The sequence below is a fragment of the Streptomyces sp. NPDC028368 genome (assembly GCF_055565615.1).
The window spans coordinates 172,152-227,415 of record NZ_JBVHTY010000007.1; the positions used below are offsets into that span (position 1 = coordinate 172,152).

Here is a 55,264-nt window from a genome sequence, read left to right on the forward strand (position 1 = left end):
CGCCGCGAGCGCCTCCGCGTACCGCACCGCCACCGTCATCGCCGCGTCGAACATCCGCCGCCGTCCGGCCTGTTCGGCGGCCCGGCGGGCCCGGTCGCAGATCTTCTCGTAGATATAGGGCACCGCGAACAGGAACGTCGGCCGGAACGAGGCGAGGGCCGCCAGCAGCTCGTCCGACGCAATGTCCGGCTGGTGGCCGAGGAGCACCCCGCCGCGCAGACAGGCCACCTGCACCATCAGTCCGTAGATGTGCGCCAGGGGGAGGAAGGCCAGCAGCGACGGGCGTTCCCCGGGGGCGGCGAGGAGTCCGCCCCAGCCCGCGTAGAGGGTGTCGCATTCGGCGGCGAGGTTGGCGTGGGTGATCACGCAGCCGCGGGGGATTCCGGTGGTCCCCGAGGTGTGCACGATCGCCGCGATGGAGCCGGGGGTGACCGCACGGCGCAGCCGGTGCACATCCGCGTCGGTCAGCCGGGTGCCCTCCTCGGCCAGCCGCCGTACGCAGTCCCGGTCCAGCTGCCACAGCCGCCGCAGCCCGGACGCCTCGTCGCAGGCCGCGGCCACGGTCATGGCCTGCGCCTCGTTCTCGACGACGATCGCGGCGACGTGCGCGCCGGAGAGAATGCAGCGCAGCTGCTCGGCGGAGGCGGTCGGATAGACCGGTACGAGCTGCGCGCCGATCGCCCACAGGGCATAGCTGAACAGCGTCCACTCGTAGCGGGTACGGGACATCAGCGCGACCCGGGTACCGGGCCGGATGCCGTCCGTCAGCAGCCCTCTGGCCAGGGCCATGACCTCGTCCCGGAATTCCGCCGCGGTCACTTCCCGCCAGGTCCCGGGAGCTCTGGCGTCGCGGCGGGCGAGCTGGGCGAAGTCCGGCTGGTAGGCGGCGGTGTCGAAGACGGAGTCGGCCAGCCCGCCGGTCCGCAGTGGAGCCGCCAGGGCCGGAACGCTGATGTCGCGCACAGCACCTCCTAAGTGTTCCCCCTGAATTCCCCCTGATCTGCCGTCCGTCCCCGGCGGCAGGGAGGGCAAGTTACCCGCCGGTCTCCCGGCTGCCCAGAGCTGCGGCTACTCTTGAGCGGAAGACGACAAGGACGATGCGCGAGGAGGGCACCGGATGTACCGCATCGCCGATGCCTGGCGCCTGTACACCTCCGCTCTCTTCTTCCTGCTCGCCGGACTCCTGCTGGCCCAGACCGGTCTGACGTCGGCTCTGACGGTCGTCGCGACCACCGCCGCGGTCCTGCTCCTGTGCAGCGCCTTCCTCATCGCCGTCTGCGCCCGCCCGGTACCACCGGGCCGGATCCGCACCGCCATCCGCGACCGTGAGCGGCGTACGGCATTCCTGCCGCAACGCGATCCCGACGCGGCCGGCCGGCCGCGTCCCCGAGCACCGGGCCGTTCCCTCCAGACGGCCGCGTAGACGCACCGGATCCGGATACCCGCACCGGATCGACATACGGACCGGATCCCCGCGTGGGCCTGTTCCCCGCATGGGCCGGATCTCCGTATGGGCCGGATCCCCTCATCGACCGGTTCGATACCCGGACCGGACCGGACCGGACTGGATCGGACCGGATCGGACGGGATCGGACGGGATCGGGATCCACCCGTACTCCTCGCGTCCACGCAGCTCGTCACGCCGAATTCCCGTTTCTCCGGCACGACGAGACCCGTGGAGGGCTCACCCATGTCCGTTTTCGGCATTCTCGGCGAAGGGCTGGCGCGCGGCGCCGACGCCCTCACCCCGCTGTTCGGCGCCGCGGCCACGGCCGCCGCCATCGTTGTGTTCACCCTCGCGGTACGCGCCGCGCTGCACCCGCTCGCCCGCGCCGCGGCCCGTGGTGAGAAGGCCCGCGGCGCGCTCGCCCCGCAGATCGCCGCTCTGCAGCGCAAGCACAAGGGCCATCCCGAGCGGCTGCAAAAGGCGGTGTCCGACCTGTACGCGAAGACCGGCGCCTCACCCCTGGCCGGCTGTCTCCCCACCCTCCTCCAGCTGCCCGTCTTCTTCGTCATGTACCACCTCTTCACCACCGGGGGCGGCGGCCTGCTCGACCACACGCTGCTGGGCGCGCCGCTCGGCGGTCACTGGAGCCAGGCGCTCGCCGACGGCGGGGTGTTCGGGCCGCACGGCCTGGTCTATCTCGCGCTGTTCGCCCTGATCGGCGCGGTCGCCACCTGGAACTTCCGCCGGGCACGGGCCGCGGCGGCCGCCGCCCCCGAGCCGGCCCAGGGTGCCGGACCCGGGCTGCCGGGCCTGGGCGGTATGGCGAAGCTGATGCCGCTGCTGTCGTTCGGCACGCTGATCACCGTGGCCGTGGTGCCGCTGGCGGCCGGGCTCTACATGGTCACCACGACCACCTGGACGGCGTGCGAGCGGGCGTTGCTGCACCGGGACCGGAAGCGGGACGGTGCCCAGGGGCAGGGGCAGGGGCAGGGGCAGGGGCAGGTGGCCGAGAGCGCCCCGGTGAAGGACCCCGCCGTCGTGGCGGAGGGGCAGCCGACGGCGGCGCCGAACCCGCCGGCGCAGCGGCGCGCCCCCAAGACCCGTGCGGCTCGGCAGCGGGCGGCACGGGCGAGGGCCAACTCCCGGCGGGCCGAGGCCGCCAAGACCGTTACTACCCCTCAGTAATGGTCCACTCCCTGAACGGGGTCTTGCGGACTGGACCCCGTTCTTGGACGATCGACCAAATCGCTCGATGGCCGTCCCCCATCGGCCGGCCCGGAAGACCCCTTCCAGGGCCGACCCTCGACCACGGGAGTTGTACCGATGAAGCTGCTGCGTGTCGGAACGGTGGGGGCGGAACGCCCGGCGCTGCTCGACGAGTCCGGGGTCCTGCGGGACCTTTCGGGCCTGGTCCCCGACATCGACGGGGCGCTGCTCGCGGACGACGAGGCGCTGGCGCGGATCCGCGCCGCCGCCGCGTCCGGCGAGCTGCCCGAGCTGGACGCCGCCGGGCTGCGCACCGGCGCCCCCGTGGCCCGGATCGGCAAGGTCGTGTGCATCGGGCTGAACTACCACGACCACGCCCGGGAGACGGGGGCACCGACCCCCGAGGAGCCGATCATCTTCATGAAGGCCCCGGATACGGTCGTCGGCCCCGACGACACCGTCCTGGTACCCCGGACCAGTGTGAAGACCGACTGGGAGGTGGAGCTGGCGGTCGTCATCGGCCGTACCGCCCGCTACCTGGAGAGCGACGAGCAGGCGCTGGCGGCCGTCGCCGGATACGCGGTGGCGCACGATGTCTCCGAGCGCGCGTTCCAGATAGAGCGCGGCGGACAGTGGGACAAGGGCAAGAACTGCGAGACGTTCAACCCGCTGGGCCCCTGGCTGGTGACCGCCGACGAGGTGCCCGACCCGCAGGCCCTGGGCATCCGCCTGTGGGTCAACGGCGAGCTGAAGCAGGACGGCACCACCGCCGAGCAGATCTTCCCGGTCGCCGAAGTGGTCCGCTACGTCAGCCAGTTCATGACCCTCTACCCCGGCGATGTCATCAACACCGGCACCCCGGCCGGCGTCGCCATGGGGCAGCCGGAGCCCAAGCCGTATCTGCGGGCCGGTGATGTGGTGGAGCTGGAGATCGACGGCCTGGGCCGCCAGCGCCAGGAGCTCAAGTCCGCCTGAACGCTGCGCTTGGGGCTTGGCCCCACGTTTTTGTCTTTCCCGCCGTGGTGGTTTCTCTCCGTGGCGCCTGCGGCGGGCGGTGCCGCTGCGCGGGGCTGTTCGGCTGCGGGACCGGCCCTACACGGCTCCGCCGCTACGGCCCGCCCCCTCCCCGTTGAGGGTGGGAAAAAGAAAGGCCGGTGGGAGTGCACGTCAGTGGTCAGCTGCACCCTGTGGACGCATCACAGGGCGCAGCTGACACTCAACGCGCGCCCCCACCGGCCCGTCTTCCACCCACCCGTGGGAGGGGCCGCGCCGCAGGACGGAGTCCGGAGGTGTGGCACCGCACCCGACAAACCCACGCCCGCCGCAGGCGCAACGACGCGAAACCACCACGGCAGGAAAGACAAAAACGTGGGAGGCCCGCCAAGCGCAGCGGACCGGTGGGGATCAGGCCCCCGCCAGGCACCGCTCCAGGGCCTCGACCACCAGCGCGTGATCGTCGCCCTGGGGCAGCCCGGACACCGCCACCACCCCGACGACTCCCGTCCCGCGCACCCGTATGGGGAACGCCCCGCCATGAGCGGCATAGCGGTCCGGGTCCAGCCTCGAGGACTCCTCGAAGGTGCGGCCCTTGGCGCGGAAACGGGCGCCGACCAGGTACGAGGACTCCGCGTAGCGTTCGACGACGGCGCATTTGCGCTGGATCCAGGCGTCGTTGTCGGCGCTGGTGCCGGGGAGCGCGTAGTGGAAGAGCTGCTGGGCGCCGCGGCGGATGCCGATGGTGACCGGGGCGCGGCGCTCGCGGGCCAGGTCCACGAGCAGGCAGCCCAGCCGCCAGGCGTCGTCGTTGCCGAAGGCGGCGAAGACGAGGCGCTCCTCCTGGGCGGCGAGCCGGGCGACCTCGTCGTCGGGCCGGGTGCCGGTGTCGCTCATGCGGCGGCCTCGATCCGGACCGTACGGCCTTCCGCGGCCGAGAGCCTGGCCGCTTCCAGGACGCGCAGCGTGGCCGCGGCCTCGGTGGCGGTCACCGGCGGCTCACCGCCCTCGCGCAGCGCCCGTGCGATCGCGGCGTAGTACGCGGGGTAGTCGCCCGGCAGCGTCGGTACGGGCTCGGCGCCGCCGCTCTGCGGGGAGGCCCCGGCGCCGATCCGGCCCCAGCAGGACGTGGGCTCCACGCCCCACTCCGCGCCGTCGCCCGGCCGGCGGCCCTCGCGCAGCGCCGCCTCCTGCGGGTCCAGGCCGTGCTTGACATAGCCCGCCCGGCTGCCCAGCACCCGGAAGCGCGGGCCCAGCATGGCGGTGGTGGCGCTCACCCACAGATGTGAGCGGACCCCGTTGGCGTGCGTGATCGCGAGGAAGGTGTCGTCGTCGGCCTCCGCGCCCGGACGGCGGATGTCGGCCTCGGCGTACACCATGACGGCCGGGCCGAAGAGCGTCAGCGCCTGGTCGGCGAGGTGGCTGCCGAGGTCGTAGAGCAGCCCGCCGATCTCGGCCGGGTCGCCGGACTCGCGCCAGCCGCCCTTGGGCTGCGGACGCCAGCGCTCGAAGCGCGACTCAAATCGCTGGACGTCGCCGAGCGCGCCGTCCTCGATGAGCCTCCGGACCGTGCGGAAGTCGTTGTCCCAGCGGCGGTTCTGGAAAACGGAGAGCAGCAGGCCGCGGTCGGCGGCGAGCGCGGCGAGCTCTTCGGCCTCGGCGGCGGTCGCGGCCAGCGGCTTGTCGACGACCACCGGCAGCCCGGCCTTCAGGGCGGCGGTGGCGAGCGGTACATGCGTCTTGTTCGGGCTCGCCAGCACGATCAGGTCGAGGTCGTCGGCGCGGTCGAGGACGGCCTCGGGGGTGTCGACCGTACGGACCTGCGGGTGCTCGGCGCGGGCCTGCGCCTGCCGCTCGGGGCTGGCGGTCGAGACGGTGTCGAGGACCAGGCCGTCGGTGGCGGCGATCAGCGGGGCGTGGAAGACCGAGCCGGCCAGGCCGTAGCCGATGAGGCCGACGCGGAGCGGGGCGTGCGGAGTGCCGGGGGTGCCTGTGGTCGTCTCGCTCATATCTCTACTTAAGCAACGCTGTTGCCAAAGTGCAAGCGGTGGGGACAATGGGTGGGTGACGAGTATCGATTCCCAGGAGTCCGCAGGGGGAGCCGCCGGTCCCGCAGGCGAGGGAGCCCTCGCCGTCTCCGGCGGCCATCCGGGTGCCAATCTCCCCGCGCTGCGCGGGCACAACGCCGCGCTGGTGCTCGGGCTGCTGCGGGCGGCCGGGGAGCAGGGCGTGAGCCGGCTGGAGCTCGCCGCGGCCACGGGACTGACCCCGCAGGCCGTCAGCAAGATCACCGCACGGCTGCGGGCCGACGGCCTGGCGGGGGAGGCGGGCCGCCGCGCTTCCACGGGCGGCAAGCCCCGTACGGTGCTGCGGCTGGTCCCCGGCGCCCGGCATGCCGTCGGGCTGCACCTCGACCGCGACGAGCTCACCGCCGTGCTCGCCGACCTCGCGGGCGAGCCGGTCGCCCTCCGCCGCGCCCCGCTCGCCTTCGAGGCGGGTGCCGAACAGGTGCTGACCACCGCCGAAAGGGAGGTCGCGGCGCTCCTGGCCCAGGCCGGCGGGCCGCTCGTGCTGGGGGTGGGGGTCGCCTGCCCCGGCCCGCTGGACCACACCGCCGGAGTGCTCCACCGGGTCACCGGCGCGCCCCGGTGGGACGGCTTTCCCCTGCGGGATGCGCTCGCCGAACGGCTCGGCCTGCCCGTCGTCCTCGACAAGGACACCAACGCCGCGGCCCTCGGCCTGGCACAGGGGATACCCGAGGGGGCGGGCTCGTTCGCGTATCTGCATCTGGGCACCGGGCTCGGCGCCGGGCTGGTGCTGGGCGGCGGCCTGCTGCGCGGCGCACGCACCGGGGCCGGTGAATTCGGCCACCAGGTGGTGCAGTTGGACGGTCCGGTGTGTGGGTGCGGCAAGCGTGGCTGCGTCGAGGCGCTGTGCCTGGCGGCGGTGGAGCGCGGCGACCTGGCTCAGGCGGCGCGGGTGCTGGGCGTGGGCGCGGCCAACCTCGTGGAGCTGCTGGACATCGACCGGGTACTGCTCGGCGGACGCACCGTACTGGAGAACCCCGACGGGTTCACGCGCGGCGTGGCCCAGGTGCTCGCCGACCAGGCCCGTACGCGGGGCGGGTCCCAGGCCGCGGTGCCGGTGGCGCTCGCCCGGGGCGGCGCGCGGGTGGTCGCGGACGGGGCGGCCCAGCTGGTGCTGGCGCCGCTGTTCGGGCCGCGGCATCCCGCCCTCGCGGCGAGCCGGGAGGCCCCCTGACCGGGCCGGGCGGGGGCGTCCTGACCGGGCGGGCGGGGACCTCTCCCGGCCGGACGGGCCGGACAGGCCGGATGGCCCCCGGGCGCCCGGCTCCCGGGGCGCGCCGGATGCCGGCCAACCGCGATCGGCGGAAAGTCAGCTGATAAGGCGGGATCCGTCGGCCGGTCGGGCGCATCCGCCGCCGCTCCCGTCCGGCGGCGCGGCGCGGGGTGGCAGGGTCGTTCGGGGTGCCCTGCCCGCGGCCCCCGGCCCCGAGCAGCCAAGGACCGCCATGCATCCGTCCGGTGTACGCCGCCCCCGCACCGTCCGGCGGGCGCTTGCCTCCCGTACGGCCCGTACCGCGCTCGCCGCCGGCCTGCTCGCCGGCGTGCCCGGCGCCTGCGCCGCCCTCGGCACGACCGCCGCCGCCCTCGGCACCGCCCCGGCGCACGGCCCCGTCCCCACCGCCTCCTGCGGCCGTCCGGACAGCCCGGCCTTCCCCATCGCCTCCCGGGTGCAGGGCGCCCCGGCCGACTACCCGGCGGGCGGCGACTGGCGGACCTGGCAGCTGGAACTGCGCAACACCACCGACGCCATCTGCGAGGACGTCCACCCCGTAGTCGTCCTGACCGCCGCCCGCCACGGCCTGCGGCCCGAGCGGATCCGGCTGGAGTACCGCGACCCGGCCGCCGGCGACTGGCGGCCGGTCCCTTTCGAGGCCACCGACCATGACGAACAGATCGGGGTGTTCGCCAAGTCCGGCACACCCGAGAGGACAGGGACGACGGGGAAGCCCGGGAAGCTCGAGAAGGGCGGAAAAGGCAAGAAGGGCGAGCGGGTGCCCGCCCCCGGTGGTGGGCTGGCCGTGCCGGCCAAGGGGACGGTGACCGTCCCGGTGCGGCTCCGGTTCGCCCCGGACACCGCCCAGGACCGGATCACCGCCAACATCACCACCGTCCAGCGCCGCGGCGCTGACGGCGAATGGGTCGGCCAGTCCGGCGACTACCGCTTCACCGTCCGGGCGGGCGCTCCCGACGCGTCCGCCACCCCCGCCGCCCCGGAGAGCGCGCCCGCCGCCCCCGCCCCGCCCCAGGAGCTCGCGGCCACCGCCCAGGGACCCGTACGGGGACCCGCCGCGGCGGCCGCGGCCCTGCTCGTGGGCGGCCGCCTTCTCCTGGCCGGGGCCCGCCGCCTGCGCCGCTGATTCCCCGTGATGCGAGGATCACCGGGTGGAGTACCAGTACGGCCAGGAACCTGGCGCACCCGTCCGGGCCGGCATCCCCGAGCACGGCCGCATTCCCAAGTACTACGCGGCGAAGGTCGACATCGCCGCGCTGCTCAAGGAGTTGGGGGAGGGCGAACCGCTGCCGGCGGAGCGGGATCTGGCGCTGCGCTTCGAGGTGTCCCGCGAGACGCTGCGCCAGGCGCTGCGCGAACTGATCCTGGAGGGACGGCTGCGCCGCCTGGGGCGGGGCACGGTCGTCGCCGGCCCCAAGATGGAGCAGCCGCTCTCGCTCGCCAGTTACACCGAGGGCGTACGCCGCCAGGGCCGCGCGCCCGGCCGCCATCTCGTCGGCCTCGACCGCTTCCCCTGCCCGGCGCCGCTCGCCGGCGACCTCGGGCTCCAAGTCGGCGATTCCGTATGGCACATGGAGCGGGTGCTGCTCGCCGACGACGACCGGGTCGGGCTGGAGAGCACCTATGTCGCGGCCGACCGGGTCCCCGACCTGGACACCGACTTCACCCCCGACTCCTCCTTCTACGCCTACCTCCACGACCGGCTCGGCATCGGCTTCGGCGACGCGGACGAGCGGCTGGAGACCGTACTGGCCACCCCGCGCGAGGCCCTGCTGATCGGCACGCCCGGTGCGCTGCCGATGCTGCTGATCCACCGGCTGTCACGGGACACCCGGGGCCGCCCGCTGGAGCGGGTGCGCTCGCTCTTCCGGGGCGACCGGTTCTCGTTCACCACGCACCTGGGGACCCCGGGCTGACCCCGTAAGCGCGGCCCGAAACCCTCCCGGGGCACCCCTTCACCTCCCCTGAAGTCACGAAAAGATAACGGGTCTAGGCCAACTTTGAGGCCCTGTTCACCGCCACGTCGCCGAGCGGACCGTTGCGGGTCACCCGCCGCCAGGACCGTCTGCGGCATGCGAGTCATAGTTGTCGGAGCCGGTGTGCTGGGGACCATGCACGCCTGGCACGCAGTCGAACGAGGCCATGAGGTCCTGCACATCGAGCGGGAGGCCGAAGCCCGTGGCGCCTCGGTACGTAACTTCGGGCAGATCTGGGTCAGCGGCCGGGCCGGCGGGGAGGAGCTGGCCACCGCGCTGCGCGCCCGCGAACTGTGGGAGGGCATCGGCGCCCGGGTCCCCGGACTGGGCTTCCGCGCCATCGGCTCGCTGACCATCGTCAAGAACGACGCCGAGCGGGCCGTCGCCGAGGCCGCCACCCGCCGCCCCGATGCAGCCGCCCGCGGCTACCGGCTGCTGGACGCCGACGAGGCCCGCGCCCTCAACCCCGCCCTGCGCGGCACCTTCACCGGCGCCCTGTGGTGCGAGCGGGACGCCGCCGTGGAGCCGCGGGTCGCCCAACGCGCCCTGAAGGCCGAGCTGTTGGAGTCCGGCCGGTACACCTACCTCGGCGGCCGCGAGATCCGCGAGGTGGTCGGCGAGCGCGCCGTGCGCGACGACCACGGCGAGATCCACCACGGCGACGCGGTCATCCTGTGCACCGGCGCCTGGCTCGGCGGCCTGGTCCGCGAGCTGATCCCGGACCTGCCGGTGCGCCGCGTACGCCTGCAGATGATGCAGACCGACCCGCTCGGCGAACCGCTGACCACCTCCGTCGCCGACGCCGACAGCTTTCGCTACTACCCGGCCTACGCGAGCGACGCACTGGAGGCGATGGCCGCCGCACAGGCCCAGGCGCCGACCGCCGCCGAGCACAAGATGCAGCTCCTGATGGTCCAGCGGGCCGACGGCGGGCTGACCATCGGCGACACACACGAGTACGAGACGCCGTTCGCCTTCGACACCGTCGAGGAGCCGTACGAGCACCTGACCGGCGTCGTCGAATCGATCCTGGGCCGCCCGCTGCCGCGCATCCGCCGCCGCTGGGCCGGGGTGTACGCACAGTGCACCGACACCACACGGGTGGTGCACCGCCAGCAGGCCCGGGACGGCGTCTGGCTGGTCACCGGACCCGGCGGGCGCGGCATGACCTGCTCGCCGGCCATCGCCGAGCGGACCGCGAACGAACTGGAATGGTGAGGAAGTTGCACAGCGATACCGCAGACAAGAACGACATCCGGCTGGTCGTGCTCGACATGGCCGGCACCACGGTCGCCGACGGCGGCCTGGTCGAGCAGGCCTTCGGTGCGGCGGCGCAGCGCCTGGGCGTCGAGCCGGGCAGCGCCGACCACGCCGAGAAGCTCGCCTACGTCCGCGCCACCATGGGCGAGTCCAAGATCTCCGTCTTCCGGCACCTGTTCGGCGACGAGGATGCGGCCCGGCGCGCCAACAGGGCCTTCGAGGAGGCGTACGGGGAGCTGGTGGACGGCGGCCGGATCGCGCCGGTCCCCGGAGCCCGCGAGACGATCGAGGCGCTGCAGGCGGCGGGCCGCACCGTCGTGCTCACCACCGGCTTCGCCCGCGTCACCCAGGACGCCATCCTCGACGCGCTCGGCTGGCGCGGCCTCGTCGGCCTGACGCTGTGCCCGGCCGACGCGGGCGGCCGCGGCCGTCCCTACCCCGACATGGTGCTGGCCGCGCTGCTGCGCACCGGCGCCGCCGATGACGTACGGCAGATCGCGGTCGCCGGCGACACCTCGTACGACATGCGCTCCGGCCGGCGGGCGGGCGCCTCGATCGTGGCCGGGGTGCTCACCGGGGCCCACGACAGGGCGCAGCTGACCGCGGCGGGTGCCACTCACGTCCTCGGCTCGGTCGCCGAACTCCCCGCCCTGGCAGGGGTGATCTGACATGGCCGCCGCCCCGGAGGCCGGGATCCGCTTCGACAACGTGTCCGTCGCCTATGGCCGGAAGGGCGCAAACGGCACGAACGCCGGAAACGGCGGCGGGACCACCGTCCTGGACTCCTTCTCCCTGACCGTGGAACCGGGCGAGGTGATGGCCCTGCTCGGCCCCTCCGGCTCCGGCAAGACCACCGCGCTGCGCACGGTCGCCGGGTTCGTCCAGCCGGCCTCCGGGCGGGTGCTGATCGGCGGCCGGGACGTCACCGGGCTGCCGCCGTACAAGCGCGGCATCGGCATGGTCGTCCAGCAGTACGCGCTGTTCCCGCATATGAAGGTCGCCGCAAACGTCGCCTTCGGCCTCAAGGCGCAGAAGGTGCCGCGCGCCGAGATCGCCGGGCGGGTCGCCGAGGCCCTGGAGATGACCGGCATGGCCGGATACGCCGGCCGGCACCCCCGGGAGCTGTCCGGCGGCCAGCAGCAACGTGTCGCCATCGCCCGCGCGCTGGCGATCCGCCCCGGCGTCCTGCTCCTGGACGAACCGCTCTCCGCCCTCGACGCCCAGCTCCGCTCCGGCATGCTCGCCGAACTCGCCCGCCTGCACCGCGAGTTGCCGGACGTCACCATCCTCTACGTCACCCATGACCAGGTCGAGGCGCTGACGCTGGCCGACCGGATCGCCGTGATGGACAGGGCTCGCCTGCGCGACTGCGGCACCCCGCAGCAGCTCTACCGCCGCCCGCGCACCGAATTCACCGCGTCGTTCGTCGGCACCGCGAATCTGCTGCCGGTCACGGTGGCCGGCGACGGCGTCCGCTTCGCCGGCCGCACGCTGACCGTCCCGGTGGACGGCGTGGCCGAGGGCGCCGCCGCCACCCTGTGCGTCCGCCCGCACCTCGTCGGACTCGGCGAGAGCTCCGGGGCGGACGGCAACACCCTGCGCGGCACGATCACCGAGGTGCAGTGGCGCGGCGCGACCCACCGCCTGTACGCGGATGTCGACGGCCACCGCGTCATGGCCGATGTGCGCGAACTGCGCGAGACCCCGCCCCTGGGCGAGAAGATCGCGCTGCACTTCGCCCCCGAGGACGGCGTCCTCATACCGGCGGGGATCGGCGGGGACGGTGGCCAGGATGGCTAGTACGCAAACGGCGCCGGCCAGGTCTTCGCAGGCCGCGCCGCCGGCGGTGCGGGCCCCGGAGCGGGCCAGGCCTCCCCGTACCAGGGCGGCCCTGTGGGCTCTCCCGCCCGTCGCCGCCCTCGCCGTGGTCTTCCTCTACCCCCTCGCCCTGGTGGTGTGGCAGTCCTTCACCCCGGACGACGGCGGCCACTCCACCACCCCCTACACCACCGTCTTCGCCGAGGCCTCCTTCCGCGAAGCCCTCACCCACACCGTCCTGATCGCCGTCGGCGCGACCATCGGCGCTCTGCTCCTGGGCCTGGCGCTCGCCCTGGTGATCGCCTTCGTGCCGTTCCCCGGCGGCAAGGCCCTCAGCCGCTTCATCGACATTTTTCTCGCCTTCCCCTCCTTCCTCATCACCCTCGCCCTTCTCTTCCTCTACGGCACCGTCGGTGTGGCCAACGGCCTGTGGACGGACGCGACGGGAGCGGCCACCGGCCCGCTGAACTTTCTGCACACCCCCTGGGGCGTGCTGCTGGCCGAGGTCACCTACTTCACGCCGTTCGTGATGCGGCCCCTGCTGGCCGCCTTCTCCCAGGTGGAGACCGGGCAGCTGGAGGCCGCCGCGTCACTGGGCGCGCGGCCCTGGCGGATCGTACGGAAGGTGATCCTGCCCGAGGCGCTGCCCTCGCTGGCGGCGGGCGGCGCGCTGGTCCTCGTCCTGTGCCTCAACGAATTCGGGATCGTGCTGTTCACCGGCGCCAAGGACGTCGTCACCCTGCCGATGCTCGTCTACACGAAGGCCATTCTCGACGGCGACTACACCGGCGCCTGCGTCGTCGCCGTCATCAACATCGCCCTGTCCGCCGCGCTCTACGCCCTCTACCGGACCGTGGCATCGCGTACCGGCACACGTACGGGTTCAGCTACGGGTTCAGGTACGGCGTCACGTACAGGTTCTCGCAGAGATTCACGCACAGGAGGTGAGCCGCGTCGTGCTGGTGCATAGCAAGGCCGCCCGCCGGGCCGTCCACACGCTGTTCTTCCTTCTCTTCGTCCCCGTCTTCGCGCTGCCCCTGCTGGTCATCGTCGCCGCGTCCTTCGCCACCAGCTGGAGCGGCGCCCTCCCCTCCGGCGCGACCCTGGCGCACTATCAGGACATCGCGCAGGGCGACTCGGCGGGCGCCCTGCTCACCAGCGTGCTGACCGCGCTGGCGGCCAGTGCGGCCGCCCTCGCCGCCGGTACCTGGGCCGCCCTGGCGGCGGAAAGGCTCGGCCGCCGCGCCCGCCGCCTCCTCGACGCCCTGTTCCTCCTCCCGGTCGCCGTCCCCTCGGTCGTCGTCGGCCTCTCGCTCCTGGTCGCCTTCTCCCGGCCGCCCTTCCTCCTCAACGGCACCCCGCAGATCGTGATCATCGCCCACACCGTGCTGGTCACCGCGTTCGCCTACCAGTCCGTGACGGCCGCGCTGACCCGCCTCGACCCGGCCTACGAACAGAGCGCGGCCGGCCTCGGCGCCCGCCCCGCCCACGTCCTGTGGCGCGTCAAGCTCCCGCTGCTGCTGCCGTCCCTGACCGCGGCCGTGGGGCTGTGCTTCGCGCTCTCCATGGGCGAACTGAGCGCCACGATGATGATCTATCCCCCGGACTGGATGCCCCTGCCGGTCCAGATCTTCGCCGCCACCGACCGCGGGTCCCTCTTCACCGGCGCCGCGCTCGCGGTGGCCCTGATGGCCACCACCCTCCTCGTCCTCCTCGGCGTCTCCCGCATCCGCACCAAGGCCGCCTACCGCTAGTCGAAGCCACCGAATCCCTTGCCCTGTTTAGGAGTTGCCCCGCCATGCCCAGCCCCCGCCGCCCCCTCCGCAAGCCGCTCACCGCCGGCCTCGGCGCCCTCGCCCTCGGCGCCTCCCTCACCGCCTGCGGCGGTGCCTCGTCCGCCGACCCCAACGCCAAGGAGATCACCGTCTACAGCGCCGACGGCCTCAAGAGCGAGAAGGGCGACGGCTTCTACGACAAGGTCTTCAAGGACTTCGAGAAGAAGACCGGCATCAAGGTCAACTACGTGGAGAGCGGCTCCGGCGCCGCCGTCCAGCGGCTGGCCCGCGAACGCGCCAACACCAAGGCGGATGTGGTCGTCACCCTCCCGCCCTTCATCCAGCAGGCCGACGGCAAGGGCCTGCTGGACACCTACCGCCCCCAGAACTCGGACCACGTCGCGGCCGCCGACAAGGACCCGAACGGAAAGTGGATCTCCGTCGTCAACAACTACTTCTGCTTCATCTACAACAAGAAGGAACTGAAGCAGGCGCCCCAGGCCTGGAGCGACCTGACGGACGGCAGGTTCAAGGACAAACTCCAGTACTCCACCCCGGGCGTCGCCGGCGACGGCACCGCCGTACTCATCAAGGCCATGCACGACTTCGGCGGCCAGGGCCCCGCCATGGCGTTCCTGAAGAAGCTCCAGGCCAACAACGTCGGCCCGTCGTCCTCCACCGGCCAGCTCGCGCCCAAGACCGACAAGGGCGAACTCCTGGTCGCCAACGGCGACGTCCAGATGAACTACGCCAACCTCACGTCCATGCCGGACCAGGGCATCTTCTTCCCCGCCGCGAAACCCGGCGGCAAGCCCTCCACCTTCGCGCTCCCCTACGCCGCGGGCCTGGTCAAGAACGCCCCGCACAGCGCCAACGCCAAGAAGTTCCTGGACTACCTGCTGTCCGAGGGCGTCCAGAAGGAGGTCTCCGCGGTCGGCGGCGGCTTCACCGCCCGCAAGGACATCAAGGCCACCGACGCCAACGCCACCGCCCTCGCCAAGATCATGAACGGCGTCGAGGTCTTCCGGCCCGACTGGAACGACATCGACAAGAACCTGGACTCCTACGTCAACGCCTGGAAGACGGCCACGGGCAGCTGACGGTGCTGAAAGGCCCCCGTTGCCCACGGGGGCCTTCCTCAGCTTCGCGGTGATCTGCGCAGGGCGTCGGACAGCGCTGCACGGACCTGGTCGGACGCTGCACCGACCTGGTCAGACAAGGTCAACGAGGTCCGCGATGGAGTCCACGACACTGGTCGGCCGGAAGGGGTGATTCTCGATGTCCTCGCGCCGGGTCAGCCCCGTCAGCACGAGGAAGGTCCGCATCCCCGCCTCCAGACCGGCCAGTACATCGGTGTCCATCCGGTCGCCGATCATTGCGGAGGTTTCGGAGTGGGCGCCGATGGCGTTCAGGGCACTGCGCATCATCAGCGGGTTGGGCTTGCCGACGAAGTACGGCTCCTTGCCGGTCGCCTTGGTGATCAGCGCGGCCACCGAACCCGTCGCCGGCAGAGCACCTTCAGGGGAGGGCCCGGTGTTGTCGGGGTTGGTGGCGATGAACCGGGAACCCTCGTTGATCAGCCGGATCGCCTTGGTCAGCGCTTCGAATGAGTAGGTTCGCGTTTCACCCAGGACCACGAAATCCGGTTCCACGTCCGTCAGCACATAGCCGGCGTCGTGCAGAGCGGTGGTCAGCCCCGCTTCACCGATGACATACGCAGTGCCGCCAGGGTGCTGGTTGTCCAGGAACTGGGCGGTGGCCAGCGCGGACGTCCAGATCGATTCGTGGGGCACGTCCAGGCCGATGCGGTTGAGCCGGGCGTGCAGGTCACGCGGGGTGTAGATGGAGTTGTTGGTCAGCACGAGGAAGGGCCGACCGGATTCCCGCAGTCGCTTTATGAAGGCGTCGGCGCCGGGGACGGGGATGCCCTCGTGCATCAGGACACCGTCCATGTCGGTGAGCCATGACTCGATGGGCTTGCGCTCTGTCATGGCCCCCACGGTACGAGGAGGCCCCCGTGATCCGCCATGGAAGGTCGACAGTCGGAATCCTCGCACCCGGCCCAGGCAAGGTGGCCCGTGGCGCAGGGGAGCGACAGCGGCATCGCCCCGGCCGTCCGGGCGAGGCCGCCGGCCGTCCGGCTGCGGTGATTTTGCGTGTGCGCGGGCTCTACGTCGCGGGCCGCCCGAGGAGATCGAGCCGCACCCGTTCCGGCCCGCCGATACGCCCCGCGGCTCACCTGAACGGTGCAGCGCCGGGCCGTACCGGATGCGGACCGCGCCGCGCGGGCGGACCTTCGGAGTATTCGGAGGTTCACCATGGGCTCACCGCAACTGACTCTCTGTGCCGCCGTCGCGGCGTGCGTGGTGACGGCGGCGCCCGCATACGCCGGGGATGAGCGCGGCGCCGGAACCACCAAGGTCTCCGTCGTCCCCGCCGCGGCCGCCCCCGGCGCCGCGGTCACCCTGCAGGTCACCGGATGTGACGCCGCGAAAGCCACCGCCGAATCGTCGGCGTTCACCGGTACGGTGTTGCTGGCCCGGGGCGCCGAGGGGGACGCTCACGCTCTGGCCGGCGGCGCCCGGATCCGTAACGGAGCCGCGCCCGGGGCCCATCCCGTCACCGTCGCCTGCCCGGTGGCGGGCGACCGGGCACTGACCGCCACCGCGACACTCCGGGTCGCCGCGGCCGCCCCCCACAAGCCCGTACCGTCCGACGACGGCGCCGGGCCCGACCGCCGGGCACAGCGGGCGACATCGTCCGAACGGGCCGAGGCCAACCGCGAGATGACCAGCACCTCGGCCGTCGGCCTGGTGCTGACCGGGGGCGCGCTCCTGGTCGTCGCGGGGCAGCTGCTGCGGCTCCGGCTGCGGCCCCGACGCGAACGGGAAGGCGAGGGGAGCGCGGATCAAGGCTGAGGGGGCGGGCCGAGGGGGAGGCGAGGCGGGGAGACGGGGAGCGGCCGCCACGCGCCGCCGCACCCTTCGCCGGCCACGGCCGGGGTTGCCGAGCGGCCGCCGGCCACGGGGGAACGTCGCCGCCGTCGGCCGCCCTCCGGGCCAGGCTCCGCCGCGCGTCCACGACCCGGTCGCCGCCTCCGCCACCGTCAGGCCCACCGGGGTCACCCTCCCCGCCCTCGGCGACGGGCCGGGTCCCTCATGAGGTCCCAATGACTGAGGCCCCTCGCATGGCGAGGGGCCTCAGTCTTACGTGCGCCGCCAGGGACTCGAACCCCGGACCCGCTGATTAAGAGTCAGCTGCTCTAACCAACTGAGCTAGCGGCGCGCGCTGACCTGAAGAACTTTACACGAACTCCGGGGATGCTCCGTACCCACGTCCGAACCGCCCACACCCGCAACGCATGTGACCCGCGCCACTCGCGCGCCTCGCGCCGTCCACGCTGCACATGCCGCCCGGCCGAAGGTCCCGTCATTTCGGGACCTTCGACCAACGGGTTGCCCGAATTCGGCTGTGAAGATCGAATTCATGGGGACTGGTCACCGCTTGCCCGTCAACATGCGCTATCAACCCCCGGTTGAGAGGCTGAGGCGAACGCCGAGGCGAGCGGTCCGAAGCCTGGGCGAGAGCAGTACGGGAAGCCTGAACGAGCCCGGAGGGAACTGGCATGGCAGCGCCGGGAAGTGCCATAGGAAGCCGCAGCGGCGGCTGCCGCGACGGTCGCGGACTGCGGTCACCTCTGGCCGGCGCCACGCCCACTTCCGGCGGAATCACCGGGCCGGATTTCACCGGCCCGGAATTCACTCGCCCGGAAATCGCCGACCCGGAAATCACCGGCTCCCCGCCGGCGGTCCCGCATCCCGTAGGGCGCGGGCCGGCTTCCCCTGAGCGCGCCCACGACGGCCCCGACGGCGGCGAGCCCCTGTCCGGCCCGCCCTCGCGCCCCGGCCGTCCCCGGCCTCCAAGGACGCCGTCACCGGATGGCGTCCGTCACTCCTCCTCCACCTCTGCAACCCCATCGCGCGCGCCGACGTCTGCTAGGACGCGCGCCCCGGAATCGGGTCTCCCGGGACTCGCCCCTCCTCGGAAAGGTTGATCGTCGTGGTGTCGACAGCCAAGCGCACCCTTGAGATGCAGCTCCTCATAGGACCGCACGACGCGGTCCCGGTGGACGGCCGCTTCAGCTACCGCAGTGACCGCCCTTATGAGGTCGAGGTCGACTTCATAACCCGCGGCCGGTCGGTCGCCACCTGGCTGTTCGCCCGCGATCTGCTGCTGGGCGGCCTGCGCGACGAGACCGGAGAAGGAGATGTACGGGTGTGGCCGTTCCGCGAACCGGGGGGACAGCGCCGTATCCACATCGAACTGTCCACCGACGACAGCGTCTGCGAGCTGTCGGTACGTGCAACGGAGCTGACTGCATGGCTGGAGCAGACGGCGGCCATCGTGCCGCCCGGCCGGGAGAACGAATACCTCGACATGGACACCCATCTGGCCCGGCTCCTCGCGGAAAGGCACTGATGCCGACCATGCCGACCCCGACCGACCTCGACCTCGACATCGACCTCACGACGATGACCGACTTCGGCATACCGCCCGCGCAGCGAACCCCGATGCGGCACCCCGCGGACGCCGCTGCCGACGCCGGCACCCGCACCGCCTCCCCTCTGCCGTCACCCGCACCCTCCTCGCCTCCCTCCTCGCCTCCGTCTTCACCACCGTGCGCACCGCCGCACGACACCCGCACGCACGGCTTCCTTCCCGAGCGGCCCCCGGTCCGTTCCATGATCGGAACCTGGACCCGGCTGGACGCCATGGCCCACGCCGCGGCGGCCGCCCCCGGCCGCGAGGCCGCCATCGCCGTCGTGGAACGGGCCCACCGCGCCGATGAATTGAGCGCCCTGCGGCAGCGCGTCTCCCGGCTGTCCCCGCGCAACGCGGAGGCCGCGGCGATGCGCGTCGCGGTGATCGCGGTGTCCTGCGGCTGGAACGGGCTCGACCCACAGGCCCCGGCCGCCCGCCGGATCGCCGACGAGGCGTTTCTCGACCTGTGGGCGGCCGTCGCCCACCGCATCGACCACGACCAGTTCGTCGCGCTGCCCACCCTCGCGCTACGCAACTGGGCCCCCGAACGCAAACCCCGCAAGCACATCCCCATCGACCAACTCGCCCGCACGGAACCGCTCGTCCCCATCGTCCGCTGGGCCCCCGAGGGACAGCCGCTCAGCCGCCTCGACCGTCTGATGCTGGCCGCAACCCGCCTGGAGGCGCACGGGATCTGGCTCTTCCGGCTCGCCGAAACCCTCGCGGGCCGCGCGCCCGACGACTCCTCCACCCAGACGGCCCTACGCCGCCTGGTCCGCGTACAGCACGCCCTGCGCGCCCAACTCCGCTCCGAGGCCGCGGAACTGGCGGCCGCCCCGACGACCCCGCAGCAGCGCGCGGTCCTCGGCGCCCTCGCTGAGCAGGGCGCCCTGGAACCCCCGGTCCTCCAGGCCGCGGACGCGGTACTCGGCGTCGGGGGCCGCCGGCCGGGTGAAGGCAGGCGCCAACTCCATCGCCGCCACCTCCCGGCACCCCATCGCGCCTGGCTGAGTGCGATGGACCGCCACTGCGCACCGGTCCGCACCCTCGCTCACCGAGGTGGCCCCGATGCCGCCACCTACCGCGAGGCGCAGGAATCCCTCATAGCCCTACGCCGTACCTACACCTCCCTGGTCCACACCGCTGCTGCCCACCCCACGTCCACCCCGCTCCCGGCCGCAGCCTGACACCACGCCCCAACTGCCGGTAGAAGAAAGAGAACTACGCCGTGCCGACGCTCCATCGGCGTCGGTAAAAGCCCGACGGAAGCGCGAGCCTCGGGAGAGAATCCCTCCACACCAACGGCTCACCTTCGAAAGACACCCCCCAGTGATAGATGCTTCCGTCGGCGCGCTGCCCGGCCTGGTTCCCGCATTCCTCGCCATGGCCATCCTGCTGGGAATTCCTGTCGCGCTGACCGCCGCGGCCAAGAAGAAATCCCTCATCCTCGCGCTGTTGTTCAGCACCTCACTTTCCGGCGTGCTTGCGGTGACCCTGACCCCGGGCGGTGGAGGCGACCGGGCTTTCGTCTGTGACGCCGGCCTTCCGGCGGCCGCTTTTGTCGCCTCCGAATCCGCTCAGCTGAACTTCTTGCTGTTCATCCCCCTCAGCTTCGTCGCCGTCCTCCTTTTCCGGCGCCCGGTGACGGTCGCCGTCGGCGCCGCCATGCTGGCCTGCTCCATCGAACTCCTCCAGGCATGGGCCTCGCTGGGCCGCGCGTGCACCTACGACGACATTGCCGCGAACGCCGCAGGGGGCATCGCCGGCGCGATCTGCGGCACCGTGTTTCTCTGGATCAAGCAGCGCCGCACCCCCTTCACCCGCAAAGACATCGCGTGGAGCACAGGCCTGGCCGTCACGGCGGCCGTAGCCTTCACGGCCGCCTTCCATTCCTCTGCCACCACCGTCAACGGAGAGGCCAAGGGTTTCGAGGCACGGAAGACGTTCCGCGACTTCCGGCAGCAGGACGAATGGTTGAACCGGACGGTCGTCGAGCTTTTCGGCAAGCACGCGGACATCACCGGGTCAGTGACCAGATACTTGGGGCATGGCCGATTCCGCCTGCTGGCAACGACGAGACGAGGAAATGTCTCCGCGCTATGGCCTGCCCGCAAGCTCGAAAGCGTACGGTCGAAAGCCACCCAAGACGACGCCGGCCACCTCACCGGGCCCGAAATGAAGGCTTCCGGCGAGAAGTTCGCCCGCAGATGGTTTCCCGGTGACATGACGGGAGCCGAGACCACCTTCCGGCCCCTCCCCGGCAAGCAGGGCAGCCACCTGCGCGGCGCCCACGTCCTGAGCTACCGGCGCCACGCCCACGGCGCCATGCCCGCCATACGGCTGGACCTCACCGTCGCGACGTCCGGACGGATCGTGGCCGCGAAGGCCCATAGCTAGAAGGCCCACAGCTGGAACGCACGTCCCCAGAAGGCGCAGCCCCAGTAGGCGCAGATCCAGTAGGCACAGATCCCGCAGGCACGGATCCCGCAGGCACAGATCCCGTTGTCATTGGTATGGACATGTTCAACCTCCCTCACTAGTCTGCCAGTTGGTCTAGACCGCACGTCACCAGCTCACGGAACTCCCCCCACGTTCTTCAGGAGCGAAGCATGCGCAAACGGATCAGTGCTGCCGTGATCGGACTCGGTATCGTCGGTGCCTCCTTCCTCTCCACGGGCAGCGCTTCCAGTCACGGCTACAGCGACGCACCCCCCAGCCGGCAGGCGCTCTGCGCCAACGGGACGGTCAAGGACTGCGGTGCGATTCAGTACGAACCGCAGAGCGTCGAGGCTCCCAAGGGCTTCCCGGCCGCCGGACCCGCCGACGGGAAGATCTGTTCCGGCGGGCACGACAACTTCGCCGAACTCGACGACCCCCGCGGCGGCAAGTGGCCCGGCACCAAGCTCACCCCGGGCCAGGGCTACACCTTCACCTGGCGTCTGACGGCACGCCACTCCACCACGGACTTCGAATACTTCATCACCAAGGACGGCTACGACCCCAGCAAGCCACTCACCCGCGCCGACCTGGAGCCCGAGCCATTCATGACGGTCCCGATGGGCGGCGCACAGCCCGGTGAGACGGTGCAGCATCAGGGCACCGTGCCCACACAGAAGGCGGGGCGCCACATCATCCTGGGCGTCTGGAACATCGCCGACACGGGCAACGCGTTCTACGCCTGCTCGGACGTCGATCTCTCCTGATCTGCCCTTCCGCCGGGCCTCCCTGCCTTCCCTCGGGGAGGCCCCCGGCGCCCATGGCCTCGGCCCGATCGCCGCGTTCGCCGCCACCGCACTCGGCCACCCGGAGCGGCATGGGCCGGCCGTCCGGGCCGCGGCTCCACCCGTGCTCGACCGGCCCGAGGCGCCTCTCAAGGCGCTCGATCAGATGCCGATCCTGTGCCGCCGTTCCCCTCGTCGGTGCCGTAGTCATGGCGCCCCCTCTCGTGCGCTCCCGCGCCCTCGCTCGAACGTGAACAACGGTATGAGAGGCGTGCGGCGGGCACGTCAAACCGTGGGTTGGTCATCCCCAGGGCTGCTCGTAGACCCACGGTTTGATGGACGGCTCCGCGCCTGAGGCAGGCCTTCACGTCTGACGCATGGCTCTACATCTGACGCACAGTCAACTACCCTCCGACGCCATGGCAGCCAAGCGCACCAGCAGCAGGAACACCCCCGTTGCGGCCGGTGGCCCCGCGACCATCGCGGAGCTGGTACAGGCACAGTGGGGCGATCACCGCACCGGAGTGAAGTCCGGCGAGGGTGTGCGCACGCACCATGAGATGGCTGCCGGGGCCGCCGCGCGGGCGGCGCTGTTCGGGGAGTTGTTGCCGCGAGGGGCGGAACCACATCTGGGCGTGCTGCTCGACAACGTTCCCGAATACCCGCTCTGGCTCAGCGCGGCGGCGCTCGCCGGGGCCGCCGTGGCCGGTATCAATCCCACCCGTCGCGGTCCCGAGCTCGCCCGCGACATCACCCACACCGACTGCGCGGTGCTGATCACCGAACGCGCCCACCTGCCCCTGCTGGCGGGGCTGGAGCTGCCCATTCCGCCCGAGCGTGTCCTCGTCGTGGACGACCCGGTGTACCGCGAGCTGCTCAAGCCGTACGAGGACGCCCGCCCCGACGAGATCAGCGGCCCCTGCGCCGCCACCCCCGCCTCCCGGATGCTGCTCTATTTCACCTCCGGTTCCACCGGCGCGCCCAAGGCCGCCATCTGCACCCAGGGGCGGCTGGCCGCCGCCGGGCATTCACTGGTCAGGTATTTCGGGGTGCGGCGGGACGATGTGCACTACCTCTGTATGCCGATGTTCCACGGGAACGCCGTGATCGCCGGCTGGGCCCCGGCGCTCGCCGGCGGCGCGGCCGTCGCACTGCGGCGCCGCTTTTCGGCCTCCGCCTTCCTTCCGGATGTCCGCCGCTACGACGCCACGTACTTCACCTACGTCGGCCGCGCCGTGCAGTATCTGCTCGCCACGCCGCCCGCTCCCGACGACCGCGACCACCCGCTCCGTACGGGATTCGGCACCGAGGCGGGAACGGTCGACGCCGCCCGCTTCGCGGACCGGTTCGGTGTGCGCCTGATAGAGGGGTATGGCTCCTCCGAGGGCGGCGCCGCACTCCAGCGCTCATCGGACACCCCGCCCGGCGCCATCGGGCGGCCCGCCCCCGGTGACGATCTCGCCGTCGTCGACCCGGAAACCGGCGCCGAGCTGCCGCGCGCCCGCCTCGACGCCGACGGCCGGCTGCTGAACGGCGAGCAGGCCATAGGAGAGCTGGTCAATCGCGGCCGCAGCTCCTTCGAGGGCTACTGGTGCAACCCGGAGGCCACCGCCGCGCGCACCCGCGGCCACCTGGCGGGGCGAGCCGGCGCCGGCTGGTACTGGACCGGCGATCTCTTCTTCCGGGATGCCGAGGGGTTCTTCCACTTCGCGGGCCGTACCGACGACAGGCTGCGGGTCGACAGCGAGAATCTCGCCGCCGCGATGATCGAGAACATCCTCGCCCGCTACGCCCCGGCCACCGGCGTCGCCGTTTACGCCGTGCCCGACCCCGTCGCCGGAGACCAGGTCATGGCGACCCTTGCGGTGCGGGACGGCGCGGCGTTCGACCCGGAGAAGTTCGTGGCCTTTCTCGCCGCTCAGCCCGATCTCGGGACGAAAATGGCGCCGCGTTTCGTACGGACCGTGGCCGCGCTCCCGGTGACCGCCACCAACAAGGTGCACCGGGTCGCCCTCCGGAGGGCCGGATTCCGCTGTCCGGAACCGGTCTGGTGGACGCCGATGGGGGCCGCATCTGCGGGGGCCGCCGGGGCTGCCGCACCCGCCGGAAGCTCATACCGCCGCTTCACCGGTGAAGACCGTGCCGCCCTGCTGGCCCGCTACCGCGACCACGATCGCGCCCACCTCCTGGAGCGGTGAGAACGCAGAAGTGGGCGTCCCCGGAGAACCGAGAACACCCACTTCACAGGTGCGCCGCCAGGGACTCGAACCCCGGACCCGCTGATTAAGAGTCAGCTGCTCTAACCAACTGAGCTAGCGGCGCGCGCTGACGGAAGAAATACTACCTGGTCCGAAGGGGTGCTCCCGACCACGCCCGCACCGGCCCGGCGATCCCCGCTCAGATCGCCAGCGACAGCAGCACCGGAGCGGCTCGGCGGTTGAGGGCGTCGGCGGCCTGGCGCAGACGGTGGGCGTGTTCCAGGGGCATGGACAGCGCGAGGCAGCCGACCGTCGAACCGGCGGTGATCGGGACGGCCGCGCAGACCGTGCCGACGGCGTACTCCTGAAGATCCAGAACGGGCACCGTCGGTGGCTGGCTGTCGAGCTTGTGGAAGAGAACCTTCTCGTTGGTGATCGTCCGGGAGGTGAGCCGGGCGGTCTTGTGACGCGAGAGGTGGTCTTTCCGGCCATCGTGGTCCAGCTGCGCGAGCAGGCACTTGCCTACTGCGCTGGCGTGGGCGGTGCGACGGAATTCGGCCCATTCGTTGACCTTCGGGGCCAGTGGCCCGTCGGCGTAGTGCAGGATCTTGACCTCGCCGTCGATGTAGCGGCTGATGTAGACCGCCGCGCCCACCGAATCGCGTAGTTCGTCGAGGGTGACCTGCAGTTTGTCGCGCAGGGCGTGGTTCCGGTCGCCGCCGGAACCCAGCAGGAGCAGAGATTCGCCCACGACATACGCGCCGTCCGCGACCTGTTCCACATAGCGCTCGCGCCGCAGCATCGACAGCATGTGGGCGAGGTGGCCCGTGGGCAGGCCGGTTTCGCGTGCGATCTGGACATCGGTCACGCCGTCGGCGTGCTTGGAGATCGCTTCGAGCACGCGAAGGGCGTACTGCACCGAATGGAACGGCGCGGTCGGCTCGGGCTTCAGCGCCACGGTGTCCCCCTAGCAGGTTGTTACCGCTTGCGTCGTCACCTCGTCGGCGGTCACGGCGGCGCATGCGCGGACCGTTCCCGGACAACGGGGCTCGTATCACGATAGCGGTCAACGGCCCGCGATGGAGGGGGTCTTGACCGAAAGACGATGTCTTTCACGCGTCTGTGCAGGAGAGAGTTTCACTGGCATATGACACAGGCACGGTAGCGGGTGGGTCGTGCGCCGGGTGGGCATCCTGTGACGTGCCGGAGCCCGGCCCTTCGGAGAGGGCCGGGCTCCGTTGCACGTGGCACGGGGGCGCACATAGAGGTGCTTGGGCGTGCGCCGGGGGCGCATCGGTGGCAACGACGGGGGCAGCCGTCACGGGAGTCGCGCGAGTCCCGGTGGCCTCATGGATCCCACGAGCCAGACGTCCATCAAGCCAGACGTCCATCAAGCCAAATGTCCATGCCCATCAAGCCGGACGGCCACCGGGCCGGGTCCCACCGGACCGCGCACCGACCGGACCACGCACCACCGGACCAAGCGCCCCCGCCGCACCAACCCGGCGCTACAGCACCGCGCTCAAGAACTCCCGGGTCCGCTCGTGCTCCGGGTCCGTGAAGATCTGCTCCGGCGGGCCGAACTCGATGACCCGGCCGGCGTCGAACATCATCACGCAGTCCGAGATGTCCCGGGCGAAGTTCATCTCGTGCGTGACGCAGAGCATCGTGATGTCCGTGGTGTGCGCGATGTCCCGCAGGACGTCCAGCACGCCGGCCACCAGCTCCGGGTCGAGCGCCGAGGTCACCTCGTCCAGCAGCAGCACCTGCGGCCGCATCGCCAGCGCCCGCGCGATGGCGACCCGCTGCTGCTGGCCGCCGGAGAGCTGGGTGGGGTACTTGTCGAGGTGCTCGGTCAGGCCCACCAGGTCCAGCAGTTCGCGGGCCCGCTCCTCCGCGGCGTCCTTGTCCAGGCCCAGGACGTGCACCGGTGCCTCGGTGATGTTCCGCAGCACCTTCATGTTGGGGAAGAGGTTGAACTGCTGGAAGACCATGCCGATGTTCTTGCGGATCGCGCGGCTGTGCTTGTCGCTCGCCGGGACGAGCTTGTCGCCCTTCTTCTCGTGGGTGAGGTATTCGCCGTTGAGCGTGATGGTGCCCTCGTCCGGCTTCAGCAGCGTCATCATCAGCCGCAGGATCGTGGTCTTGCCGGAGCCGGAGGGGCCGATCAGCGTGACGTGCTTGCCGGAGTAGACCTTCATGTCCAGCGAGTCGAGGACGGTGTGGGAGCCGAAGCGCTTGGTGACCTTGTCGAAGTGGATCAGTTCGCTGCCGTCGACCGCCGGGTTGGCGCTCTCGCCGGTCCCGGTGCCGGACGCAACGCCCTGCCCGTTCGCGGTGTTCTTGGGTGTGTTGGGGGTGCTGTCAGCGGACAAGGCGACGCTCCAGGGCTCGCAGAAGAAGAGAAGCGGGGTAGGCGATGACGATGAAGGCGATACCGACGACCGTGTAGGGCTCGACGGTCTGGAAGGTCTCGGAGGAGAACTGCCGTGCCTCGCCGAGCATTTCCAGCACACCGATGGCGACGAGCATCGGAGAGTCCTTCAGCATCGCGATGACGTAGTTGCCCAGCGCGGGGACGACCCGGCGGATCGCCTGCGGCAGGATCACCGCGATCCAGGTGCGGCTGCGCGGCAGGCTCAGCGCGGTCGCCGCCTCCCATTGGCCGGCCGGTACGCCGTCGATGCCGGCGCGGTAGACCTCGGCGGTGTACGTCGAGTAGTGCAGGCCGAGCCCGATCACGCCGGTGACCATGGCGGTCAGCGTGATGCCCCACTCGGGCATCACGTAGTAGAGGAAGAACAGCTGCACCAGCAGCGGGGTGTTGCGGACGAACTCGGTGATCGCGGTCACCGGCCAGCGCACCACCTTGAGAGAGGAGCGCTGCGCAAGTGCCCATACGAGACCGAGCGCGAAGGCCATCAGCGAGCCGAGCACCAGGACCTGGAGGGTGACCAGCACGCCCTTCCAGAACATCGGCATGAAGTCGCCGACCGCGGACCAGTCGAACGTCATCACACATCACCTTCCGCTGCGGCGCCGGTCGTCGGGCTGGTGGCCGTACGGGCCACCGGGCCGATCGGAGACGACTGCCGGCCGATGCTCAACCTCGATGTCAGCCCGGCCCGCTTCGGCGGGGCCTGGCCGATACCTGTCTTGGCGTGCCGCTCCACCACACGCATCCCCCGGGTCAGCACAAAGGCCAGTACGAAGTACATGACCAGGATGATCGTGTAGACGGGCGCGCTCTGTGCGGTCGCGTTCCGCACCAGCTGCGCGCCGAAGGTGATGTCGGGGACGCCCAGGAGCGACACCAGCGCGGTGCCTTTGAGCAGCTCGATCAGCAGGTTGTTGAACGGCGGGACCATCTCCGGCCAGGCCTGCGGCAGGACGATCTTCCGCAGCTGCTGGGCGGGCGAGAAGCTGAGCGCGATGCCCGCCTCGCGCTGTGCGGGGGAGACCGCCGCGATGGCGCCGCGGACGACCTCGGAGCCGTACGCGCCGTATGTCAGGCCGAGGGTGAGGACCGCGGCCCACATCGGGACCAGCTGCCAGCCGAAGGCCATCGGAAGCACGAAGAACACCCAGAACATCAAGATCAGCGCGGAGGTGCCACGGAAGATCTCGAAATAGGCGCCGGACAGAAAGCGGACGATCCGCAGACGGTGGGTGCGCGCGATGCCGATCCCGAAGGCCACCACCGCGGCGAGTGCCGCGCTGTAGACGGTCAACTGGACGGTGATCCAGACGCCGTTGAGGAGGAGTTTCCACAAACCCCAGCTGATATCGCTCATGGCCGGCACTTCTCCTTGGCGGTGATCTTCGTCATCTGATGCTTCGTGAAGCCGAAGGGCCGCATCAGATCCAGGAGTTCGCCGGACTTCTTCATCTTGTGCAGCTCGCGGTTGAACGCATCGCGCAGATGGGTCTCCGGCGTGCGGAACGCGAAGCCGCCGACATCGATGACCGGCTTGCCCTTCACATACGGGGTGACCTCGCCGGTCGCCTCGGCCCGGGTGGTCTTCGACTGCTGTACGACATTGCGTACGGTCACCGCCGTGCCGACGAAGACGTCCACCCGGCCCTGCTCGACGGCGAGCAGACCCGCCAGCTGGTCCGGCAGCGTGGTGATCTCCTTGACGCCGGCTTCCTCGGCGTAGCCGATCTCGGCGTATCCCACGCCGGTCGCCACCTTCGCCCCGGTGCGGGCGAGGTCCTTGTAGGTGTGGAGCCCCAGCGGATTTCCTTTGCGGACGATGAAAGCGTCCAGCATCTGATATTCGGGATCGGCGAAAATGACCTTTGCGCAACGCTCGGGGTTGATGTACATACCCGCCGCAACCACATCGAACTGCTGGGAATTCAGCCCGACGATCAGCGAACCGAAATCGGTCGGAAAGGGTTCGACCTTGGGCACGCCGAGCCTTTTGAAGATCACCCCCGCGATGGTGGGCGCCGAGCCGGTCATCTTGCCGTCCCGGCCGATGTAGCCGTACGGCTGCTCACCCGCCAGGCCCAGCGTGACCGAGCCCTTGGCGCGCAGCCGCTGCAGCAGATGCCCGCCGTCCTTGGCCTCGTCCGTCGACACCCGGCTGCAGGCGCTGGTCGCCCCTACTGCACCCGCTGCGCCGAGCGCCGCTACCCCCGCGAGCAGCGAGCGGCGACGGATGCCGCCTGTTGATTGTTCTTCGGTTTTTGAGGTCTTCCCCTGTGGTGGAGCCATGGGCGCGCGACTACCCGAAACCCTTCGAACATATGCCGATCGTTTCCGGCCCTTGATGAAAGCGAGAGTGATACGGGTGAGAGAGGCGAGTGAGGGAGATACGTGCGGCGGGACTTGTTCCGTAAGCCGGTATTGCCCCCCTACGATCTGGGCATGACCGATCGCTTCATCGAAGTTTTCCTGGACAAGCGCGGCGTCAGCTGCACAGCCAAGTTGCTCGACGACCGCGCGCCGATCACCTGTAACGCCGTCTGGGACGCTCTCCCGCTCGGCGGCGACGTCTATCACGCCAAATACGCCCGCAACGAGATCTACACCCTGGTCCCGCCGTTCGCCCCCCAGGAGCCGCCGCTCGAGAACCCCACGATCACCCCGATCCCCGGCGATCTGTGCTATTTCACCTTCAGTGATACGCAGTTGGGCACCGCGTCCTACGGCTACGAACAAGAGGCCACGCACCAGGGCCGCGCCACCGTCGTCGATCTCGCCCTCTTCTACGAGCGCAACAACCTGCTGATCAACGGTGACGCGGGCTGGGTGCCGGGCATCGTGTGGGGTGCGGTCGTCGACGGCCTGGACCGGATGGCCGATGCCTGCCAGGACCTGTGGCGGGCCGGCGCCCTGGGGGAGACCCTCAACTTCCGGCGGGCCTAGGGCCTGTCGTCAAACTCCCGCCTGCCCCGCGACGCCTGGCACGCACGCTCGCTGCGTTGTCGGGCTCGCCCCGATACGCCCAGTATCGGGGCGGCCCTCCGCCTTGCGATCGCACGTACCAGACGCCGCGGGGCCCGCCCTTCGGGCGAACGACGGGAGTTTGACGACAGCCCCTAGGGGGCAGGGGGCGCGGGGATCCGGGCGGCCCCCGCCCCGTACAGCGCGTGCGCGGCGCGCAGCACCAGCGCGTCCGCATGCCGCGCCCCCACCAGCTGTACGCCGATCGGCAGCCCGCCGCCGTCCAGCCCGCAGGGCAGCGTCGCGGCGGGCTGCTGCGTCAGGTTGAAGGGGTAGGTGAACGGCGTCCAGCCCGTCCAGCGGGCGTGGCCGGATCCGGACGGTACCTCGACGCCCGCCTCGAAAGCGGTGATCGGCTCGGTCGGCGTCACCAGCAGGTCATAGGCGCTGTGGAAACGGCCCATCGCCTGGCCGAGCGCCATCCGGGTGTCCACGGCCGCCAGATAGTCCAGCGCGCTGTAGCGGGCCCCCTGCTCGCAGATCTCCCGCAGCCCCGGGTCGAGCAGCTCGCGCGCCGCGTCGTCCAGGGGCTGTACGACCCGCGCCGCGCCGCTGAACCACAGGGTGTGGAACGCCTCCACCGGGTCCGCGATGCCCGGGTCGATCTCCTCGACCACCGCGCCGAGCCCGGCGAGCGTCTCGACACTGGCGCGGACCGCCGCCGCAACCTCCGGCGCGACCGGCACATCCCAGCCCAGCGACGGGCTGAACGCCACCCGCAGCCCGGCCACCGGCCGCTCCAGCGCCGCGCGGAACGAGCCCCCCGGCGGCTCCAGCTGGGACCAGTCCCGCCAGTCCGGCCCGGTGATCACATCCATCATCAGCGCCGCGTCCGCCGCGTCCCGGGTCATCGGCCCGACGTGTGCCAGCGTCCCGAAGGGGCTGGCCGGATAGAGCGGGACCCGCCCGTAGGTGGCCTTGAGGGCGAAGATCCCGCAGAAGGAGGCCGGGATCCGGACCGATCCGCCGCCGTCCGTGCCCAGGCTGAGCGGCCCGGCGCCCAGCGCCACCGCCGCCGCGCTGCCGCCGCTGGAGCCGCCGGCGGTGCGCTCCGGGTCGTACGGATTGCCCGTCACCCCGTGCCGCGGGCTGTCGGTGACACCCTTCCAGCCGAACTCCGGGGTGGTCGTCTTGCCCACGAACACCGCGCCGGATGCGCGCAGCCGGGCCACCGCCGGCGCGTCCTCATCCCATGCCGCGCCCTCGGCCCGGACGGTCAGTGAACCGCGCAGCGTCGGCGCGCCCCGGGTCAGCAGCAGGTCCTTGACGGTGACCGGCACCCCGTCCAGCGGACCGGCGGGCGTACCGGACCGCCAGCGCTCCGCCGACTCCTTGGCCTCGGCCAGCGCCTCGTCCGTGGCGATCCGGGTGAAGCAGTTCGTACGGGTCTGGGCGGCCTCGGCGCGTTCCACGACCGCCCGGGTGGCCTCGACGGGGGAGAACTCGCCGGCTGCGTACCCGGCGGTGAGCTGTGTGGCGGTGAGGTCGGCGAGGCGGGTCGAGGTCGGTCCGTTCGTCATGCGTCCTCCGAGCGTTGGCCGCCCCCGGGGAGGGCGGCGGGCGGGGTGCGGGGGCGGGCCGGGGCCCGGACGTCCCGCACCGTCACTGCACCGGTACGTACCCGAGCCGCTTGTCGACGAGATTGCGCAGCGGCTCGCCGGCCGACCACTGGTCGAAGTTGTCCTGGAACTGCTCGGCGAGCGCGTCCCGCCAGCCCAGCGTGTCCCCGCTCATATGGGGCGAGACGATCAGATGCGGGACGTCCCACAGGGGACTGTCGGTGGTCAGCGGCTCGTGCTCGAAGACGTCCAGCGCGGCGGCCGCGATCCGCCAGCCGCGCAGCGCCGCGACGAGATCGTCCTCGACTACCAGAGGGCCGCGCCCGATATTGATGAACCGTGTCTGAGGCGTCATCCGGGCGAACGCCTCCTTGCCGAAGAGGCCGCGGGTCGACTCCGTCAGGGGCGCCGCGCAGACCACCCAATCGGCGTGGGGCAGCAGGTCGTTCAGCGCGTCACTCGGGTGTACGAAGCCGAATTCCGGGTCGTCCGGGCGGGCCCGGCGGCCGACCAGGTCGACCTTGACACCCAGTGCCAGGAGGGTGGTGCCGATGGCCCGGCCGATCGGGCCGGAGCCCACCACGACCGCCCGGGTGCCGGCCACCCGGAGGGTCTCGCGGTGCTGCCAGCGCCGCTGTCGCTGGAGCTCCCAACTTCCGTAGAGATCTTTGGCCATGGCGATCACCAGCCCGGCGACGTACTCGGCGATCGGCTGCTCGAAGACGCCGCGCGCATTGGTCACCAGGGTGTCGTCGGCGATCAGCGCCGGGCACAGCAGGCGGTCCACGCCGGCGCTGGCGGTGTGCACCCAGCCGGGTTTGGGACCCTTTTCCGGCCATGCCTCGCGGATCGCGTCCGAGGTGAAATCCCAGGCCAACAGCACATCCGCGGAGGGGAGTAGGCCGGCCAGCGAGGTCTCGTCGGCGTAGATCACCCGGGCCCGGCCGGTCAGCCGGTCGAGTGCGGGCGGCGGGTCGGAACCGAGGACAAGGACGGTGCTTTCGGACATAGGCCAGAAACCGTTCTGAAACGTGTGCCCTCTATGAAAGAAAAGGGCGCCGACAGATGCCTGAGATGCGAGGATTGACCACGCTAAGAAGTCGTATCTACCGTGTCAACAACGGCTCTGTTCCGACGTCCCGGCATGCACCGGCTGCTCCACATCCCTCGGCCACTGGCCTGGCCATTCCCGCCCTTCGTTTCTTCTAGGGGCCTTCATGGACGTCTCTTTTCTCGGAGGCCCACAGCCTCAGCTCGGCGTGGGCGTCGTCGCTCCCTTCGACTTCGCGCTCGACCGTGAGCTGTGGCGGTGGGTCCCCGACGATGTCTCCCTCCACCTCACCCGGACTCCATTCGTGCCCGTCGAGGTCAGCCTCGGTCTGGCCCGTCTGGTCAGCGAGCACGAAACCCTGCGGGCCGCCGTACAGGCACTGTGCGCGGTCTCCCCGCAGGTCATCTCCTATGCCTGCACCTCCGGCAGCTTCGTCGGCGGCGTGGCGGGCGAGCGGGCCATGTGTGCCGCCATGGCCCAGGCGGGGGAGGTGCCTTCCCTCACCACATCGGGCGCACTCCTCGAGGCGCTGCGTGAGATCGACGCGCGACGCATCGCGGTGGTGACCCCGTACACCAAATCGGTCACCGATTCCCTGGAGGAGTATCTCGGCGAGGCGGGCATCACGGTCACCGGCCGCGCCTACCTCGGACTGACCCGGCACATCTGGAAGGTGCCCTACCGCGACGTCGTCGACATGGCCCGCACCGCCGTGGTCGGGGCGGCCGACGCGCTCTTCATCAGCTGTACGAACCTGCCGACCTACGACGTCATCCCGCAGCTGGAGGCCGAGCTGCGGATGCCCGTGCTGTCCGCCAACCAGGTCACGATGTGGGCGGCGCTGCGAGCCATCGGCGCCTACGCGGTGGGCCCGTACCAGGCGCTGCTCGACCCGGTGGCGCGGCGCGGCCCGGCCGCGATGACCGGGACGGGCACGGGCGTGCCGGAGAGCCGGCCCGGGGTGACCCCCGAGGCCGCGTTCGCCGGGCCGCCCGCGCCTCCTGACGGGGAGGCGGGTGACGGCATCGAGCCACCGCCCTACCTGCCCGAGGATCCCGGCCCCACGCCTTCGGTCTGAGGCCGCCAGGGGCCCGGCCCCTTCGCACCGCGCTGCCGGCGGCCGCACCGCCGGCAGCGCTCATCAAGACACCCGCACCCACCGCCGTACGCGAAAGGGAGAACTGCATGGCATCGGTCGGCTTCCTCTACCCCGGTCACTCCGCGGAGGACGATTACCCCCGGCTCGAAGCGCTGCTGGGCGGCGCGGTCCGGCTGCCGCTCGTGCACACCGATATCGGCGAGGACGCCCATCGGGTCGACGCGCTGCTGGAGATGGGCTCCGCCGCGCGGCTCGCGGCCGGCGTCGACGACCTCAAGGGCCAAGGCGCCGAAGCCGTCGTCTGGGCCTGCACGAGCGCCAGCTTCGTCTTCGGCTGGGAGGGCGCCCACGAACAGGTGCGGGAGTTGTCCGTCACGGCCGCCCTGCCCGCCTCCAGTACGTCCTTCGCCTTCGCGCACGCCCTCCAGGCGCTCGGCGCGCGCCGGGTGTCGATCGCCGCGACCTACCCGGCCGACGTCGCCGAGCGCTTCCAGTCGTTCCTGAAGTCCGCCGGTACGGAGGTCGTCTCGACCCGCGGCAGCGGCATCATCACCGCCGCCGAGGTCGGCACCTGGGGCCGCGAGGAGGTGCTCCGGCTCGCGCGGGCCGGCGATCATCCCGACGCCGAGGCGGTGCTGCTGCCGGACACCGCCCTGCACACCGCCGCGTATCTGCCCGACCTCGAAGCCGAGCTGGGCAAACCGGTCCTCACCGCCAATCAGGTCACGGTCTGGGAAGGGCTGCGTCTCCTCGGCCGCGAGATCGCCTGCCCGCCGCTGGGGACGCTCTTCGCGCGGGCGGCGCGCGCCTGAGGGCTGTCCCGTAATCCCTGGCGGGCGGACCGGGGAGTGGGCCGGCCCCGGAAGAGCGGGCCCCGGGCGAAGCGGTCCCCGGAAAAAGCGGACCCCGGGAATAACCGGAGAACTTCTCCGGTTATCCACCTCGCAGATCAGCGAAGCGAGGAGGACCCGCACCGTGAGCGGCGAAGTGGACAAGACCCCGGGCACCGACGACGGCATCCGGGGCACCGCCCGGGGCACCGCGTCCGTCCCCCTGTCCGTGCTCGACCTGGTGACCGTCGGCGCCGGCAACACCGCCACCGGCGCCGTACGCACCGCCGTCGACATCGCCCGTACGGCAGAGCGCCGCGGCTTCCACCGCTACTGGGTCGCCGAGCACCACTCCATGCCCGGCGTCGCCTCCTCCTCGCCGGCCGTGCTGCTCGCCCACCTCGCGGCGCACACCTCGTCGATACGGCTCGGCTCCGGCGGCGTCATGCTCCCCAACCACGCCCCGCTGGTCATCGCCGAGCAGTTCGGCACGCTGGAGGCGATGGCCCCGGGCCGCGTCGACCTGGGCCTGGGCCGCGCGCCGGGCACGGACGGCGCCACCGCCGCGGCGCTGCGGCGCACCGAGAGGCTGCACGAGGGCGCGGACGATTTCCCCCAGCAGCTGCTGGAGTTGACCCGCTTCCTGGACGGCTCCTTCCCCGACGGCCATCCGTACGCCAAGATCCACGCCGTCCCCGGCCCGGTGCAGGCCACCTCGCCCGGCGGCGTGCAGTCCCCGCACCGCCCGCCCCTGTGGCTGCTCGGCTCCTCCGGCTTCAGCGCCCAGCTCGCCGGGGCGCTCGGCCTGCCGTTCGCCTTCGCGCACCACTTCTCCGCGGCCAACACCGTCCCCGCGCTCGACCTCTACCGCTCTTCCTTCCGCCCCTCCGAGGTGCTCGCCGAGCCGTACGCCCTGATCGGCGTCTCGGCCCTGGCCGCCGAGGACGAGCACGAAGCCCGCCGCCAGGTCATGACCGGCGCCCTGTCGATGATCCGCCTGCGCACCGGCCGGCCGGGCCTGGTCCCCACCCCGGAGGAGGCCGCGGCGTACGACTTCAGCGACCGGGAACGCGACTTCGTCGACAGCTGGATCGGCAACGTCATCCACGGCACCCCCGACACCGTCCGCCAGGGCCTCGACGACCTCGCCAAGCGCACCGGCGCCGACGAGCTGATGATCACGGCCAACGCGCACGGCGGGCCGGCCAGGCTCAGGTCGTACGAGCTGATAGCCGACGCCTACGGGCTGCCGCGCGGCTGACCTGAAGGGGCGGCGCTCAGCTCCCGGTCCGCCGCCCCGCGTCCAGCAACGCCTCCACCCGGTCCGGCGCCACCGGCCGTGAGTAGAGCCACCCCTGCCCCGTGTCGCAGCCGATCCGGCGCAGCCGCTCGGCCTGTTCGGCGCTCTCCACGCATTCGGCGGTGACGGTGAGGCCGAGGCGGTGGGCGAGGGCCACCAAAGCCTCCACGATCATCTCGTCGGCCGGGTTGGGGTGCTCCTGGGAGCGGAAGCCGTGGACGAAGGAGCCGTCCAGCTTGAGGACGGAGACCGGGAGGCGGCTGAGGTAGGCGAGGTTGGAGTAGCCGGTGCCGAAGTCGTCGATGGCGATCCGTACGCCCATGTCGCTGAGCGCCTGGAGGGCCTGCAGGGGCCGCCCGGCCGAGCCCATCACCGCGGACTCGGTCAGCTCCAGCTGGAGGAGACGCGGCGGCAGGCCCGTCTCGGCCAGGATTCCGGCCACGTCCGCGACCAGGTCGGAGTCCCACACCTGACGTACGGCCACATTGACGCTGACGAACAGCGGCTGGCCGCCGGGATGCGCCAGCTGCCAGGCGCGTGCCTGGTGGCAGGCGCGTTCCAGGACCCAGCGGCCCAGTTCGACGATCGCGCCGTTCTCCTCCGCCAGGGCGATGAACCGATTCGGCGACAGCGTCCCGAACTGCGGATGCCGCCAGCGCACCAGCGCTTCGACGCCCTGCGCCCGGCCGTCACCCAGACCGACCAGCGGCTGGTACTCCAGGGTGAACTCACCGCGCTCGACGGCCGGGCGCAGCGTGCTGGACAGCGCCTGGCGGGTCATGCGGTGCGCGTTGCGCTCGGGGTCGAAAAGGGTCCAGCGGGCCTTGCCGTCCTCCTTGGCCCAGAACAGCGTGGTGTCCGCGGCCTGCATCAGCCCGGTGGCGGTGGTGCCGGCGGCGGTCCGCTCGACGACGCCGATGCTGGCCGAGACCGACAGCCGCTGCCCGGCCAGGTCGAACGGGCGCTGCAACGCGTCCAGCACGCACTGGGCCAGTTCGGCCAGCTGGTCGGTGCCGGTGGAGTCCTCCACCAGGAGGGCGAACTCATCGCCGCCCAGACGGGCCACCAGATGGCCGCCGTGCCCGGGGCCGCGGTCGCCGGCGCGCTCCGCGCAGCGGGTCAGCCGCTGGGCGACCGCGCTCAGCAGCCGGTCGCCGACGCGGTGCCCGAGGGTGTCGTTGACGGCCTTGAAACCGTCCAGGTCGAGGTAGCACAGCCCGATCCGCCCGGTGCCGGACGGTTCGAAGGCGGCCGCCTCCAGGGCCGCGGAGAGCCGCTCGAAGAAGAGCGCGCGGTTGGGCAGCCGGGTGACCGGGTCGTGCATCTGCAGATGCCGCAGCCGGGCCAGCAGATCGTGCCGGTCGCTGATGTCGGCCACCGACAGCAGCACCCGGTCCTCGCCCATCTGCGGCTCGACCGTGACCTCCACCCATACGGAGTGCCCGTCGGGGTGTTTGAGGCGGCGGGTACAGCGCAGCCGGTCGCTGCGCCCGCACAGCACCTCGCGGTAGGCGGTCCACACCCGCGGGTCCGCGCCGAGGTCGGTGAGATCCGCGGCGGTGGCGGCGACCAGTTGGTCCGGGTCGGTGCCGACCAGTTCGCCGAAGGCGGGGTTGGCGGCGAGGACCAGCCCGTCGCGGTTGAGAACGGCCATCGGGAGGCGGGCGGCGTGGAAGGCGGCGCGGTAGTCGGCGAGCGCGGCGGCGGTGCCGTCGCAGCGGGCCGAGACGTCGCAGGGGGGCGCGGGGGCGCGCCGGGCGCCGCCGGACCCTTTGGCCCTGTCGTCACGTTCCGTCACGGATGGCAGCGTCGCTCCGGGCGTGCGGCCCGTACTGTCGGGGTGTCCGCTCACTGCTCGCTCCCGCATGGCGCTTGTCTCGTGATGGAGGGTGGATCTCGCGCTGGAAAGTGTGGCGATCATAGAGGCTGGTGCAACGGCCGATCCAGCGACGCAGCCGCGATCATCGGCACGCATGACGGAACTTCAGCCATTTCTGCACGACTGTGTTCATGCGGATTGCATGGTTGGCCGTTTGTTACTTTCCGTTACGGGCAGTCGGCGACTCGCCGATCACTCTTCTGGGCCCCCGAACAGGACGAACGGCAGACGAACGGCACAGGGTGGGTGAGGTCTTCCGATTCCGTCCCTGGAGGTCGATGTGCCGCGCGACCGGACACCCCACGGGGTGGAGCGCCGTCGACTTCGGCGTCTCGCAGCCGTCACCACCTCGTTGACCGCCCTGATCGCGACCTCCATCGTCGCGGGGCCCGCCACCGCCTCCGAGGCCGCTCTCTCCTGCACGCTGGGACGCACCGACGCCCACCACTCCGAGGGCCTGGACAGCTGGAACGGCGCCTACCCCCGCCCCACCGGCTCCCTCGACGCCGTAATGATCTTCCTGTCCTTTCCGGACTCCCGGCCCATAACCCGCCCGGGAGAGCTGTCGAAGGACTACTTCCCGGCCACTTCCCGCTTCTTCGACCAGGCCTCGTACGGCAAATTCCGGCTGCGTTCGCACCTCCACCGCAAGTGGGTACAGATGCCGCGCCGCTCCGCCGCATACGGAATACAGCGCGACTGGGACTCCGGCCGCCGTTCGGCCTATCTGCGCGACGCGGTCGCCGCCGCCGACCCTTCGATCGACTTCAGCCGCTACGACCTGGTCTATTTCGTCGCCGACCCGGACGCCCCGGGCGTCGACTCGGACGCCACCAAGGTGGTCAACCTGGACGAGCCGATGCACGCCGACCACACCGATCTGCGCCGCTTCGTGACCGTCTTCGAACAGAGCCCGCCGGACCGCAACGTCCTCGCCCACGAGACCGGCCATGTCTTCGACCTGCCGGACCTCTACCACCGCCCGGACGACGGCAAGGGCGACTGGGACACCTATGTGGGGGACTGGGACCTCATGGGCAGCCAGTTCGGCCTGGCGCCCGATCCCTTCGCCTGGCACAAGTGGAAGCTCGGCTGGCTCGGCGACAACCAGGTCGACTGCGCGACGCTGTCCCGCACGCCGTCGGTGCACTCGCTGCGGACCCTGTCCGCCCCCGCGGAGCCCGGCGACGACCGTCGCCCGCGGCTGCTGGTGGTCCGCACGGGCCCCGAGAGCGCGCTCGCCATCGAGGCCCGCGGTGCCGTCGGCAACGACCGCTCCATCTGCAGCCAGGGCGTCCTGGCCTACCGCGTGCACGGCGATACGGCCTCCGGATCCGGGCCGGTCCACGTCCTGGACGGCCATCCCCGCACCGCGGCCTGCTGGGGCACCTCCGTCTACCCGCCGCTCGCGGACGCGCCGCTGGGCGTGGGGGAGAGCCTGACCGACGCGGACGACCGGGTACGGATCCAGGTCCTGGGGCGCGGCGCCGACGGGGACTGGACGGTCAAGGTGAGCCGCGACTGAACGGTGCGCCCACCTCACCCGGGCATGACGAAGGCCCCCACCGAGGTGGGGGCCTTCGACCGTCTGTGCGCCGCCAGGGACTCGAACCCCGGACCCGCTGATTAAGAGTCAGCTGCTCTAACCAACTGAGCTAGCGGCGCCTGCTGACGGAGGAAACATTAGCACCCGGTCGGGGGAGCGCAAAAATCGGTTTGTCTCAGCTCGGGGTCAGCGCCGGAACCGGGCCCTGAGGTGCGGCTTCGTGCTCCTCGTCGGCCGCACAGCGGGCCGCGCGGACACAGGCCCACAGCAGCACGTCGGGACCCGGCAGCCAGGGGTGGCGGACGTCCGGGGCGACCAGCCAGCGGGATCCGGACGGGGCGGCGCCGTCGGCATCGTCGTCGGCGGTGTGGCAGGGGTGCAGCGGCGGGACGGTCACCGCGTCCCCGCTGCCGTGGCACAGCAGCGGCGGTACGGCGCGCGCCCACTCCTCCCAGCCGAGCAGCGACGGCAGCCGCTGGGCGGTCCCGGGGGCGGTGAACAGCAGGATCCGGCCGCGGTGCGCCGCCACCGGCCCCGAGCCGGGGCCCGCGGACCATAACCGGTCGACCATGCGGCGCCCGAAGAGCGCCGGAGCGTTGATCACGTCGAAGGCGGTGCCGCACGGCAGCACGCTGGGGGCGGTGGGCTGGGTGGCCCACAGGGTCTGGAGGGTGTGCGGATGAGGACTGGCGGAGGCCAGCCAGTCGGCGCCGGCGAGGGTGACGTACGCCGCTGTGGGGAACGTCAGGGTGCGGGGAGTGTCGGGCAGCCAGTCGCTCATGGGGACAGGTCTACCCATTCCCCGCCTACCGGTTATGCGGATTGCGGGAAATCGGGACGGGACGCGGCGTGAGCAGGTATCTTGCCCGCTTCGCATATGCCAACGGCTCATGGTGGTGGACCATGAGCCGTTCTGAGGTGTGTGTGACGGGTGGTACGGGCGGGGCCGGCCGGCCGGCCAGCCGGCCGGCGTTCGGCGAGGCCTGACCGGCCGGCGCTCAGTCGGTGTCGCGGGTGTGGGTCCCGCCGTCCCGCAGCAGACCGCGGCCGAACTCGATCATCTTCTGCGCGTAGTCCTGCGACCACTCCGCCTGCTCGGCGAGCACGGACAGCGGCATCCGGTCGAAGCGCCGCGGGTCGGTCAGCTGCGCGGCGGCCACCGCCTGGTACTCCGTGGCGCGGTCGGCCGCCACACGGAAGGCCAGCGCCAGCTCCGTGGAGCGGCGCAGCAGCTCGCGGGGGTCCTCCATCGACTCCAGGTCGAAGAAGTGCTCGGGGTCGGCGACGGCCTCGGGCGGCTCGAAGAGCAGCGGCGCGGGCCTCCTGCGCCGGGGTGCCGGCGCCGCAGCGCGGGGGTCGGAAGCCGGACGCGGCTGGGACATGTACGTACCTCCAGGATCGTGTGCCGCATTCCATTGTCCCGCCCCGCGCAAGTAGGCCATAGGGCCGGAGCGGATACGGGCTCTCAGGAGCGTGAACCCCGGCCCCCGGCCCCCGGACTCCACCGGACCCGGTGCTCCGACAGATGTGCCAGTACGGCGTGGTTGGCCTCCCAGCCGTCCGGGAACTTGACCGTGACGCCGAGCTGCACCGGCTCGGTCGAGGGGTGCTCGTCCAGCAGCTCGGTGACGCCCTCCCGGCACACCACGATGCAGGCATGGCGGTGCCGGGAGGCGAGCACGCACAGCCGGCCGGTCTCCAGGTGGAAGGCGGTGGCGTCGGGGCGGCCGGAGAGCGGATGCAGCACGACCGTGACGTCGAACTCGCGGCCCTGGAGGCGGTTCGCGGTGTCCACCGTGACGCCGTGCACCCCCAGGCCGGCGAGCGCGGCGCGCACGGCTGCCGCCTGGTCGCGATGGGCCGTGCCGACCGCGATCCTCTCGGCCGTCAGCGGCACCGGATCGGGGGAGTTCTCGCTGGTCGCGACGCCGCCGCGGTCGAGCAGCCGGCGCGCCACCAGGGCCACCGCGCGCACCGCCTCGGGGTCCGTGCGCGGCGTATGGCGGGCGGGCAGCTCGAGCAGGCCCCAGCCGGACCCGGCGGCCTCGTCCAGCACCCGGTCCACGCCCGAGCCGTCCCCGGCCACCCCGAACGTGAGGCGGCGGTCGCCGTGGTCCGTACCGCTGCGGAAGGGGGTGTACGGATAGAACGCGTCGGACACCAGGGGCGCGGCGGAGGCGGGCAGGCGCCAGGAGACCGGCAGGCGGTGCTGCGGCAGGTCCGGGTTGTGGGCCAGGAGCGTGGCGACGGCACTGGAGGACGGGTCGTACGCCAGCCCCGCCCACTGGTCCGCGCCCACCACGCTGAACGGGTCCAGCTGCCCGGGATCGCCGACGAACAGCGCCCGCTCGAACAGCCCGGCCACGCTCAGCAGCGCATCGGAGCGCATCTGGTACGCCTCGTCCACGATGGCGTGGTGCCAGGGCGTCTCGACCTTGGTGTAGGCCCATTTGGCGGCCGTCGAGACGACGATGTCCATGCCCGCCAGATCGGCGATCTTCGCGGAGGTACGGACCGAGGGGAGCTCGGCCAGCGTCGGGTCGAAGGCGTTCGCGTCGCTGCTGTGGAGGCGGCCGACCGGCAGCCCGGGGTCCTTGTCGGCCAGGCGCAGCACGAGGTCGTCCACCTGGGCGTTGGTCTGCGCGACCACCATCAACGGGCGGCCCGCGGCGGCCAGTTCGCGCGCCGCGCGGACCACCAGGGTGGACTTGCCGGCGCCGGGCGGGGAGTCGACGACCACGCCGCGCCGGCTGCCGTGCAGCGTGTCGTGCAAGATCGCGTCCGTCGCGGCGGCGGCCGCGGCGGCGGGGTCGAAGGAGTGAGCTGTGCGCCGCGCGTCGCGAGAACCAAGCACGCGCAACCTCCTTGTCTTTCGGGGCAACCGGGCTGGTTCCAACCCGGCTGGTGTTGAACGTGTAAGACTCGATCGTTCGCTGAGCGACCGAGCTGTGTGAGCCAGGAATCTCCCCGCTTTCGCTGGGGGAGGGTTCAAAGGAAGTCCTCCGCCGTCACGGGGTCGGGGGTGTCCGCGGGCGCGCCCGCGGCGGCGGCCGCCGCCGGCCCGCCGTGCGTCCAGGGGGTGTCCTCGGGGTCCGGGAGCTCCGGGCCGCCGCGCGGGGCGTGCTCGAACAGCGTCCAGGACACCGCGTCGTCCGTCTCCGGAACCGAACCGGGCTCCGGCTCCTTGCCGCGCCCCATGCCGCCCGTCAGCCGCACCACCAGGGCGCCCGGCTCCCCCGCCGCATACGAGACGAACTCGGCGGTCTGGGTCTTCCCGCCGGCCATCGGGCGGTAGAGCTTGGCGTGCTCGGCGAGCTGCGGGCGGTCGGCCGTGCGCAGGGTCACCAGGGGGCGCGGCATCGGCCGCTTGCCTTCGGAGTACGCCATCTCGACATGGACGACCGTGCCGCACATCGCCTCGCCGGACAGCCGGCGCCCCGCCATCACCAGCGGGTCGTCCAGGGCTTCCTGGGCGTCCAGCTGGGCCTGCGCGGTCTCCCGGGACGCCAGCTTCTGGGCGGCGGTGACGGCGTCGTCGCGCCTGGGCTGCGGCGGCTCCCCGGCGCGGACCCGGTCGCGGTGCGCGGTGTAGGACCAGCGGTCGCGCTTCCAGCGGTCGGTGACCCGCGCGCCCGGCGGCAGCCCGCGCAGCAGCTCGAGGCCCTGCCAGACGGCGTCCCAGGTCGGCCGCAACTGGCCCTCCACCAGGGTGCGGATCTCCTCCTCGGCGCCGGGCGACCCGGCGTCGTAGCGCGCCATCGCGGGGGACAGCAGCCGGTTGTCGAACGCCGGGTCCGTGGCCGGGCCGGCCGGCGGGCACAGCAGCTGGCCGGCCGCGTCGCGCCCGGTCTCCGCGCGCTCGGCCGCCTCCTGGCCGGACATGCCCGCGGGCGGGTCGATCCAGGCGAGCAGCGCGCCCAGATGCTGGTCCTCCAGCATGCTCTGCCCGGTGGCCCAGTGGCGGCTGAGCAGCCCCGTCATGGACAGCAGCAGACTCGCGGCCGGTACCCGGGCCCGTTCACCGAAATGAGTGAACCAGCGGCCCAGCAGCGGAACATGCGGCGGTGCGGGATACGGCGTCTCCGGCTCCTGCTCGGCCGTCCGCCGAAAGCGCATCGAGCGGCCCAGCAGCCGGACGAAATCGATGCCCGCGGCGCTCGGCACGATCAACTGCGGGGCGTCCGCGCACAGTTCGACCTGCACCGGGACCCGCTTGCCGGTCTCCGGGTCGGTCTCCTTGCGCTCCTCCCACTCGATGACGTCCGCGAAGCCGTCCACATACGGCAGTACCGCCTCGGCCAGCTCCGCCAGGAACGCGAACCGCAGCTCGCGGTCGCGCGGCTGCGGTACGGCCAGCAGCTGCGGCTTCTCCCGGTCCGTGCCGACCAGCATCCCCAGGGGAGCGCCGGCCTCACCCGCGGTGGTCAACGGGACGAGGACCAGCGGCCGTTCGGACAGATGGCGGTGGCGCACCGTGGTCAGCGGCGCGGCGCGGCCCGAGGCCACCGCCTCCATCCGGGCCAGCGTCTGGATCAGTGACATGCCCGCCCCTCCGCCCGCTCCGCCGCCCGGTCTTCCGACTGGTCCGCCGCCCGCTCCGCCGCCGCGGCGGCCAGCGCCTCGGCGCGCAGCGCGGCGGCCCTGCGCAGGGCGACCACGGCCGGGTCGTCGGGGCCCTCGGCCGCCCCGGCGTCATCGGGGGCGGCCGCCTCGAGGACCGCCTCGATGGTGCGCAGCCCGCCCAGCTCGCCGCGCACCCCGCGCCCCAGCGTCTCCACCGCGCCCTGCTCGCGGGACCGCTTACGGCAGTGGAAGGCCAGCTCACAGGAGGCCAGGCACTCAGGGGCGTAGGCCGCGCCGACCGCCTCGACGGCCTCGGTCAGCTCCTCGGCGGGCCGGGTCGCGGTCTTGCCGTCCTCCGCGAGGCGCAGATCGAAGGTGGTCCCCGGGGGGAGGGCGGCGGCGATCTCCTCGACGCGGGTGAGGCGGGTCAGCTGCCGCCGGGTCGTGGCCAGCTGCTTGCGGACGTCGACGGCCGCGGCGGTGGGCAGGTTGGAGAAGTCCTTCGGGCAGACCAGCAGCACCCGGTCGCGCACCCGCACCCGGCGCCCGGTCCGCGCGGCGACGTGCCCGGCGACGGTCTCGAGAGCGAGGACGTACACCGCCGCCTGGCGGGCGGCCTCGCCCACCTTGGAGGCGTCCGCCGCGCCGTCGATCATCGGGAAGGACTTGATCTCCACGACCGTCCAGCTGCCGTCCGGATGCACCACCACCGCATCCGGCTCCACATAGACCGGTGAGCCGGCCACCTCGACGGTCAGCATCGGATGATCGAGCAGCGCCCAGCCCTCGGCCGCGGTCGCCTCGCGCAGCGCCAGCGCCGTACGGGCCGCGCGGCCTTCGGGCCCGGCGGCGGACAGATCGGGGACGGCGACCTCCGCGCCCTCCGGCGGCGGGCTGTCCGTGCGCAGCCGCTCGTGCAGCAGCCGCATCAGGGCCGCGCCGCCGTCGGCCTTGACCCGTGACTCGAAGGTGATGCCGCGCATGATCGCGAACTGGGACTGGCCGTACGTCGCGGGCGAGCCGAGCGCCTGCGCCAGCGCGCCCTTGTCGATCCCCGCGCCGTCCAGCAGCGCGCGACGCCGGCAGCCGGGATTGGCGGCCAGCGCGGCGAGTGCGCGGGCGTCGAGCGAACGGGGCCGCACGCCGGGGCCGCGCAGCTCGGTGAGCCGCCGGCGCAGGCTCGGTGTCGGCTTCTGCTGCCCCGCCGGCGGTGCGGCCGCCGCGGGTCGACTGTCGCGGGAAACGTTCACCTGCGAAAGTCTCGCATCCGGCACTGACATGCGGGGCAACCACCCGAAGATCCGTGCCCGATCGGCCCGCCGCCCGCCCGGACCGCAACCGGCAACGGCTCCTGCCCCGGTTTGCCACGGCGTGCGGTGCCATGCGGGGCAACCACCCGAAGATCGGCGCCCGCTGAGGGCCGGCCCGCCCGTGACGACCTCCCCGGTTACGGACAAAACCACCCCGTGCGCGATGATGGAAGTACGTCCCGCGGTCAACGCCGCCCGCGCCGAGAACGATCGACGATCGACGACCCACCGATGCATTCGGCGAAAGGCGAGAGGTACGACCATGGCAGCGCGCATACTCCTGGCCCGGCACGGACAGACCGAGTGGTCCCTGTCCGGCAAGCACACCGGGCGCACGGACATCCCCCTCCTGGACGAGGGCCGCCGCGGCGCCAAGCTCCTGGGCGAACGGCTGCACCGCGCCCCCTGGAACGGCCTGCCGGACGTCGAGGTCCGCACCAGCCCGCTGGTCCGCGCGAAGGAGACCTGCGAACTGGCCGGTTTCGGCGGCCGGGCCCGGGACTGGGACGCGCTGATGGAGTTCGACTACGGCGCGTACGAGGGCCTGACCCCGGCCGAGATCAAGGCCACCCGCCCGGACTGGCTCATCTGGCGCGACGGCGTCCCCGGGGGCGAGACCCTCGCCGACGTCACTGCGCGGGCCGACGAGGTCATCGCCTGGGCCCGCTCCGCCGACCGTGACGTCCTGCTCTTCGCCCACGGCCACATCCTGCGCGCCCTCGGCGCCCGCTGGATCGGCCAGGACATCTCCTTCGGCGCCCGCATCCGCCTGGAGCCCACCTCCTTGTCGGTCCTGGGCTGGGCCTACGGGGAGCCGGCGATCGAGCGCTGGAACGACACCGGCCATCTGGGCTGACGGGACGCCGGGAAGAACTGGCGGGAGAGCCCTGCGGTGAGGTGAACTGCGTGACAGCCGGACCGGGTTGACGTGTTCGAGGCCGCATGCTTTCCGCCGCGGGCCACGCGGTACCGGCCCTCCGCGGGCCACCCCTGGGCCGAGTCGGGCCGGCCGGGTCAGTGGGCCGGTGCTCCCGCCGTCGCCGCATGCCGCTCCAGGAACTCCGCGACCCGGACACAGTCGCGGTGGCCGGCCAGCTTGCGGGCGGTGCGGTCGAGCATGGTGCGGATACGGGCCGAGCGGACCTGGTCCAGCAGTGCCAGGACCCGGGTGCCGGCCGCGGCGGCCTCCTCCGGGGCGCCGCTGTCGGCGAGGTCGCCCGCCAGTTCCGCGGTGAACAGGGCGATATTGCGGGTGAAGTGAGGATCCTGCATGCTCACCGCCCGGCGCGCGAGATCCGCCGCGCGTTCGCCCTCGCCCAGCGCCGACCAGCACTGCGCCTCCAGGCCCGCCAGTTCGGCCTCGCCGTAAAAGGTCATCCATTCGGGGTCGTTGTCCCGCGCTCCGCCCGCGAACAGCCGCTCGGCCCGCGTCAGCGCCTGCTCGCAGGCGCTGCGGTCCGCCAGCACCGCCCAGCCACCCGCCTCCCGCAGTGCCAGCAGCGACAGCAGCCGGGGCGAGGCGAGGTGCTTGGCGGCCTGCTGCGCGGCCTGGGCGGCGCGTACCGCCTCGCGGGGGCGGCCGGCGTCGCGGGCCAGGAAGGCGGTGTTGCAGAAGGCGTGCGCCTCCAGCGCCGCGTCGCCGCAGACCCGGGCGGTGGCCAGCGCCTCGGCGTAGTGCGAGCGGGCGTCGCCGAAGCGGCCCGAGTCATGCGCCAGCCAGCCGACCGAGATGGCGAGTTCCCCCGCGCCGCAGTGCAGCCGGTCGGCGACCGCGCGGCGCTGGACGCCGGCGTCCAGCAGTTCGTAGGCGGCCCGCAGGGGCTGGGTGGCGCGGCGGTAGATGCCCTCCGCGCCGTGCCGGTCGTCCAGCAGCCGGATCCGGCGGACGGCTTCCTCGACGGCGGTGGCCTCGGCGGCACCGGCCCGGCCGGCGGGCGTCCGTGGGCCGGGCACGATGGCGGCGGCTTCGGTGGGATGCAGGGCGGTGATGCCCAGGGCGGCCGCCGGGCCGCCGGTGATGAACGCGCGACGCAGCACGTCGCTCTCCTTGCAGATCTGGATACAGGTATCGCGGTGGTCGGGTTCGGTTGCCAGGGGCGCGGCGTTCACCGCCGTACGCGCCCCCCGTCCGCGTACCGTCTCGCGTGGCGCGAAGCCCATGTCCGGCAGCGCCAGCCCGGGGAACATGTGCCGGAACACGCGTTCATAGGCGTAGTTCGGGCAGCGGATCTCCCCGGACTCGACGCGGCCCACATAGCGGGCGTCGCACGAGACCTGCTCTCCGATCTCACGGGCGGACCGTCGGACCGCCGCCGCGAACTCGCCTGGGGACAGCCGGCCGCGCAGCTGTCGGAAAGCGGTGTTCGGGCGGGCGGGTACGGTGCGGGACGACGCTGATCTTGCTGGTGGCGACGCCATGGCGGACCCTCTCCGTGGCCTTTCCGTGCCATCTTGTGGCGGTGCCGCGTCCTGGCGGTGCGGCGGGACGACCGTACCGGCTAGCAGGGGCGCGATACCCAGCGTTTGCCCACAATCCGCCCATCTCGCCCGTGATCTGCCATGAAGTGCCATCCTTTGCAGCGTTACGCCGCCGTAGCTGTTGACATACGGAACCGTTGAAGTCGGTGTAAAGGGCGCGGCGCGTGCATGAGGAGGGGTTCTCCATGTGGGAGACCGGCGTGAGCAGAGGCGTGGGCAGATCCGAACCGAGCACGCCGCAGGGGCCGGTAGAGCCCTGTGACCTCGTCACGGTGCCCGCCCGGCAGGGGCTGGAGGCCGTCGACATCCTCCGGCTGCGCGACGGCGTCGGCCCGGTCCTGCACGACGGCGCCTGTCACACCCTCGGCTTTCTGGTGCCGCCCGGCACGGCCGACGGCTGGGACGTCCCGGGCAGCGCGTGTACGCAGACCTACGGGCGCGGGCTCGCGGTGGGGGCGGTGTGCGGCGGCGAGGGCGCCGTGGCGGAGCCGCCGGTGTCGGGCACCGGCTGGCTGGTGCCGCCGGAGGGCGCGTACGCCGACGCCACCGACCCGGTCGTGCTGCGCGCGGCGCTCGGCGAGGCGGCTCGCACGATCGAGGCCGTCGACCGCTGTCAGTGAGAGCCGCGGCCCGGCACCCTCATCTGTTCGAGAGGGAGCGGTCGCGTGGCGAGGGGGCCGGCGGCCGGGCGGGGTCGGGCAGCGAGACCTGGGGCGCGGCCGCTTCCGGCGCGGGCCCGCCGGGTGGGGGGGCCGGCACGGGGAGGGTCGCCGGACGGGCCGTCCGGCGACCCGGTGCGGCGGCGACGGCCGCCTCGTAGACGGCCATCAGCGACTCGGCGCTGCGCGCGATGTCATAGCGCCGCACCACCGGCGGGACCGGCAGCCGGCCCGGTCCACTGCGGCGCAACTCGCGCAGTGCGGTGGTCAGTTCGTACACCACGGGGCTGATCCGGCGGGCGCCCGGGGTCTGGTCCGCGGGGAGCTCGTCGACGGCCGGGCAGCTGCCGTACAGGACGTGCAGCCCGGCGGCGAGCGCCTCCAGGACGGCCAGCCCGAACGCCTCGTCCTGGGACGGGGAGACGAACACATCCATCGCCGCCAGCAGCCCGGGGATGTCCAGCGCCCTGCCCGGTCCCTCGGCGGCGCCGGCCGCGACCGCGCCGCCGCGTTCGCCCAGCAGATGGATGCGGCTGCCGGAGCCGAACTGTTCGGCCGTCTTCCGCAGCACCTCGCGCTCGGGCCCCTCGCCCGCCAGCAGCAGGTGGACGCCGGAGAGCTGGGTGACCGCCCGGACCAGGACGTCGAACCGCTTGGCGGGCACGAGGCGGCCGACGCCGCCGACCACGAACGCGTCGAGAGGGATGTCGAGCCGGGTGCGGACGGCGGAGCGGACGAGCGGGTCGTGCCGGAAGCGGTGGGCCTCGATGCCGCTCGGCACCACATGGATGCGCGGCTCCGGGACGCCCCAGCGGCGCAGCCGGGCGGCGACGGTGTCCGAGACGGCGACCGTGGCCGAGCCGAGCCGTTCGGTGGCCCGGTAGAGGGTGCGTACGCCGCGGGTCAGCCGGCGGCCCTCGATCACCGCGTCGCCCAGGGAGTGTTCAGTGGCGACCACGGCCCGTACGCCGGCCAGCCGGGCGGCGATCCGGCCGTAGACGCAGGCGCGGTAGAGATGGGTGTGCACCAGGTCGTAGCCGCCGTCACGGATGAGCCGGGTCAGGCGGGGCAGCGCCCTCAGGTCCCGGTTGCCGGTCATGCCCAGGTGGGTGACGGGGGTGCCGTCGGCCCGGATGCCGTCGGCGACCGGACCGGGGCCGGTGAGGGCGACGACCTCGCAGCGCGCCGGCAGCCGCCGCAGCATCAGCCGCAGCTGCTGTTCGGCGCCGCCCGTCTCCAGGCCGGTGATGACATGCAGAACCTTCATCACGTACTGCTCCCCTGATATCCGAGCTGACAGAAATCTCCGCGGGAATTCCGGGGTGCCGATCAGCGCCCGGTGTCGGCCTGGACGAAGAGCGCGCCGAGCAGATATCCCGCATCCTGGGTGGCGAACCGGAAAGCGAGACGGTCGCCGCCGGACCGGAGTGCGGGCCTCAGATCGAATACATCGGAATCAAACCCCAGGGTATTGCGATAAGCGGGCCGCCGGGCGGTGTCGCGGCCGAAATCGGTGATGGTGGAATTCATCACATCATTAGCCGGGTTGGCGGAATCCCAGAGGGCTACCGGAGCCTTTTGGTCGGCGGTGGCATAGAGCGTGTCATTTCCGCTGCCGCGGTCGCCGTTGTATGCCAGCACCCCCGCGCTGCCCCGCGCATTCGGCGGAATCCGTAGCCCTTTCAGGTTCACCGAAAGGGCGTGGCGGTTTGCATTCAGCGGCTGAAATCCGTCCCAGAGCGCGAGCGAACGCAGCGGTTCCCGGGCATTCTCGTACGCGACGACCAGCGTCCAGCCGCCCCAGCCACCGGCCGGAGAATTCCCCCGCGCCGCATTCACCTGGCCCACCGTGTAGAGGCCGGCGCCGCCGGACCGCACCGGCTCGGTGACGTCCGCCGACGCCTGGAAACCGTCGGTCCTGGTGGTGGTGCGGTGGCCCGTCAGGGTGTCGGCGCGCACCTCCTGGTAGTGGTCGCCGGGCAGGGCGAACAGCACCCGGCCGTTGTTCTCGGCCTGCTTCCGCTCACCGGCCCGCAGATTGCCGCCCCAGTACAGCCGGGCGTAGCTGACCCGGGAGTCCGGCGGCAGCCGCAGCTCCGCGCGGCTGGAGTTGTCGGTGCGGGCGTCGGCGTCGATGTCGATATAGGCCATCCGGTAGCGGCCGTTGGCGCCGGCGCCGCCCTGCTGGACCGCCGCGCACGGCCCGGCCGCGCGGGCCGTCGGCGCGCCGCAGGTGACCGAGGAGTTGGCGGCACGCACGATTCCCCCGTGCTGCTTCACGTGATAGCGCTCGGTGAACGGAATTCGTGCGGATTCACCGGGAGCCGATACGGCCACCGCCGGGGACAGCGCCGAAGACAGGGCGGCCGACAATGCCAAAGCCGCTACCGCGCATACGGCACCGCCGGTGCGGTCCATCGGCTTCCGCATACCGTCCTCTCCCGATTCGGGCAGTCACTCCGGACTTCAATCAGTCAAACAGGAGAGCACTCTGACAGAAATCATGTCGGAAATCGTCGCAGGCACGCCGGTTGCCGCCCCGGCTGTGCCGATCAGCGGAATACGGTGCCGCGCTGAGCTGCAAAGAAGTCCCGGATGGGCGAATGTTTTCCCGGAAGGGCGAACGGCCGCATCCCCACATCAATTCGCTCGTTGTGACCGTTGCCTATTCGCGAACTGAAAGGAGAAAGATGATGAAGCGGTTCGTCAAGACCGCCGTCATGGCCACGGTCAGCTGTGCCATGGTGCTGGGCAGTGCGTCCGTCGCCACTGCCGGCGGTCACCACCGTCACCACGGTCACGGTGCAAAGGCCGTCGGCTTCGCTGCGCACTCCCCGGGTTTCCTCAGCGGCAACGTCGTCCAGGTGCCGATCAGCATTCCGATCAACGTGTGCGGCAACACGGTCAACGTGCTCGCGCTGCTGAACCCGGCCTTCGGGAACCGATGCAGGAACTGGTGACCTGAGCGCCGGCCCGGAAGGGCATCGGGCCGACACGGGTCTCGGTGTGCGGCGGCGGGCAACCCGGGCCATCGGTCCAGGGCGGCCCGCCGCTCCACCGCGCACGGGGGCCGGCGCCAGGTGGCGCATCCCCCCGCCCGATACTTGGGGCATGGCAAAGAGCAGACGCGGGCGCGGCGGTCCGGAGTCCGTCACCCAGGCGGTGGACGGCGGCCTCGCGGAGCTGCGACCCGACCGGGACCGGCCGCGCGGCTGGACGCTGCTGATCGACGGCGCCCCGCAGTCGCATGTGGACCTGGCCGACCCCACGTATCTGGAGTTCTCCTACCAGCGCCGCCTCGGCCACATCGCCGACCTGGCCGCGCCGCCGGGCAAGCCGCTCCAGGCCGTCCATCTCGGTGGCGGCGCGCTGACCATGGCGCGCTATGTCGCCGCGACCCGGCCCCGCTCCACCCAGCAGGTCGTGGAGATCGACGCGCCGCTGATCCAACTGGTCCGCAGCCAACTCCCGTTGGAGAGCGGCTGGCGCATCCGGGTGCGCGGCGGGGACGCCCGCGCCGGGCTGGCGAAGATCCCGGACGGCTGGGCCGACCTGATCATCGCGGATGTCTTCGGCGGGGCCCGCACACCCGCGCATCTGACCAGCACCGAGTTCGTGGGGGAGGTGCGCCGGGTGCTGCGCCCCGGTGGCTGCTACGCGGCCAACCTTGCCGACGGGCCGCCGCTGCGCTTTCTGCGCGGCCAGATCGCCACGGTCCGTACGGTCTTCCCCGAGCTGTGCCTGACCGCCGACCCGGCCGTGCTGCGGGGCAAGCGCTTCGGCAACGCCGTGCTGTTGGCGTCCGACCGCGAGCTGCCGGTCGCCGAGCTGACCCGGCGCGCGGCGGGCGATCCGCATGCGGGACGGGTCGAACACGGCCGGGCGCTGGCGGACTTCACCGGCGGTGCGGCACCGGTGACCGATGCCACGGCGGTCGCCTCACCGGCCCCGCCGGCCGAGGCTTTCGACTGACACCCCGGTCAACCGGCGTACTACGTCGCGTTGTTGCTGGTCTCCACGGTCGGCGAATGGCCGTTCCAGGTGCAGATCACCGACGTATGGGCCGCGCCGCCCGTGAAGTCCACCCGCAGCCACTGGTCCTGCTTCCACACCTGCATCTGCCACCCCGAGTTCGGGGTCGCCGACACCAGCTCGGCGGACTGCGCGCCCATGTCGAGGACGACCCGGCCGCCCGCCGTGGCGTAGCTCCTGATCCGGCCGTCGGCGGCCGAAGAGGAGCCGGCCGGCGGGGTGGGGGAGGAGTGCGATCGCTCGCCGCTGCCGGCCGAGGGCGTGGACGACTTGGACGGCTTGTCGTCGGACGGCGACGGACTGTGCCCTCCCGTCGCGGACGGCTTGGGGCGGTGCGTGGAGGAGGCGCGGGGCGAGACGCCGCCGTCCGCCCGGTCGCCGGATGCGGCCACCTGATCGGAGAGCGGCAGCGCACGGGGCGCGTCGTAGGCCGTACCGGACAGCACCGTGTGCACGCCGAACCACGACAAGGTGACCGCGGCGCCGGTCGCCAGCGTCCAGGCCAGCGCGTGAATCAGTCCTCGTTGCATTTGGCTCATACTGCACCACCGGCCCGCCCCGTTGCAGCCCGTCCGCGACGGCCACCACCCCCGCCCGGCGTCAACCTCGGGTAAAGAGACCGGCCCGAATGGCGTACGGTGCCGCCCATGGCACGTGTACTCGTCGTCGAGGACGATCAGTTCGTACGCTCGGCCCTCATCCGGCATCTGACCGAGGCCTCCCACACGGTACGCAGCGTCGGCACCGCTCTGGAGGCGCTGCGCGAGGTGGCGCACGTCGGCTTCGACGTCGTCATCCTCGACCTGGGGCTGCCGGACCTGGACGGGTCCGAGGCGCTGAAGATGCTGCGCGGTATCACCGATGTACCGGTGATCATCGCCACCGCCCGGGACGACGAGGCCGAAATCGTACGGTTGCTGAACGACGGAGCCGACGACTATCTCACCAAGCCGTTCTCCGTGGAACATCTCTCGGCCCGGATGTCGGCCGTGCTGCGCCGTTCCCGCGCCACCGCCACCGGGGCGGAACCGCCCTCCCGGGTGATGCGGGTAGGGGGTCTGTCCATCGACCCGCTGCGCCGCCAGGCCGAACTGGACGGCGTCGCGCTCGACCTGACCCGCCGGGAATTCGACCTGCTGGCCTTTCTCGCCGGGCGGCCCGGCGTCGTCGTGGCCCGCAGGGAACTGCTCGCCGAGGTCTGGCAGCAGTCGTACGGGGACGACCAGACCATCGACGTCCATCTCTCCTGGCTGCGCCGCAAACTGGGCGAAACCGCAGCGAAGCCCCGTTATCTGCACACCCTGCGGGGCGTGGGTGTGAAGCTGGAGCCACCGCTGTGAGATGGGCCCTGGTCAAGGTGGCGCTGGCGGTCACCGTGATGGTCGTGGTCGCGTTCGCGATACCGCTCGGACTCGTCGTCAAGGAGATGGCCCGCGACCGCGCGTTCTCCAACGCCGAGCGGCAGGCCGCCACCATCGGCCCGGTCCTCGCCATCACCACCGACCGCACCCAGCTCGAGCGCGCCGTCGCCAGCGCCGAGACGGGCCCCGGCGGCCGGATCGGCGTCCATGTCCCGGCGAGCGGCAAGAGAGGCCACCCCGCCGAGATCGGCTCCCGGCGGGCCGCGCCGGCGGATGTGGCGGCCGCGGTCAAGCTCGGCCGGGCCTCCATCTCGCCCGTCCCCGGCGGCTCCTCGCTGCTCCAGCCGACCGCCGTCGCATCCGGTATCGCCGTCGTCGAGGTGTTCGTCCCCGACGATGCGCTCACCAACGGGGTCACCACCTCCTGGGTGGTGCTGGCCGGCGTCGGTCTCGCCCTCATCATCGGCTCGGTCGCGGTCGCCGACCGGCTCGGCACCCGGATGGTGCGGCCCGCGGAGCGGCTCGCGGGCGCCGCGCACGACCTGGGCAGGGGCAAACTCGGGGTACGGGTCGCCGAGGACGGCCCCAGGGAACTGCGGTCCGCGGCCGCCGCCTTCAACTCCATGGCCGACCAGGTCGTCCAGCTGCTCGCCAACGAACGCGAGCTGGCCGCCGACCTCTCGCACCGCCTGCGCACCCCGCTGACCGTCCTGCGGCTCAACGCCGCCTCGCTCGGCGACACCCCGGCCGCCGAACAGACCCGCGCCGCCGTCGCACAGCTGGAGCGCGAGGTCGACCAGATCATCCGCACCGCCCGCGAGCAGAAGGCCCACGCCCAGCAGGCCGCCGCCGCGGCGGGCTGCGACGCGGCGGAGGTGATCCGCGAGCGGATGGACTTCTGGTCGGCGCTCGCCGAGGACGAGGGCCGCACCGTGCGGGTGGCCGGCGCCGACCGCCCCGTACGCATCCCGGTCGCCCGTCCCGAACTCGCCGCCGCCCTCGACGCGATGCTCGGCAATGTCTTCCGCCACACCCCCGAGGGCACTGCCTTCGCGGTCGACGTCCACAACGCCGAAGAGGCGGTGATCGTGCTGGTCTCGGACGCCGGCCCCGGGATCGCCGACCCGGACGCGGCGCTGCGCCGCGGCCACTCCGGCGGCGGGGACGGTTCCACCGGGCTCGGCCTGGACATCGTGCGCCGGCTGGCCGAGTCCACCGGCGGCGACGTCCGGATCGGCCGCTCGGTCCTGGGCGGCACGGAGGTGCGGGTCTGGCTGGCGCTGGACGACGGGCAGGAGCGGCAGGGCGTACGGCGCGGCCACCGGCTGCGGCGCCGGCTCGGCGTGCGGGGGCGGCGGGCCGCGCGTACCTGAGCGGCCGGGCGCCGGGCGCGGGCGGGCCGGGCTCTTAACCACCCCCTTCCGCTTCCTTAAGGCGGCCATAATTCCGCCAACCGCCGTACGGAACCCGGCTTTTGTCCGTTTCCCGGCCGCTAGCGTGCGGACGCACCCAGGTGCACCCCCAGTGCACTCCCGCCCCCCACGTGACGACAGGCAGGCACGAGATGAGTTCCTCGGCACACCGCCGGCGTATGAGCCGCACCACCAAGCTGATCACCGCCGGAGCGGCGGCCGTGGTCGCGGCCGGCGGCGCATTCGCCGTCGCCGGTTCGGCCATGGCGAGCAAGGCGGGGCAGCACACCGGCCCCGCGCAGGCCGGCGCCGGCTTCGCCCCGTACGTCGACACCTCCCTCGCCCCCGCCTACGACCTGGTGGACACCGCCAAGAAGACCGGGGTGAAGACCTTCAACCTCGCCTTCGTCACCTCCGGCGGCGGCTGCGTCCCCAAGTGGGGCGGCTCCGGCGAGCTCGGCAACGACCCGGTGGCCCAGCAGATACCCGCTCTGCGCAAGGCCGGCGGCAATGTCCGGGTCTCCTTCGGCGGCGCCAACGGCTCCGAGCTCGGCATCGCCTGCGGCTCGGCGGACGAACTGGCCGCCGCGTACGGCAAGGTCATCGACCAGTTCCAGCTCACCAGGGTCGACTTCGACATCGAGGGCGGCGCGCTGCCCAACACCGAGGCCAACACCCGCCGCGCCCAGGCGATCGCCCAGCTCCAGAAGAAGCACCCCGGCCTGGACGTCTCCTTCACCCTCCCGGTCATGCCCGAGGGCCTGACCCAGGACGGCGTGAACCTCGTCGCCGACGCCAAGAAGAACGGCGTCAAGATCTCCGCCGTCAACATCATGGCGATGGACTACGGCGCCTCCTACGACGGCGACATGGGCACCTACGCCACCAAGGCCGCCACCGCCACCCAGGGCCAGCTCAAGAAGGCGCTCGGCCTGAGCGACGCGGACGCCTGGAAGACCGTGGCGGTGACCCCGAT

General features: G+C 72.1%; 50 protein-coding genes, 3 tRNA genes and 1 pseudogene (2 of these 54 only partly in view). 30 read left to right on the forward strand and 24 right to left on the reverse strand.

Annotation, left to right across the window (positions count from 1 at the left end; all coding sequences use genetic code 11):
• A protein-coding gene (locus ACZ4S3_RS18180) for an AMP-dependent synthetase/ligase (protein ID WP_467934709.1) crosses the window boundary here: on the reverse strand, window positions 1-963 show its beginning. 1,062 nt of this gene lie to the left of the window's left edge; 963 of the gene's 2,025 nt are visible here — the first part of the coding sequence; its start codon is at window positions 961-963; its stop codon lies off the left edge, out of view.
• A 154-nt stretch (window positions 964-1,117) separates the two neighbouring features.
• Between ACZ4S3_RS18180 and ACZ4S3_RS18185 the strand changes: the two genes are divergently transcribed.
• The 3 genes from ACZ4S3_RS18185 to ACZ4S3_RS18195 all read left to right on the forward strand — a co-directional run bounded on the left by ACZ4S3_RS18185 (window position 1,118) and on the right by ACZ4S3_RS18195 (window position 3,628).
• Window positions 1,118-1,423 carry a DUF6412 domain-containing protein gene (locus ACZ4S3_RS18185; protein ID WP_467934711.1) on the forward strand — a complete coding sequence of 102 codons (306 nt, stop codon included), beginning with the start codon at window positions 1,118-1,120 and terminating at the stop codon, window positions 1,421-1,423.
• Between the two features lie 267 nt (window positions 1,424-1,690).
• Complete coding sequence (locus ACZ4S3_RS18190; RefSeq protein ID WP_467934715.1) at window positions 1,691-2,632, forward strand: YidC/Oxa1 family membrane protein insertase; 942 nt, start codon at window positions 1,691-1,693, stop codon at window positions 2,630-2,632.
• 138 nt (window positions 2,633-2,770) lie between these two features.
• Window positions 2,771-3,628 carry a fumarylacetoacetate hydrolase family protein gene (locus ACZ4S3_RS18195; RefSeq protein WP_467934719.1) on the forward strand — a complete coding sequence of 286 codons (858 nt, stop codon included), beginning with the start codon at window positions 2,771-2,773 and terminating at the stop codon, window positions 3,626-3,628.
• Between the two features lie 429 nt (window positions 3,629-4,057).
• Here the strand turns inward: ACZ4S3_RS18195 and ACZ4S3_RS18200 are convergent, their stop codons facing one another.
• Together ACZ4S3_RS18200 and ACZ4S3_RS18205 are read right to left on the reverse strand one after the other, a co-directional pair.
• Window positions 4,058-4,543 carry a heme-degrading domain-containing protein gene (locus ACZ4S3_RS18200; RefSeq protein ID WP_467934723.1) on the reverse strand — a complete coding sequence of 162 codons (486 nt, stop codon included), beginning with the start codon at window positions 4,541-4,543 and terminating at the stop codon, window positions 4,058-4,060.
• Window positions 4,540-5,655 (reverse strand): Gfo/Idh/MocA family oxidoreductase, encoded by a 1,116-nt coding sequence (locus ACZ4S3_RS18205; protein WP_467934725.1) that lies wholly within the window; start codon window positions 5,653-5,655, stop codon window positions 4,540-4,542. Before ACZ4S3_RS18205 ends, ACZ4S3_RS18200 begins: the two co-directional genes overlap by 4 nt.
• Before the next feature lie 55 nt (window positions 5,656-5,710).
• Here ACZ4S3_RS18205 and ACZ4S3_RS18210 point away from each other — a divergent pair, with 55 nt between their 5' ends.
• The 9 genes from ACZ4S3_RS18210 to ACZ4S3_RS18250 all read left to right on the forward strand — a co-directional run bounded on the left by ACZ4S3_RS18210 (window position 5,711) and on the right by ACZ4S3_RS18250 (window position 14,893).
• On the forward strand, window positions 5,711-6,907 hold the full coding sequence (locus tag ACZ4S3_RS18210; protein WP_467934729.1) for an ROK family transcriptional regulator: 1,197 nt from the start codon (window positions 5,711-5,713) through the stop codon (window positions 6,905-6,907).
• A 271-nt stretch (window positions 6,908-7,178) separates the two neighbouring features.
• Entirely contained in the window at window positions 7,179-8,090 is a 912-nt protein-coding gene (locus ACZ4S3_RS18215; RefSeq protein ID WP_467934733.1) for a hypothetical protein, read from the forward strand.
• A gap of 25 nt (window positions 8,091-8,115) precedes the next feature.
• Window positions 8,116-8,880 (forward strand): GntR family transcriptional regulator, encoded by a 765-nt coding sequence (locus tag ACZ4S3_RS18220; protein WP_467934737.1) that lies wholly within the window; start codon window positions 8,116-8,118, stop codon window positions 8,878-8,880.
• Between the two features lie 156 nt (window positions 8,881-9,036).
• Window positions 9,037-10,158, forward strand: a complete 1,122-nt coding sequence (locus tag ACZ4S3_RS18225; RefSeq protein WP_467934741.1) for a TIGR03364 family FAD-dependent oxidoreductase — start codon at window positions 9,037-9,039, stop codon at window positions 10,156-10,158.
• Window positions 10,152-10,868, forward strand: a complete 717-nt coding sequence (locus ACZ4S3_RS18230; protein ID WP_467934745.1) for a phosphonatase-like hydrolase — start codon at window positions 10,152-10,154, stop codon at window positions 10,866-10,868. Before ACZ4S3_RS18225 ends, ACZ4S3_RS18230 begins: the two co-directional genes overlap by 7 nt.
• A gap of 1 nt (window position 10,869) precedes the next feature.
• Window positions 10,870-12,000 (forward strand): ABC transporter ATP-binding protein, encoded by a 1,131-nt coding sequence (locus ACZ4S3_RS18235; RefSeq protein WP_467934749.1) that lies wholly within the window; start codon window positions 10,870-10,872, stop codon window positions 11,998-12,000.
• The gene (locus ACZ4S3_RS18240; RefSeq protein WP_467934752.1) at window positions 11,993-12,988 is read left to right on the forward strand and encodes a 2-aminoethylphosphonate ABC transporter permease subunit; all 996 of its coding nucleotides are present in this window, start codon (window positions 11,993-11,995) and stop codon (window positions 12,986-12,988) included. The genes ACZ4S3_RS18235 and ACZ4S3_RS18240 overlap by 8 nt, the downstream gene beginning before the upstream one ends.
• Window positions 12,975-13,772, forward strand: coding sequence for an ABC transporter permease (locus ACZ4S3_RS18245; protein WP_467934756.1), 798 nt, complete (start codon window positions 12,975-12,977; stop codon window positions 13,770-13,772). The genes ACZ4S3_RS18240 and ACZ4S3_RS18245 overlap by 14 nt, the downstream gene beginning before the upstream one ends.
• A 44-nt stretch (window positions 13,773-13,816) precedes the next feature.
• Window positions 13,817-14,893 carry a 2-aminoethylphosphonate ABC transporter substrate-binding protein gene (locus ACZ4S3_RS18250; protein ID WP_467934760.1) on the forward strand — a complete coding sequence of 359 codons (1,077 nt, stop codon included), beginning with the start codon at window positions 13,817-13,819 and terminating at the stop codon, window positions 14,891-14,893.
• Window positions 14,894-15,004: 111 nt separating this feature from the next.
• Here ACZ4S3_RS18250 and ACZ4S3_RS18255 read toward each other — a convergent pair whose 3' ends face one another.
• Complete coding sequence (locus tag ACZ4S3_RS18255; RefSeq protein WP_467934765.1) at window positions 15,005-15,784, reverse strand: HAD-IIA family hydrolase; 780 nt, start codon at window positions 15,782-15,784, stop codon at window positions 15,005-15,007.
• 327 nt (window positions 15,785-16,111) lie between these two features.
• Here ACZ4S3_RS18255 and ACZ4S3_RS18260 point away from each other — a divergent pair, with 327 nt between their 5' ends.
• Complete coding sequence (locus ACZ4S3_RS18260; protein WP_467934769.1) at window positions 16,112-16,711, forward strand: hypothetical protein; 600 nt, start codon at window positions 16,112-16,114, stop codon at window positions 16,709-16,711.
• Between the two features lie 293 nt (window positions 16,712-17,004).
• On the opposite strand, the gene ACZ4S3_RS18265 is transcribed toward ACZ4S3_RS18260, so the two are convergent.
• Window positions 17,005-17,078, reverse strand: a tRNA-Lys gene (locus tag ACZ4S3_RS18265).
• 774 nt (window positions 17,079-17,852) lie between these two features.
• Here ACZ4S3_RS18265 and ACZ4S3_RS18270 point away from each other — a divergent pair.
• From ACZ4S3_RS18270 to ACZ4S3_RS18290, 5 genes are all read left to right on the forward strand, one after another.
• Window positions 17,853-18,272, forward strand: coding sequence for an SsgA family sporulation/cell division regulator (locus ACZ4S3_RS18270; RefSeq protein ID WP_467934773.1), 420 nt, complete (start codon window positions 17,853-17,855; stop codon window positions 18,270-18,272).
• An 8-nt stretch (window positions 18,273-18,280) separates the two neighbouring features.
• The gene (locus ACZ4S3_RS18275; RefSeq protein WP_467934778.1) at window positions 18,281-19,522 is read left to right on the forward strand and encodes a hypothetical protein; all 1,242 of its coding nucleotides are present in this window, start codon (window positions 18,281-18,283) and stop codon (window positions 19,520-19,522) included.
• Window positions 19,523-19,718: 196 nt separating this feature from the next.
• Window positions 19,719-20,732: a VanZ family protein gene (locus ACZ4S3_RS18280; RefSeq protein ID WP_467934782.1), complete on the forward strand. Its 1,014-nt coding sequence runs from the start codon at window positions 19,719-19,721 to the stop codon at window positions 20,730-20,732.
• 212 nt (window positions 20,733-20,944) lie between these two features.
• On the forward strand, window positions 20,945-21,538 hold the full coding sequence (locus tag ACZ4S3_RS18285; RefSeq protein ID WP_467934787.1) for a lytic polysaccharide monooxygenase auxiliary activity family 9 protein: 594 nt from the start codon (window positions 20,945-20,947) through the stop codon (window positions 21,536-21,538).
• Window positions 21,539-21,975: 437 nt separating this feature from the next.
• Window positions 21,976-23,754 (forward strand): AMP-binding protein, encoded by a 1,779-nt coding sequence (locus tag ACZ4S3_RS18290; RefSeq protein ID WP_467934791.1) that lies wholly within the window; start codon window positions 21,976-21,978, stop codon window positions 23,752-23,754.
• A 50-nt stretch (window positions 23,755-23,804) separates the two neighbouring features.
• Here ACZ4S3_RS18290 and ACZ4S3_RS18295 read toward each other — a convergent pair.
• The 6 genes from ACZ4S3_RS18295 to ehuB form a co-directional block, all read right to left on the reverse strand.
• Window positions 23,805-23,878 (reverse strand) — tRNA-Lys (locus ACZ4S3_RS18295).
• Window positions 23,879-23,953: 75 nt separating this feature from the next.
• Window positions 23,954-24,712 (reverse strand): IclR family transcriptional regulator, encoded by a 759-nt coding sequence (locus ACZ4S3_RS18300; RefSeq protein WP_467934795.1) that lies wholly within the window; start codon window positions 24,710-24,712, stop codon window positions 23,954-23,956.
• Between the two features lie 550 nt (window positions 24,713-25,262).
• Window positions 25,263-26,129, reverse strand: a complete 867-nt coding sequence (ehuA, locus tag ACZ4S3_RS18305; protein WP_467934799.1) for an ectoine/hydroxyectoine ABC transporter ATP-binding protein EhuA — start codon at window positions 26,127-26,129, stop codon at window positions 25,263-25,265.
• The gene (gene ehuD, locus ACZ4S3_RS18310) at window positions 26,119-26,769 is read right to left on the reverse strand and encodes an ectoine/hydroxyectoine ABC transporter permease subunit EhuD (RefSeq protein WP_467934803.1); all 651 of its coding nucleotides are present in this window, start codon (window positions 26,767-26,769) and stop codon (window positions 26,119-26,121) included. Before ehuD ends, ehuA begins: the two co-directional genes overlap by 11 nt.
• Complete coding sequence (gene ehuC / locus ACZ4S3_RS18315) at window positions 26,769-27,548, reverse strand: ectoine/hydroxyectoine ABC transporter permease subunit EhuC (RefSeq protein ID WP_467934807.1); 780 nt, start codon at window positions 27,546-27,548, stop codon at window positions 26,769-26,771. Before ehuC ends, ehuD begins: the two co-directional genes overlap by 1 nt.
• Window positions 27,545-28,477: an ectoine/hydroxyectoine ABC transporter substrate-binding protein EhuB gene (gene ehuB / locus ACZ4S3_RS18320; RefSeq protein WP_467934811.1), complete on the reverse strand. Its 933-nt coding sequence runs from the start codon at window positions 28,475-28,477 to the stop codon at window positions 27,545-27,547. Before ehuB ends, ehuC begins: the two co-directional genes overlap by 4 nt.
• Window positions 28,478-28,630: 153 nt before the next feature.
• Between ehuB and ACZ4S3_RS18325 the strand changes: the two genes are divergently transcribed.
• Complete coding sequence (locus ACZ4S3_RS18325) at window positions 28,631-29,131, forward strand: DUF3830 family protein (RefSeq protein ID WP_467934815.1); 501 nt, start codon at window positions 28,631-28,633, stop codon at window positions 29,129-29,131.
• Between the two features lie 173 nt (window positions 29,132-29,304).
• Here ACZ4S3_RS18325 and ACZ4S3_RS18330 read toward each other — a convergent pair whose 3' ends face one another.
• Together ACZ4S3_RS18330 and ACZ4S3_RS18335 are read right to left on the reverse strand one after the other, a co-directional pair.
• On the reverse strand, window positions 29,305-30,729 hold the full coding sequence (locus ACZ4S3_RS18330; protein WP_467934819.1) for an amidase: 1,425 nt from the start codon (window positions 30,727-30,729) through the stop codon (window positions 29,305-29,307).
• An 82-nt stretch (window positions 30,730-30,811) separates the two neighbouring features.
• Window positions 30,812-31,777, reverse strand: a complete 966-nt coding sequence (locus ACZ4S3_RS18335; protein WP_467934823.1) for a D-2-hydroxyacid dehydrogenase — start codon at window positions 31,775-31,777, stop codon at window positions 30,812-30,814.
• Window positions 31,778-31,985: 208 nt separating this feature from the next.
• Between ACZ4S3_RS18335 and ACZ4S3_RS18340 the strand changes: the two genes are divergently transcribed.
• From ACZ4S3_RS18340 to ACZ4S3_RS18350, 3 genes are all read left to right on the forward strand, one after another.
• Window positions 31,986-32,897: a maleate cis-trans isomerase family protein gene (locus ACZ4S3_RS18340; protein WP_467934827.1), complete on the forward strand. Its 912-nt coding sequence runs from the start codon at window positions 31,986-31,988 to the stop codon at window positions 32,895-32,897.
• A 107-nt stretch (window positions 32,898-33,004) separates the two neighbouring features.
• The gene (locus ACZ4S3_RS18345) at window positions 33,005-33,730 is read left to right on the forward strand and encodes a maleate cis-trans isomerase family protein (protein ID WP_467934831.1); all 726 of its coding nucleotides are present in this window, start codon (window positions 33,005-33,007) and stop codon (window positions 33,728-33,730) included.
• 163 nt (window positions 33,731-33,893) lie between these two features.
• A complete protein-coding gene (locus ACZ4S3_RS18350; protein ID WP_467934835.1) occupies window positions 33,894-35,009 on the forward strand; it encodes an LLM class flavin-dependent oxidoreductase in 1,116 nt (371 codons plus the stop codon).
• 16 nt (window positions 35,010-35,025) lie between these two features.
• On the opposite strand, the gene ACZ4S3_RS18355 is transcribed toward ACZ4S3_RS18350, so the two are convergent.
• On the reverse strand, window positions 35,026-36,846 hold the full coding sequence (locus ACZ4S3_RS18355; RefSeq protein WP_467934839.1) for a putative bifunctional diguanylate cyclase/phosphodiesterase: 1,821 nt from the start codon (window positions 36,844-36,846) through the stop codon (window positions 35,026-35,028).
• Window positions 36,847-37,207: 361 nt separating this feature from the next.
• On the opposite strand from ACZ4S3_RS18355, the gene ACZ4S3_RS18360 reads away from it, so the two are divergent.
• Window positions 37,208-38,452, forward strand: coding sequence for a M6 family metalloprotease domain-containing protein (locus ACZ4S3_RS18360; protein ID WP_467934844.1), 1,245 nt, complete (start codon window positions 37,208-37,210; stop codon window positions 38,450-38,452).
• A 66-nt stretch (window positions 38,453-38,518) separates the two neighbouring features.
• Here ACZ4S3_RS18360 and ACZ4S3_RS18365 read toward each other — a convergent pair.
• The 6 genes from ACZ4S3_RS18365 to ACZ4S3_RS18390 form a co-directional block, all read right to left on the reverse strand.
• Window positions 38,519-38,592 (reverse strand) — tRNA-Lys (locus ACZ4S3_RS18365).
• Between the two features lie 56 nt (window positions 38,593-38,648).
• On the reverse strand, window positions 38,649-39,254 hold the full coding sequence (locus ACZ4S3_RS18370) for a bifunctional DNA primase/polymerase (RefSeq protein WP_467934848.1): 606 nt from the start codon (window positions 39,252-39,254) through the stop codon (window positions 38,649-38,651).
• A 217-nt stretch (window positions 39,255-39,471) separates the two neighbouring features.
• Entirely contained in the window at window positions 39,472-39,855 is a 384-nt protein-coding gene (locus ACZ4S3_RS18375) for a hypothetical protein (RefSeq protein ID WP_467934853.1), read from the reverse strand.
• A gap of 83 nt (window positions 39,856-39,938) precedes the next feature.
• Window positions 39,939-41,327 carry an AAA domain-containing protein gene (locus tag ACZ4S3_RS18380; protein WP_467934857.1) on the reverse strand — a complete coding sequence of 463 codons (1,389 nt, stop codon included), beginning with the start codon at window positions 41,325-41,327 and terminating at the stop codon, window positions 39,939-39,941.
• A gap of 134 nt (window positions 41,328-41,461) precedes the next feature.
• Window positions 41,462-43,015 (reverse strand): hypothetical protein, encoded by a 1,554-nt coding sequence (locus ACZ4S3_RS18385; protein ID WP_467934861.1) that lies wholly within the window; start codon window positions 43,013-43,015, stop codon window positions 41,462-41,464.
• A complete protein-coding gene (locus ACZ4S3_RS18390; RefSeq protein WP_467934866.1) occupies window positions 43,006-44,316 on the reverse strand; it encodes a hypothetical protein in 1,311 nt (436 codons plus the stop codon). Before ACZ4S3_RS18390 ends, ACZ4S3_RS18385 begins: the two co-directional genes overlap by 10 nt.
• Before the next feature lie 292 nt (window positions 44,317-44,608).
• Between ACZ4S3_RS18390 and ACZ4S3_RS18395 the strand changes: the two genes are divergently transcribed.
• Window positions 44,609-45,202 (forward strand): histidine phosphatase family protein, encoded by a 594-nt coding sequence (locus tag ACZ4S3_RS18395; RefSeq protein WP_467934868.1) that lies wholly within the window; start codon window positions 44,609-44,611, stop codon window positions 45,200-45,202.
• A 158-nt stretch (window positions 45,203-45,360) separates the two neighbouring features.
• Here ACZ4S3_RS18395 and ACZ4S3_RS18400 read toward each other — a convergent pair whose 3' ends face one another.
• Window positions 45,361-46,764 carry a tetratricopeptide repeat protein gene (locus ACZ4S3_RS18400; RefSeq protein ID WP_467934873.1) on the reverse strand — a complete coding sequence of 468 codons (1,404 nt, stop codon included), beginning with the start codon at window positions 46,762-46,764 and terminating at the stop codon, window positions 45,361-45,363.
• Window positions 46,765-47,009: 245 nt separating this feature from the next.
• On the opposite strand from ACZ4S3_RS18400, the gene ACZ4S3_RS18405 reads away from it, so the two are divergent.
• Complete coding sequence (locus ACZ4S3_RS18405) at window positions 47,010-47,444, forward strand: hypothetical protein (RefSeq protein ID WP_467934877.1); 435 nt, start codon at window positions 47,010-47,012, stop codon at window positions 47,442-47,444.
• Window positions 47,445-47,463: 19 nt separating this feature from the next.
• On the opposite strand, the gene ACZ4S3_RS18410 is transcribed toward ACZ4S3_RS18405, so the two are convergent.
• Window positions 47,464-48,750, reverse strand: coding sequence for a glycosyltransferase (locus ACZ4S3_RS18410; RefSeq protein WP_467934882.1), 1,287 nt, complete (start codon window positions 48,748-48,750; stop codon window positions 47,464-47,466).
• Window positions 48,751-48,812: 62 nt separating this feature from the next.
• On the reverse strand, window positions 48,813-49,913 hold the full coding sequence (locus tag ACZ4S3_RS18415; RefSeq protein WP_467934887.1) for a hypothetical protein: 1,101 nt from the start codon (window positions 49,911-49,913) through the stop codon (window positions 48,813-48,815).
• Window positions 49,914-50,176: 263 nt separating this feature from the next.
• On the opposite strand from ACZ4S3_RS18415, the gene ACZ4S3_RS18420 reads away from it, so the two are divergent.
• Both ACZ4S3_RS18420 and ACZ4S3_RS18425 read left to right on the forward strand, forming a co-directional pair.
• A complete protein-coding gene (locus ACZ4S3_RS18420; RefSeq protein ID WP_467935567.1) occupies window positions 50,177-50,443 on the forward strand; it encodes a chaplin in 267 nt (88 codons plus the stop codon).
• 151 nt (window positions 50,444-50,594) lie between these two features.
• Window positions 50,595-51,455 (forward strand): spermidine synthase, encoded by an 861-nt coding sequence (locus tag ACZ4S3_RS18425; RefSeq protein ID WP_467934892.1) that lies wholly within the window; start codon window positions 50,595-50,597, stop codon window positions 51,453-51,455.
• Window positions 51,456-51,475: 20 nt separating this feature from the next.
• Here the strand turns inward: ACZ4S3_RS18425 and ACZ4S3_RS18430 are convergent, their stop codons facing one another.
• Complete coding sequence (locus ACZ4S3_RS18430; RefSeq protein WP_467934896.1) at window positions 51,476-52,045, reverse strand: hypothetical protein; 570 nt, start codon at window positions 52,043-52,045, stop codon at window positions 51,476-51,478.
• A 117-nt stretch (window positions 52,046-52,162) separates the two neighbouring features.
• Here ACZ4S3_RS18430 and ACZ4S3_RS18435 point away from each other — a divergent pair, with 117 nt between their 5' ends.
• From ACZ4S3_RS18435 to ACZ4S3_RS18445, 3 genes and pseudogenes are all read left to right on the forward strand, one after another.
• Window positions 52,163-52,855, forward strand: coding sequence for a response regulator transcription factor (locus ACZ4S3_RS18435; protein ID WP_467934900.1), 693 nt, complete (start codon window positions 52,163-52,165; stop codon window positions 52,853-52,855).
• Window positions 52,852-54,249, forward strand: a complete 1,398-nt coding sequence (locus ACZ4S3_RS18440) for a sensor histidine kinase (protein WP_467934904.1) — start codon at window positions 52,852-52,854, stop codon at window positions 54,247-54,249. The genes ACZ4S3_RS18435 and ACZ4S3_RS18440 overlap by 4 nt, the downstream gene beginning before the upstream one ends.
• Before the next feature lie 341 nt (window positions 54,250-54,590).
• A pseudogene (locus ACZ4S3_RS18445) lies at window positions 54,591-55,264 on the forward strand (chitinase); its annotated part runs 220 nt beyond the window's last position; the annotation flags it as partial.

What these genes read in the sequence shown, in the direction of transcription:
- ACZ4S3_RS18185 (WP_467934711.1), top strand. Translation starts at nt 1,118, where the DNA reads ATGTACCGCATCGCCGATGCCTGGCGCCTGTACACCTCCGCTCTCTTC.
- ACZ4S3_RS18190 (WP_467934715.1), top strand. Translation starts at nt 1,691, where the DNA reads ATGTCCGTTTTCGGCATTCTCGGCGAAGGGCTGGCGCGCGGCGCCGAC.
- ACZ4S3_RS18195 (WP_467934719.1), top strand. Translation starts at nt 2,771, where the DNA reads ATGAAGCTGCTGCGTGTCGGAACGGTGGGGGCGGAACGCCCGGCGCTG.
- ACZ4S3_RS18200 (WP_467934723.1), bottom strand. Translation starts at nt 4,543, where the DNA reads ATGAGCGACACCGGCACCCGGCCCGACGACGAGGTCGCCCGGCTCGCC.
- ACZ4S3_RS18205 (WP_467934725.1), bottom strand. Translation starts at nt 5,655, where the DNA reads ATGAGCGAGACGACCACAGGCACCCCCGGCACTCCGCACGCCCCGCTC.
- ACZ4S3_RS18215 (WP_467934733.1), top strand. Translation starts at nt 7,179, where the DNA reads ATGCATCCGTCCGGTGTACGCCGCCCCCGCACCGTCCGGCGGGCGCTT.
- ACZ4S3_RS18225 (WP_467934741.1), top strand. Translation starts at nt 9,037, where the DNA reads ATGCGAGTCATAGTTGTCGGAGCCGGTGTGCTGGGGACCATGCACGCC.
- ACZ4S3_RS18230 (WP_467934745.1), top strand. Translation starts at nt 10,152, where the DNA reads ATGGTGAGGAAGTTGCACAGCGATACCGCAGACAAGAACGACATCCGG.
- ACZ4S3_RS18235 (WP_467934749.1), top strand. Translation starts at nt 10,870, where the DNA reads ATGGCCGCCGCCCCGGAGGCCGGGATCCGCTTCGACAACGTGTCCGTC.
- ACZ4S3_RS18240 (WP_467934752.1), top strand. Translation starts at nt 11,993, where the DNA reads ATGGCTAGTACGCAAACGGCGCCGGCCAGGTCTTCGCAGGCCGCGCCG.
- ACZ4S3_RS18250 (WP_467934760.1), top strand. Translation starts at nt 13,817, where the DNA reads ATGCCCAGCCCCCGCCGCCCCCTCCGCAAGCCGCTCACCGCCGGCCTC.
- ACZ4S3_RS18255 (WP_467934765.1), bottom strand. Translation starts at nt 15,784, where the DNA reads ATGACAGAGCGCAAGCCCATCGAGTCATGGCTCACCGACATGGACGGT.
- ACZ4S3_RS18260 (WP_467934769.1), top strand. Translation starts at nt 16,112, where the DNA reads ATGGGCTCACCGCAACTGACTCTCTGTGCCGCCGTCGCGGCGTGCGTG.
- ACZ4S3_RS18275 (WP_467934778.1), top strand. Translation starts at nt 18,281, where the DNA reads ATGCCGACCCCGACCGACCTCGACCTCGACATCGACCTCACGACGATG.
- ACZ4S3_RS18280 (WP_467934782.1), top strand. Translation starts at nt 19,719, where the DNA reads ATGGCCATCCTGCTGGGAATTCCTGTCGCGCTGACCGCCGCGGCCAAG.
- ACZ4S3_RS18285 (WP_467934787.1), top strand. Translation starts at nt 20,945, where the DNA reads ATGCGCAAACGGATCAGTGCTGCCGTGATCGGACTCGGTATCGTCGGT.
- ACZ4S3_RS18290 (WP_467934791.1), top strand. Translation starts at nt 21,976, where the DNA reads ATGGCAGCCAAGCGCACCAGCAGCAGGAACACCCCCGTTGCGGCCGGT.
- ehuD (WP_467934803.1), bottom strand. Translation starts at nt 26,769, where the DNA reads ATGACGTTCGACTGGTCCGCGGTCGGCGACTTCATGCCGATGTTCTGG.
- ehuC (WP_467934807.1), bottom strand. Translation starts at nt 27,548, where the DNA reads ATGAGCGATATCAGCTGGGGTTTGTGGAAACTCCTCCTCAACGGCGTC.
- ehuB (WP_467934811.1), bottom strand. Translation starts at nt 28,477, where the DNA reads ATGGCTCCACCACAGGGGAAGACCTCAAAAACCGAAGAACAATCAACA.
- ACZ4S3_RS18325 (WP_467934815.1), top strand. Translation starts at nt 28,631, where the DNA reads ATGACCGATCGCTTCATCGAAGTTTTCCTGGACAAGCGCGGCGTCAGC.
- ACZ4S3_RS18330 (WP_467934819.1), bottom strand. Translation starts at nt 30,729, where the DNA reads ATGACGAACGGACCGACCTCGACCCGCCTCGCCGACCTCACCGCCACA.
- ACZ4S3_RS18335 (WP_467934823.1), bottom strand. Translation starts at nt 31,777, where the DNA reads ATGTCCGAAAGCACCGTCCTTGTCCTCGGTTCCGACCCGCCGCCCGCA.
- ACZ4S3_RS18340 (WP_467934827.1), top strand. Translation starts at nt 31,986, where the DNA reads ATGGACGTCTCTTTTCTCGGAGGCCCACAGCCTCAGCTCGGCGTGGGC.
- ACZ4S3_RS18345 (WP_467934831.1), top strand. Translation starts at nt 33,005, where the DNA reads ATGGCATCGGTCGGCTTCCTCTACCCCGGTCACTCCGCGGAGGACGAT.
- ACZ4S3_RS18370 (WP_467934848.1), bottom strand. Translation starts at nt 39,254, where the DNA reads ATGAGCGACTGGCTGCCCGACACTCCCCGCACCCTGACGTTCCCCACA.
- ACZ4S3_RS18375 (WP_467934853.1), bottom strand. Translation starts at nt 39,855, where the DNA reads ATGTCCCAGCCGCGTCCGGCTTCCGACCCCCGCGCTGCGGCGCCGGCA.
- ACZ4S3_RS18385 (WP_467934861.1), bottom strand. Translation starts at nt 43,015, where the DNA reads ATGTCACTGATCCAGACGCTGGCCCGGATGGAGGCGGTGGCCTCGGGC.
- ACZ4S3_RS18390 (WP_467934866.1), bottom strand. Translation starts at nt 44,316, where the DNA reads ATGTCAGTGCCGGATGCGAGACTTTCGCAGGTGAACGTTTCCCGCGAC.
- ACZ4S3_RS18395 (WP_467934868.1), top strand. Translation starts at nt 44,609, where the DNA reads ATGGCAGCGCGCATACTCCTGGCCCGGCACGGACAGACCGAGTGGTCC.
- ACZ4S3_RS18400 (WP_467934873.1), bottom strand. Translation starts at nt 46,764, where the DNA reads ATGGCGTCGCCACCAGCAAGATCAGCGTCGTCCCGCACCGTACCCGCC.
- ACZ4S3_RS18405 (WP_467934877.1), top strand. Translation starts at nt 47,010, where the DNA reads ATGTGGGAGACCGGCGTGAGCAGAGGCGTGGGCAGATCCGAACCGAGC.
- ACZ4S3_RS18410 (WP_467934882.1), bottom strand. Translation starts at nt 48,750, where the DNA reads ATGAAGGTTCTGCATGTCATCACCGGCCTGGAGACGGGCGGCGCCGAA.
- ACZ4S3_RS18415 (WP_467934887.1), bottom strand. Translation starts at nt 49,913, where the DNA reads ATGCGGAAGCCGATGGACCGCACCGGCGGTGCCGTATGCGCGGTAGCG.
- ACZ4S3_RS18420 (WP_467935567.1), top strand. Translation starts at nt 50,177, where the DNA reads ATGAAGCGGTTCGTCAAGACCGCCGTCATGGCCACGGTCAGCTGTGCC.
- ACZ4S3_RS18425 (WP_467934892.1), top strand. Translation starts at nt 50,595, where the DNA reads ATGGCAAAGAGCAGACGCGGGCGCGGCGGTCCGGAGTCCGTCACCCAG.
- ACZ4S3_RS18430 (WP_467934896.1), bottom strand. Translation starts at nt 52,045, where the DNA reads ATGCAACGAGGACTGATTCACGCGCTGGCCTGGACGCTGGCGACCGGC.
- ACZ4S3_RS18435 (WP_467934900.1), top strand. Translation starts at nt 52,163, where the DNA reads ATGGCACGTGTACTCGTCGTCGAGGACGATCAGTTCGTACGCTCGGCC.